Annotated in this window: 52 protein-coding genes and 1 tRNA gene (1 of these 53 running past the window's edge); 23 read left to right on the plus strand and 30 right to left on the minus strand. The window is 72.3% G+C overall.

All coding sequences use genetic code 11. The annotated features are described in order from the left end of the window. The 4 genes from AB0F10_RS09270 to AB0F10_RS09285 all read left to right on the plus strand — a co-directional run. Positions 1–355: CHAD domain-containing protein (locus tag AB0F10_RS09270; RefSeq protein ID WP_360621763.1), on the plus strand; the 355-nt coding region annotated here is incomplete at its 5' end. A 33-nt stretch (positions 356–388) separates the two neighbouring features. Continuing rightward, entirely contained in the window at positions 389–1345 is a 957-nt protein-coding gene (ppk2, locus tag AB0F10_RS09275) for a polyphosphate kinase 2 (protein ID WP_360621765.1), read from the plus strand. A 264-nt stretch (positions 1346–1609) separates the two neighbouring features. Then, positions 1610–2545, plus strand: a complete 936-nt coding sequence (locus AB0F10_RS09280) for a ribonuclease Z (protein WP_360621889.1) — start codon at positions 1610–1612, stop codon at positions 2543–2545. Beyond that, positions 2517–3041: a GNAT family N-acetyltransferase gene (locus AB0F10_RS09285; protein ID WP_360621767.1), complete on the plus strand. Its 525-nt coding sequence runs from the start codon at positions 2517–2519 to the stop codon at positions 3039–3041. The genes AB0F10_RS09280 and AB0F10_RS09285 overlap by 29 nt, the downstream gene beginning before the upstream one ends. A gap of 292 nt (positions 3042–3333) precedes the next feature. Here AB0F10_RS09285 and AB0F10_RS09290 read toward each other — a convergent pair whose 3' ends face one another. Further along, complete coding sequence (locus AB0F10_RS09290) at positions 3334–3657, minus strand: hypothetical protein (protein WP_360621769.1); 324 nt, start codon at positions 3655–3657, stop codon at positions 3334–3336. A gap of 173 nt (positions 3658–3830) precedes the next feature. On the opposite strand from AB0F10_RS09290, the gene AB0F10_RS09295 reads away from it, so the two are divergent. Further along, the gene (locus AB0F10_RS09295) at positions 3831–4775 is read left to right on the plus strand and encodes a trypsin-like peptidase domain-containing protein (protein WP_360621771.1); all 945 of its coding nucleotides are present in this window, start codon (positions 3831–3833) and stop codon (positions 4773–4775) included. A 55-nt stretch (positions 4776–4830) separates the two neighbouring features. Here the strand turns inward: AB0F10_RS09295 and AB0F10_RS09300 are convergent, their stop codons facing one another. Next, positions 4831–6189, minus strand: a complete 1359-nt coding sequence (locus tag AB0F10_RS09300; RefSeq protein WP_360621773.1) for a cystathionine beta-synthase — start codon at positions 6187–6189, stop codon at positions 4831–4833. 48 nt (positions 6190–6237) lie between these two features. Further along, on the minus strand, positions 6238–6594 hold the full coding sequence (locus tag AB0F10_RS09305) for a YkvA family protein (RefSeq protein WP_360621775.1): 357 nt from the start codon (positions 6592–6594) through the stop codon (positions 6238–6240). Between the two features lie 237 nt (positions 6595–6831). On the opposite strand from AB0F10_RS09305, the gene AB0F10_RS09310 reads away from it, so the two are divergent. The 3 genes from AB0F10_RS09310 (at position 6832) to AB0F10_RS09320 (ending at position 10028) form a co-directional block, all read left to right on the plus strand. Beyond that, a complete protein-coding gene (locus AB0F10_RS09310; RefSeq protein WP_360621891.1) occupies positions 6832–7884 on the plus strand; it encodes an SGNH/GDSL hydrolase family protein in 1053 nt (350 codons plus the stop codon). Between the two features lie 25 nt (positions 7885–7909). Next, positions 7910–8716, plus strand: coding sequence for an SGNH/GDSL hydrolase family protein (locus tag AB0F10_RS09315; RefSeq protein WP_360621777.1), 807 nt, complete (start codon positions 7910–7912; stop codon positions 8714–8716). Between the two features lie 67 nt (positions 8717–8783). Further along, on the plus strand, positions 8784–10028 hold the full coding sequence (locus tag AB0F10_RS09320) for an acetyl-CoA C-acetyltransferase (RefSeq protein ID WP_360621779.1): 1245 nt from the start codon (positions 8784–8786) through the stop codon (positions 10026–10028). 82 nt (positions 10029–10110) lie between these two features. On the opposite strand, the gene AB0F10_RS09325 is transcribed toward AB0F10_RS09320, so the two are convergent. The 11 genes from AB0F10_RS09325 to AB0F10_RS09375 all read right to left on the minus strand — a co-directional run bounded on the left by AB0F10_RS09325 (position 10111) and on the right by AB0F10_RS09375 (position 18849). Continuing rightward, positions 10111–10398: a hypothetical protein gene (locus tag AB0F10_RS09325; RefSeq protein ID WP_360621893.1), complete on the minus strand. Its 288-nt coding sequence runs from the start codon at positions 10396–10398 to the stop codon at positions 10111–10113. A 110-nt stretch (positions 10399–10508) separates the two neighbouring features. Next, positions 10509–11339 (minus strand): Bax inhibitor-1/YccA family protein, encoded by an 831-nt coding sequence (locus AB0F10_RS09330; RefSeq protein ID WP_360621781.1) that lies wholly within the window; start codon positions 11337–11339, stop codon positions 10509–10511. A 132-nt stretch (positions 11340–11471) separates the two neighbouring features. Continuing rightward, positions 11472–11554: transfer RNA gene (locus tag AB0F10_RS09335), tRNA-Leu, on the minus strand. A 74-nt stretch (positions 11555–11628) separates the two neighbouring features. Continuing rightward, a complete protein-coding gene (locus tag AB0F10_RS09340) occupies positions 11629–12984 on the minus strand; it encodes an NAD(P)/FAD-dependent oxidoreductase (protein ID WP_360621783.1) in 1356 nt (451 codons plus the stop codon). A 126-nt stretch (positions 12985–13110) separates the two neighbouring features. Continuing rightward, a complete protein-coding gene (locus tag AB0F10_RS09345) occupies positions 13111–13674 on the minus strand; it encodes a hypothetical protein (RefSeq protein ID WP_360621785.1) in 564 nt (187 codons plus the stop codon). 1 nt (position 13675) lies between these two features. Next, entirely contained in the window at positions 13676–15037 is a 1362-nt protein-coding gene (locus tag AB0F10_RS09350) for a DUF58 domain-containing protein (protein WP_360621787.1), read from the minus strand. 5 nt (positions 15038–15042) lie between these two features. Next, a complete protein-coding gene (locus tag AB0F10_RS09355; protein WP_360621789.1) occupies positions 15043–16053 on the minus strand; it encodes a MoxR family ATPase in 1011 nt (336 codons plus the stop codon). A 12-nt stretch (positions 16054–16065) separates the two neighbouring features. Next, the gene (locus tag AB0F10_RS09360) at positions 16066–16662 is read right to left on the minus strand and encodes a hypothetical protein (RefSeq protein ID WP_360621791.1); all 597 of its coding nucleotides are present in this window, start codon (positions 16660–16662) and stop codon (positions 16066–16068) included. 73 nt (positions 16663–16735) lie between these two features. Further along, positions 16736–17431 (minus strand): DUF4129 domain-containing protein, encoded by a 696-nt coding sequence (locus AB0F10_RS09365; RefSeq protein WP_360621793.1) that lies wholly within the window; start codon positions 17429–17431, stop codon positions 16736–16738. A gap of 47 nt (positions 17432–17478) precedes the next feature. After that, positions 17479–18216, minus strand: a complete 738-nt coding sequence (locus AB0F10_RS09370; RefSeq protein WP_360621795.1) for a uracil-DNA glycosylase — start codon at positions 18214–18216, stop codon at positions 17479–17481. A gap of 72 nt (positions 18217–18288) precedes the next feature. Continuing rightward, positions 18289–18849 (minus strand): hypothetical protein, encoded by a 561-nt coding sequence (locus tag AB0F10_RS09375; RefSeq protein WP_360621797.1) that lies wholly within the window; start codon positions 18847–18849, stop codon positions 18289–18291. A 535-nt stretch (positions 18850–19384) separates the two neighbouring features. Here AB0F10_RS09375 and AB0F10_RS09380 point away from each other — a divergent pair. Next, positions 19385–19450: a hypothetical protein gene (locus AB0F10_RS09380; protein ID WP_360621895.1), complete on the plus strand. Its 66-nt coding sequence runs from the start codon at positions 19385–19387 to the stop codon at positions 19448–19450. Between the two features lie 553 nt (positions 19451–20003). Here the strand turns inward: AB0F10_RS09380 and AB0F10_RS09385 are convergent. Beyond that, complete coding sequence (locus tag AB0F10_RS09385) at positions 20004–20333, minus strand: PadR family transcriptional regulator (RefSeq protein WP_360621799.1); 330 nt, start codon at positions 20331–20333, stop codon at positions 20004–20006. A gap of 74 nt (positions 20334–20407) precedes the next feature. Between AB0F10_RS09385 and AB0F10_RS09390 the strand changes: the two genes are divergently transcribed. Beyond that, positions 20408–20899, plus strand: a complete 492-nt coding sequence (locus AB0F10_RS09390) for a hypothetical protein (protein WP_360621801.1) — start codon at positions 20408–20410, stop codon at positions 20897–20899. 19 nt (positions 20900–20918) lie between these two features. Here AB0F10_RS09390 and AB0F10_RS09395 read toward each other — a convergent pair whose 3' ends face one another. From AB0F10_RS09395 to eno, 5 genes are all read right to left on the minus strand, one after another. Further along, positions 20919–21833 (minus strand): Ppx/GppA phosphatase family protein, encoded by a 915-nt coding sequence (locus AB0F10_RS09395; protein ID WP_360621803.1) that lies wholly within the window; start codon positions 21831–21833, stop codon positions 20919–20921. 8 nt (positions 21834–21841) lie between these two features. Further along, positions 21842–22345 (minus strand): amino-acid N-acetyltransferase, encoded by a 504-nt coding sequence (locus tag AB0F10_RS09400; protein ID WP_360621805.1) that lies wholly within the window; start codon positions 22343–22345, stop codon positions 21842–21844. Between the two features lie 11 nt (positions 22346–22356). Next, positions 22357–22857: a DUF501 domain-containing protein gene (locus AB0F10_RS09405; protein ID WP_360621807.1), complete on the minus strand. Its 501-nt coding sequence runs from the start codon at positions 22855–22857 to the stop codon at positions 22357–22359. Further along, complete coding sequence (locus AB0F10_RS09410; RefSeq protein WP_360621809.1) at positions 22858–23472, minus strand: septum formation initiator family protein; 615 nt, start codon at positions 23470–23472, stop codon at positions 22858–22860. Between the two features lie 125 nt (positions 23473–23597). Then, positions 23598–24881 (minus strand): phosphopyruvate hydratase, encoded by a 1284-nt coding sequence (gene eno, locus AB0F10_RS09415; RefSeq protein ID WP_360621811.1) that lies wholly within the window; start codon positions 24879–24881, stop codon positions 23598–23600. 169 nt (positions 24882–25050) lie between these two features. On the opposite strand from eno, the gene AB0F10_RS09420 reads away from it, so the two are divergent. Together AB0F10_RS09420 and AB0F10_RS09425 are read left to right on the plus strand one after the other, a co-directional pair. Then, positions 25051–25668: a hypothetical protein gene (locus AB0F10_RS09420; protein ID WP_360621813.1), complete on the plus strand. Its 618-nt coding sequence runs from the start codon at positions 25051–25053 to the stop codon at positions 25666–25668. 56 nt (positions 25669–25724) lie between these two features. Next, on the plus strand, positions 25725–26441 hold the full coding sequence (locus AB0F10_RS09425) for a hypothetical protein (RefSeq protein ID WP_360621815.1): 717 nt from the start codon (positions 25725–25727) through the stop codon (positions 26439–26441). Between the two features lie 9 nt (positions 26442–26450). On the opposite strand, the gene AB0F10_RS09430 is transcribed toward AB0F10_RS09425, so the two are convergent. Genes AB0F10_RS09430 through mfd form a run of 4 tightly spaced genes read right to left on the minus strand, consistent with a single transcriptional unit; the run spans position 26451 to position 33523 of the window. Continuing rightward, the gene (locus tag AB0F10_RS09430) at positions 26451–28067 is read right to left on the minus strand and encodes a DUF885 domain-containing protein (RefSeq protein WP_360621817.1); all 1617 of its coding nucleotides are present in this window, start codon (positions 28065–28067) and stop codon (positions 26451–26453) included. 10 nt (positions 28068–28077) lie between these two features. Continuing rightward, positions 28078–29073 (minus strand): MazG family protein, encoded by a 996-nt coding sequence (locus AB0F10_RS09435; protein WP_360621819.1) that lies wholly within the window; start codon positions 29071–29073, stop codon positions 28078–28080. Beyond that, a complete protein-coding gene (locus AB0F10_RS09440; protein ID WP_360621821.1) occupies positions 29073–29849 on the minus strand; it encodes a hypothetical protein in 777 nt (258 codons plus the stop codon). The genes AB0F10_RS09435 and AB0F10_RS09440 overlap by 1 nt, the downstream gene beginning before the upstream one ends. 56 nt (positions 29850–29905) lie before the next feature. Then, positions 29906–33523 carry a transcription-repair coupling factor gene (gene mfd / locus AB0F10_RS09445; RefSeq protein ID WP_360621823.1) on the minus strand — a complete coding sequence of 1206 codons (3618 nt, stop codon included), beginning with the start codon at positions 33521–33523 and terminating at the stop codon, positions 29906–29908. Between the two features lie 190 nt (positions 33524–33713). Between mfd and AB0F10_RS09450 the strand changes: the two genes are divergently transcribed. From AB0F10_RS09450 to AB0F10_RS09465, 4 genes are all read left to right on the plus strand, one after another. Then, on the plus strand, positions 33714–35504 hold the full coding sequence (locus AB0F10_RS09450; protein WP_360621825.1) for a hydrogenase maturation protein: 1791 nt from the start codon (positions 33714–33716) through the stop codon (positions 35502–35504). 77 nt (positions 35505–35581) lie between these two features. Further along, positions 35582–37393: a glycosyltransferase family 2 protein gene (locus AB0F10_RS09455; protein ID WP_360621827.1), complete on the plus strand. Its 1812-nt coding sequence runs from the start codon at positions 35582–35584 to the stop codon at positions 37391–37393. Beyond that, on the plus strand, positions 37390–39339 hold the full coding sequence (locus AB0F10_RS09460; RefSeq protein ID WP_360621829.1) for a galactose oxidase-like domain-containing protein: 1950 nt from the start codon (positions 37390–37392) through the stop codon (positions 39337–39339). The genes AB0F10_RS09455 and AB0F10_RS09460 overlap by 4 nt, the downstream gene beginning before the upstream one ends. Before the next feature lie 3 nt (positions 39340–39342). Continuing rightward, on the plus strand, positions 39343–40416 hold the full coding sequence (locus AB0F10_RS09465) for a glycoside hydrolase family 6 protein (protein WP_360621831.1): 1074 nt from the start codon (positions 39343–39345) through the stop codon (positions 40414–40416). A gap of 52 nt (positions 40417–40468) precedes the next feature. Here AB0F10_RS09465 and AB0F10_RS09470 read toward each other — a convergent pair whose 3' ends face one another. After that, positions 40469–42046 carry a lysyl oxidase family protein gene (locus AB0F10_RS09470; protein ID WP_360621833.1) on the minus strand — a complete coding sequence of 526 codons (1578 nt, stop codon included), beginning with the start codon at positions 42044–42046 and terminating at the stop codon, positions 40469–40471. 172 nt (positions 42047–42218) lie between these two features. Between AB0F10_RS09470 and ppc the strand changes: the two genes are divergently transcribed. Then, positions 42219–45014: a phosphoenolpyruvate carboxylase gene (ppc, locus tag AB0F10_RS09475; protein ID WP_360621835.1), complete on the plus strand. Its 2796-nt coding sequence runs from the start codon at positions 42219–42221 to the stop codon at positions 45012–45014. Positions 45015–45088: 74 nt separating this feature from the next. Here the strand turns inward: ppc and AB0F10_RS09480 are convergent, their stop codons facing one another. The 5 genes from AB0F10_RS09480 to AB0F10_RS09500 all read right to left on the minus strand — a co-directional run bounded on the left by AB0F10_RS09480 (position 45089) and on the right by AB0F10_RS09500 (position 49881). Further along, positions 45089–45799, minus strand: a complete 711-nt coding sequence (locus tag AB0F10_RS09480) for an ABC transporter permease (protein WP_360621837.1) — start codon at positions 45797–45799, stop codon at positions 45089–45091. A 1-nt stretch (position 45800) separates the two neighbouring features. Further along, on the minus strand, positions 45801–46712 hold the full coding sequence (locus AB0F10_RS09485) for an ABC transporter ATP-binding protein (protein ID WP_360621839.1): 912 nt from the start codon (positions 46710–46712) through the stop codon (positions 45801–45803). After that, entirely contained in the window at positions 46709–47572 is an 864-nt protein-coding gene (locus AB0F10_RS09490; RefSeq protein ID WP_360621841.1) for an ABC transporter permease, read from the minus strand. The genes AB0F10_RS09485 and AB0F10_RS09490 overlap by 4 nt, the downstream gene beginning before the upstream one ends. Beyond that, positions 47565–48476, minus strand: coding sequence for an ABC transporter ATP-binding protein (locus tag AB0F10_RS09495; protein ID WP_360621843.1), 912 nt, complete (start codon positions 48474–48476; stop codon positions 47565–47567). The genes AB0F10_RS09490 and AB0F10_RS09495 overlap by 8 nt, the downstream gene beginning before the upstream one ends. Before the next feature lie 76 nt (positions 48477–48552). Next, a complete protein-coding gene (locus AB0F10_RS09500) occupies positions 48553–49881 on the minus strand; it encodes a glycosyl hydrolase (protein ID WP_360621845.1) in 1329 nt (442 codons plus the stop codon). Positions 49882–50038: 157 nt separating this feature from the next. Between AB0F10_RS09500 and cysC the strand changes: the two genes are divergently transcribed. From cysC to AB0F10_RS09530, 6 genes are all read left to right on the plus strand, one after another. Continuing rightward, positions 50039–51562, plus strand: a complete 1524-nt coding sequence (gene cysC / locus AB0F10_RS09505) for an adenylyl-sulfate kinase (protein ID WP_360621847.1) — start codon at positions 50039–50041, stop codon at positions 51560–51562. A gap of 110 nt (positions 51563–51672) precedes the next feature. Beyond that, positions 51673–53469, plus strand: coding sequence for a Wzz/FepE/Etk N-terminal domain-containing protein (locus tag AB0F10_RS09510; RefSeq protein ID WP_360621849.1), 1797 nt, complete (start codon positions 51673–51675; stop codon positions 53467–53469). Then, positions 53466–54857: a hypothetical protein gene (locus AB0F10_RS09515; protein ID WP_360621851.1), complete on the plus strand. Its 1392-nt coding sequence runs from the start codon at positions 53466–53468 to the stop codon at positions 54855–54857. Before AB0F10_RS09510 ends, AB0F10_RS09515 begins: the two co-directional genes overlap by 4 nt. Further along, a complete protein-coding gene (locus AB0F10_RS09520; RefSeq protein WP_360621853.1) occupies positions 54854–56083 on the plus strand; it encodes a hypothetical protein in 1230 nt (409 codons plus the stop codon). The genes AB0F10_RS09515 and AB0F10_RS09520 overlap by 4 nt, the downstream gene beginning before the upstream one ends. A gap of 2 nt (positions 56084–56085) precedes the next feature. Further along, positions 56086–56964 carry a sulfotransferase gene (locus AB0F10_RS09525; RefSeq protein ID WP_360621856.1) on the plus strand — a complete coding sequence of 293 codons (879 nt, stop codon included), beginning with the start codon at positions 56086–56088 and terminating at the stop codon, positions 56962–56964. 34 nt (positions 56965–56998) lie between these two features. Beyond that, positions 56999–57671, plus strand: the start of a protein-coding gene (locus tag AB0F10_RS09530; protein ID WP_360621858.1) for an MATE family efflux transporter. The gene runs 893 nt beyond the window's last position; 673 of the gene's 1566 nt are visible here — the first part of the coding sequence; its start codon is at positions 56999–57001; its stop codon lies beyond the right edge, outside the window.

A 57671-nucleotide genomic window follows, 5' to 3' on the forward strand; every position in this document is an offset into this window, starting at 1 on the left:
GGCCGACCGGCTGCTCGACGAGGCCACCGCCGGCGGGGCCGACGCCGAGCTGCACGAGGCCCGCAAGGCCTACAAGCAGGCCCGGTACGCGGTCGAGATCTACTCCCCCGGCGCCGGCAAGCCCGGCAAGCGCCTGGTCAAGGGGCTGACCAAGCTGCAGGACGTGCTGGGCGGGCACCAGGACTCGGTGGTCGCCCGGGAGGTCCTGCGCGACGTGGCCCGCACCGCGCCGGACGCCTTCGGCTACGGCGTCCTCTACGCCCGGCAGGAGCAGGTGGGCGAGGCGACCCTGCGCGACCTGCCGGCCGCGATCAAGGCTTCGCGGCGCAGGAAGCTGCGGGCCTGGCTAGGCTGACCAAAACCCGCCGTGTTGGGTAAGTAGGGGCTCATGACTGACCAGAACGGGCACCAGTGGGATGCCGAGCTGATCACGGTTCCCTACCACGGCCCGATCGCCGAGCTGGCAGGCTACCGGGTCGCGGACGACGATGACGACGACCCGGTGCTGCTCAACGCCGACGGCACCCCCGTCGACACCTGGCGCGAGGACTACCCCTACGACTCCCGGATGCCGCGCTCCGAATACGACCACGACAAGCGGCTGCTGCAGATCGAGCTGCTGAAGCTGCAGAAGTGGTGCAAGCGCACCGGCGAGCGGATGGTGCTCCTCTTCGAGGGCCGCGACGCCGCCGGCAAGGGCGGCACGATCAAGCGGTTCATGGAGCACCTCAACCCGCGCGGCGCCTCCGTCGTGGCGTTGGAGAAGCCGAGCGAGCGCGAGAGCAGCCAGTGGTATTTCCAGCGCTACATCAGCCACCTGCCGGCGGCCGGCGAGCTCGTGCTCTTCGACCGGTCCTGGTACAACCGGGCCGGCGTCGAGCGGGTCATGGGCTTCTGCACCCGCGTCGAATACCTCGAGTTCATGCGCCAGGCACCGGACCTGGAGCGGATGCTGGTGCGCTCGGGGATCAACCTGATCAAGTTCTGGTTCTCGGTGTCGCAGGGCGAGCAGCGCACCCGCTTCGCGATCCGCCAGGTCGACCCGGTCCGGCAGTGGAAGCTCTCGAAGATGGATCTCGAGTCGCTGGACAAGTGGGGCGACTACACGGAGGCCAAGGAGGCGATGTTCTTCTACACGGACACCGCCGACGCGCCGTGGACCGTGGTGAAGAGCAACGACAAGAAGCGGGCCCGGCTGGAGGCGATCCGGTACGTGCTCAACCGCTTCGACTACGACGACAAGGACACCGGGAACGTCGGCGTCCCGGACCCGCAGGTCGTGGGCCCCGCGTCCCTGGCGGTCGAGGGCACCGAGATGTCCCCGCGGGTATTCCCCCGGCTCTAGTGACCTTTAAATCGTTGTCGCGCCGCCGTCGGAGTGGTTAACGTGGCCGTACACGTGAAGGGAGGTGGTCCGAAGTTGTATAGCAACGGGACTCGTGAGGTGGCTGTCCGCTAGCCGCTGTCCTTGACAGCTTCGTAAGCACGTCGAGACCGTGTGGCAGCGGTGCGGCGAATATCAGGTAGCCACCCGACCCCCGGGGATCCGGCCCAGTCCGACCGGACCGCGTTACGCGCGGAAGTCCCCGGGGGTCGCTTCATGTCCGAGGTGAACATGCGCGAGCTCATCGCCCTCGGCACCGCGAGCCAGGTGCCGACCCGGCACCGGAACCACAACGGTTACCTGCTGCGCTGGGACGACGAGGTCATCCTCTTCGACCCGGGCGAGGGCACCCAGCGCCAGATGCTGCTGGCCGGGCAGGCCGTCACGCCGCTGCGCCGGGTCTGCATCACCCACTTCCACGGCGACCACTCGCTCGGCCTGCCCGGGATCATCCAGCGGATCTCGCTCGACAAGGTCCAGCACCCGGTCTTCATGCACTTCCCGGCCGGCGGCCGGGAGTATTTCGACCGGCTCCGGCACGCCACCAGCTTCTACGACGTCGCCGACATCCGGCCGGCCCCGGTCTCCGACGGCTTCGTCGCGGAGACCTCGGCGGGCCCGCTCACGGCCCTGCCGCTGCGCCACTCGATCGAGACCTACGGCTACCGCCTGGCGGAGCCGGACGGCCGCCGCATGGTCCCGTCACTGCTCGCCGCGCACGGCGTCACCGGGCCGATGATCAGCGAGTTGCAGCGCACCGGCGTCGTCGGCCGGGTCACCCTCGACCAGGTCAGCGCGCCCCGGCCGGGCCAGCGGTTCGCCTTCGTCATGGACACCGGCATGTGCGACAACGTGTTCCGGCTGGCCGAGGGCGCCGACCTGCTGGTCATCGAGTCGACGTTCCTGGCCGAGGACGCCGCGATGGCCGCGCAGGTCGGCCACCTGACCGCGGGCCAGGCCGCGTCGGTGGCCCGGCAATCGGGCGTACGCACGCTGGTGCTCACCCACTTCTCCCAGCGGTACGCGGACGGCGCGCGCTTCCTCGACGAGGCCCGGGCGGAGTTCAACGGCGACATCGTGCTCGCCGAGGACCTGCTGCGGGTGCCGGTTCCGCCCAGGTTAGGTTCGTCCCATGACCGTACGTCTGCGTCCCGCCGCTGACGGCGACATGCCCGCCATCGGCGCCCTGCACTACCACTCGCGGGTGACCGCGTACGCCGGGATCCTCTCCCCCGACGCGCTGGCCTACGGCACGCCCGAGGCGCTGGGCGAGTGGTGGGCGGAGCGGTGGCGCTGGGAGCGGGACACGCACCGGCTGACGGTCGCCGTCGACGGCGTGATCCTGGCGGGCTTCACCTACCTGGGCCCGAGCGAGCAGGACGGCGAGGCCGAGCTGTATGCGATCCACGCCGACCCGGCCTACGTCGGCACCGGCGTCGGGCTGCTGCTGATGCGCGACGCGCTGCCCGCGCTCGCCCTGATCGGCGACCGGGCGGTGCTGTGGGTGCTCGACGCCAACGCCCGCGCCCGGCGCTTCTACGAGCGCGGCGGCTGGGTCGCCGACGGGGCCACGCGTACCGGTCCGATCGGCGGGGAGCCGGTGTTGCAGCGCCGGTACGGGCGGCGGACCGCCGGGGTGGTGGGCGGGAGTGCATGACCGAGTGAATGCGGGGGAACCTGTGGTCACGCACTCCCGCCAACCGCGCCCGCCCGAACCGGATTAGCGCCTGGCCGGAGGCGCCGACCGGCGGAGGCGTGCCGGTCGAAACGGTTCTTGGGCGGGTCCGGGCGCGGGACGCCGGTGTGCTGGCGGGGCACAGCGACATCACCGCAGTCAGACGTCGGCCGATCCGAATGGCTCGGTTTCTTGCCGGGGGACGGTCAAGCTACCGGCCGACGTCAGTGGTCTTCAGATAAAGACGTTGCATGGGTTTCCGCCGCGGGCGGGCTCAGTCGAAATAGCCTCGGTTCAGTTCGTCGTTCTTCGGGGTCGCCCGCCGGAGCCGGTTGTCGTCGAGGCCGAGCCGGACGCCCGGCATCCCGCGGAGGCTGTTCAGGTCGTGCCGCAGCGTCCAGGCCTCCCGCCACGGCCGGCGGGCGGCGAGGTCGGCGCGCTCGGCGAGGCGACGGGGCGCGCAGGGCCACCGCCATCCACACCAGACACAGTTACCGTCATGGCCGGCCTCGGCATGCCGGCTGAGCATCCGCTGGGCGTCGTCCCAGAGCAGACGGTCCACAATGTCGGCCGGTACTGCCTGCTCCACGCTGACCATTCACCCCCACCCTCCCGTCCGGCTGGCTGACTCTGTTACTCATACAACCCCCGCCCGCCGACCAGCGGTCGGACTGTCTGTGCGACCTTCGCGACTATCTGTGACCATCACTGTTCGCCATCAGCGGACGCCGCACGGGCATCAATGGGTGGCGGCCCGATGTTCTGCAGGGCATGGATACCGAACACACGGGTATCGAGGCCGAGGCGCTCGATGCCTACAGCCGGGTCGTGACCGGCGTCGCCGCCGCCCTGCTGCCGTCCGTCGCGGCCCTGACCATCCGCACCCCGCGCGGCGACGGCGCGGGCTCGGCGGTCACCTTCACCGACGACGGATTCCTGCTCACCAACGCCCACGTGGTCGCCGGCGCGACCGGCGGCACCGCCGACTTCGCCGACGGCACCGAGACCAGGTTCGACGTGATCGGCGTCGACTCGCTCTCCGACCTGGCCGTCGTCCGGGTGCACAACCCGGGCGCGCGCTCGGCGCCGCTGGGCGACGCCGACGGCCTGCGCATCGGCCAGCTGGTCGTCGCGGTCGGCAACCCGATGGGCCTGGCCGGGTCCGTCACCGCCGGCGTCGTCTCGGGGCTGGGCCGCTCGCTGCCGGCCCGCGACGGCCGCCGGGTCCGCATCATCGACAACGTCATCCAGACGGACGCGGCGCTGAACCCGGGCAACTCGGGCGGCGCGCTGGCCGACTCCACCGGCACCGTCGTCGGCATCAACACCGCGGTCGCGGGCTACGGCCTCGGCCTGGCCGTGCCGATCAACAGGACCACCCGGCACATCATCGGCGAGCTGGTGACCTCGGGCCGGGTCCGGCGGGCCTGGCTGGGCGTCGCCGGGGTGCCCGTGCCGCTGCCGCCGCCGGTCGCCGGGCGGCTGAGCCAGAAGCTGGGCCTGCGGGTGGTCGAGGTGGTGCCGGGCAGCCCGGCCGGCACGGCGGGCATCTACCTGGGCGACATCCTGATCACCGCGGGCGGCGAGCCGGTGCAGTCCGTGCAGGCCCTGCAGCGGCTGATGCTGGGCCCGGCGATCGGCACCGACCTGCCGATCACGGTGCTGCGCAGGAACGCCTTCGTGGACGTCGTCACGGTTCCCGCCGAGCTGTCATAGCGCCCCGGCCCGCTCGCAAATGACGCGAACGGGCCGGCTTGCGTGGCTTCGGAGCTCAGGACAGGTGGGCGAGCAGGTCCTGCCTGGTGAGTACGCCGGCCGGCTTGCCGTCGACGAGCACCATCGCGGCGTCCGCGTTCTCCAGCAGCGCGACCGCCGCGCTCACGGGCTGCCCGCCGCCGATCATCGGCAGCGGGTCGCCCATGTGCCGCTCGATCGTGTCGTGCAGGTGCGCGGCCCCGGTGAACAGCGCGTCCAGCAGCGCCTTCTCCGCGATCGAGCCGGCCACCTCGCCCGTGACGACGGGCGGCTCGGCCTTGAGCACCGGCAACTGGCTGACGCCGTATTCGCGCATGTAGTCGATCGCGTCGCGGACCGTCTCGGTCGGGTGCACGTGGATCAGCGGCGGCATCGCGCCGCTCTTGGCGTCCAGCGCCGCCGCCACCGTGGCCTCGCCGCCGTCGGTGGTGAGGAAGCCGTAGCGGGCCATCCAGGTGTCGTTGAAGATCTTCGACAGGTAGCCGCGGCCGCCGTCCGGCAGCAGCACGACGATCACGTCGTCCGGGCCGGCCCGGCGGGCCACCTCGAGGGCGGCGACCACGGCCATGCCGCAGCTGCCGCCGACCAGCAGGCCCTCCTCGCGGGCCAGCCGGCGGGTCATGTCGAAGGAGTCCGAGTCGGACACCTCGATGACCTCGTCGCAGATGCCCCGGTCGTAGGTCTCGGGCCAGAAGTCCTCGCCGACGCCCTCGACCAGGTACGGCCGCCCGGTGCCGCCGGAGTAGACGGATCCCTCGGGGTCGGCGCCGATGACGCGCACCTCGCCGTGCTCCTTGAGGTATCTGCCGACGCCGGTGATCGTGCCGCCGGTGCCGACGCCCGCGACGAAGTGGGTGATCCGGCCCTCGGTCTGCTTCCAGAGCTCGGGGCCGGTCTCCTCGTAGTGCGAGCGGGGGTTCGCCGGGTTGCTGTACTGGTCGGGCTTCCAGGCGCCGGGAATGTCCCGGGCCAGCCGGTCCGAGACGTTGTAGTACGAGCGCGGGTCCTCGGGCGCCACCGCGGTCGGGCAGACCACCACCTCGGCCCCGTACGCCCGCAGCACGTTCTGCTTGTCCTCGCTGACCTTGTCGGGGCAGACGAAGACGCATTTGTAACCACGCAGCTGCGCGACCAGCGCCAGCCCGACACCGGTGTTGCCGCTGGTCGGCTCGACGATCGTGCCGCCCTCCCGGAGCAGCCCCGCCTTCTCGGCGTCCTCGATCATGCGCAGCGCGATGCGGTCCTTGACCGAGCCGCCCGGGTTCATGTATTCGACCTTGGCAAGCACTGTCGCTGCTATGCCCTCGGTGACGTTGCGCAGCCGGACCAGGGGGGTGTCCCCGATGATGTCGACGACATTGTCGTAGTACCGCACGTCGCTGTGCCCTTCTGGGTGCTGACCTGTACCGCGTCAGCCTACGGCTCAGCCGGCGACGGATCCGGGCAGGACGGCATCACGCTGTTTCTCCCACTCGAGGAAACGCGCGGTCTCGGCGAGCACCGCACCCGCCAGCCACGTGATCATCACGGCGTCGTCGGCCAGTCCGAAGACGAACAGGAACATCTCCGGCACCACGTCGACGGGCGAGACCACGTACGCCGTCGCGGCGGCCATCATCGCCAGCCTCGTGCCACCGTCGTAATGACCCTTTGCGGTGGCTTTGAGCATCCGGGGCAGCGCGGCGAGCCGCTTGCCGATCGACGGGCCGCCGCGGGCCCCTGACGTCAGGGCCTTCGCGAGCGCCGTGAACGCGGCGGTACGGTGCAGTGTCTTGGCCATGTCGTCCCCTTTCCCTGCTATCAGCATGACGGCTATGCGCCAGGGGTACCCGCTCGCCGGGGTGTTCAGACGGTTGTCGCATGTGCGCGTTAGCCTCGAAGACCCCACCATCGCCGGCGGCCGGGCCCCCACCCATGGCTGACGGGCAGTTCCCACCGAGCGAGAGCGAGGGAGAGCGTGGCTCAGGTGCGCAGTTTGACGGAGGCGGACCGCCGGCGACTGCGGCGGGCCGGCCGGATCGTCGGCGCCGTCACCGGCGCCGCCGCGGGCCTCACGGTCCTTTCCGCCGGCGTGCTGCTGCGGCAGGCCGCGGGCGTCCGCAGGATCATTCCCATGGCCGAGGCGCCGCCGCCCCGCGGCGACGGCATCTACGGCCCCAAGTTCCCCGGCCGCCCGCTGAGCATGGTCATCCTCGGCGACTCCTCCGCGGCCGGTTACGGCGTGCACCGCCCACGGGAGACCCCCGGCGCGCTTTTGGCCACCGGCGTCTCCCGGCGGCTGCGCCGCCCGGTCCGGCTGCACCGGCTCGCCGTGGTCGGCTCGATGTCGTCGGGGCTGCCCTACCAGGTGGACGCCGCCCTGGAATACGCCCCGGAGGTCGCCGTCATCCTGGTCGGCGGCAACGACGTGACCCACTTCTCGGCCAACACCACGGCCGTGCGCCATCTGAGCGACACCGTGCGCCGGCTGCGCGCTGTCGGCTGCAAGGTGGTCGTCGGCACCTGCCCCGACATCGGCGCGATCCAGCCGATCAAGCCGCCGCTGCGCTGGCTGGCCCGCCGGTGGAGCCGGCAGCTCGCGGCCGCGCAGACCGTCGCGGTGGTCGAGGCCGGCGGCCGGACGGTGTCCATCGGCGACCTGCTCGGCCCGGCGTTCGCGGCCGACCCGGTCCGGATGTTCGGCTCCGACCGCTTCCACCCCTCGGTCGAGGGTTACGCCCGGGCGGCCGCGGTCATGATGCCGACCCTGATGGCGGCCCTCGGCGAGGACGACCGGGTGTCGGGCGTCGGCCCCGACGGCGTGCGCAGCCTGCCCGAGGCGGCACACGAGGCGGCCCGCGCCGCCGGCACCGAGGTCAGCCCGGTCGAGGTCGACGGGCTCGAACGCGGTCCCGCCGGTCGCTGGGCGCAGCTGCGCCGGCACCCCTGGTTCGGCGAGCCGCGCCTGCGCTTCGGCCACCGCGCGGCCCGGCCCGAGCCGGAGAAGGGGCGTGTTGAGAGCGCGTCCGGCCGGTCGGCCGCGGGCGCCGTAGGGTGGACACCTGAGGATCATCAAGCAGCCGTCGACTGACGGATCTACTGCGGCAGGGGGCGACATGACGGGCCTGGCGGGACGGATCGGCAGGGCGACGGCGGCCACTCTGTTCGCCGGCGCCGTCGGGGGTGTCGCGCTGCTGGCGGGCGAGGCGATCGCGGCCCGCACCCGGCGTTACGCCAAACCGACAATGGGCCTGGCCCTGCGCACGTCGATGGGCCCGTCCGCGGCGCCCCAGCTGCGGCTCGTCCTGCTCGGCGACTCGGCCGCGATCGGCGTCGGCGTGGAGTGGCTGTCGGAGACGGTCGGCGGCCAGCTCGCCCGGCTGCTCGCCGACGGCCCTCCCGGTGCCGGCCGGCGGCACGTGCTGCTCTCCAGCGTCGGCGTGGCCGGCTCCCGGTCGGCCGACCTGGCCACCCAGGTGGCGCGGGCCCTGCTGGGCGACCGGCCCGACGTGGCCGTGGTGCTGATCGGCGCGAACGACGCTACCGGCCTGCACAGCCCCGAGGAGTCCGGCTCGCACCTCGGCGACGCCGTGCGCCGGCTGCGCGAGGCGGGCGTCCACGTCGTCGTCGGCACCTGCCCGGACCTGGGCGCGGTCCGCTCGATCGCGCCGCCGCTGCGCCAGCTCACCGGCTGGATGGGCCGCCGGGTGGCCCGGGCGCAGATCGCCGCGGTGACCGCCGCGGGCGGCGTCGTGGTGGACCTCGCCGGCGAGACGGGCGCGGTGTTCCGGGCGGACGCGGGGACCCTCTGCTACGACGGCTTCCACCCCTCGGCGGACGGCTACCGGGTGTGGGCGCACGCCCTCTTCCCGGCGGTGCTCGACGCGGCCCAGGCCGCCGGCCGCCGCACCTCCCTCGAATAAGTCGGACATTTCGGTGTGACGAAGTATTGCTTCCCCGGTAAGTTACCGGCGCGTTAACGTGGGTCACATGCCGGAAGCTGTCATCGTCGCCACTGCCCGCTCTCCCATCGGCCGCGCCTTCAAGGGCTCGCTGAAGGACCTGCGCCCCGACGACCTCGCCGCCACGATCGTCGATGCCGCGCTGAGCAAGGTTCCCCAGCTGGACCGCACCTTGATCGAGGATCTCTACCTCGGCTGCGGCCTGCCCGGCGGCGAGCAGGGCTTCAACATGGCCCGGGTGGTCGCCACCCTGCTCGGCCTGGACGGCCTGCCGGGCGCGACCGTGACGCGCTACTGCTCCTCGTCGCTGCAGACCACCCGGATGGCCTTCCACGCGATCAAGGCCGGCGAGGGCGACATCTTCGTCTCGGCCGGCGTCGAGACGGTGTCCCGCTTCGGCCGCGGCAACTCCGACAGCCTGCCGCCCGAGGCGCAGGCCCTGGTCGGCGGCGGCTGGGAGAACCCGAAGTTCGCCGAGGCCCGCGACCGCACCACCGCGGCGGCGAAGAACGGCGGGGTGTGGCACGACCCCCGCGAGGACGGCCTGCTCCCGGACATCTACCTGGGCATGGGCTACACCGCGGAAAACCTGGCCCAGGCCTACGACGTGAGCCGCGCGGACATGGACGAGTTCGGCGTGCGCAGCCAGAACCTGGCGGAGAAGGCGATCGCGGACGGCTTCTGGGAGCGCGAGATCACCCCGGTGACCACTCCGGACGGCCGGGTCGTCTCCGCCGACGACGGCCCCCGCCCGGGCGTCACGATGGAGGCGGTCACCGGCCTGAAGCCGGTCTTCCGCCCGGACGGCCGCATCACGGCCGGCAACTGCTGCCCCCTGAACGACGGCGCGGCAGCCGTGGTCATCATGAGCGACACCAAGGCCCGCGAGCTGGGCATCACGCCGCTGGCCCGGGTCGTCTCCACGGGCGTGACGGCCCTGTCGCCGGAGATCATGGGCCTCGGCCCGGTCGAGGCCTCCAGGCAGGCCCTGAAGCGCGCGGGCATGACCATCGACGACGTCGACCTGGTCGAGATCAACGAGGCCTTCGCGGCCCAGGTGATCCCCTCCTACCGGGAGCTGGGCATCCCGCTGGACAAGCTGAATGTGAACGGCGGCGCGATCGCGGTCGGCCACCCGTTCGGCATGACCGGCGCCCGGATCACCGGAACGCTGCTCAACTCGCTCGACTGGCACGACAAGAGCATCGGCCTCGAGACGATGTGCGTCGGCGGCGGCCAGGGCATGGCGATGGTGCTCGAGCGTCTGAGCTGACGCTCCCCGCAATCCTCCGCCGGGTCCGACTGCCTTGAAAGGCGTCGGGTCCGGCGGACTTCATTCCGGCGCCCGCCGGCGCTCAGAGGCCCGCGCGGGTCGCGGAGATCGCCTCGGCGGCGGCGGCCAGCGTCTCCTGCCGCGGGCCGGCCGCCAGCAGGTCGTCGGCCATGACCCGGAGCTGGTCCGCGAGGATCGTGTCCGCCAGGCGTGGCACCGGCCGCCCGGGCCGGTTCTCCGCCGCGGCGCCGAGGTCGGCGAGGCTCTGCACCAGGCCGAATACCAGCTCTCCGCGGGTGCCCGCCGAGGCCGCGGCCCCACCCCAGCGCGCGGTCTCCCAGTGGCCCACCTGGGCCAGCAGCCCCCGCATCGCCGCCTGAAAGTCGTCCACTCGGCGACCCTACCCGGGCACGAAAAGGGGCAGCGCCCGGGCCGCGGAAAGGCGGCCGGGCGCTGCCGGGTCAAAGCTGGGCGCGACGGTCAATCATCGCCTTGTAGGAAGCTCAGCAGGCGCAGCATCTCGAGGTACAGCCAGATCAGGCTGACCAGGATGCCGAACGCCGCCATCCAGGAGTAGCGCTGCGGCAGTCCCAGCCGAACGCCCTCCTCGACCTCGTTGAAGCTGAGGATGAAGCTGAGCGCCGCCACCACGATGCAGACCACGCTGAAGGCGATGCCGAGCGCGCCGTTGCTACGCAGGCCCGTCGAGAAGCCGAAAAGCGACAGGACGAAGTTGATGAGCATGACCGCGAAGAGGCCGGACATCACCGCGTACATGCCGCGCTGGAACTTCGGGGTGGCCCGGATGGCCTTGATGCGGTAAAGCACGGCCATCGTGAAGAAGACGCCGAAGGTCGCGATCACCGCCTGCAGGACGATGCCCTCGTAGCCGAGGACCTGCTCGTACGACTTGCTGACCAGGCCGACGAAGGCGCCCTCGACCACCGCGTACGTGATGACCAGCGCCGGATGCGCCATCCTGGAGAACGAGATGATGAGGCCCAGGACGAGGCCGACCATCGCCGCGCCGATCCAGGCGATGCCGAGCAGCGAGTCCGGAACCAGGTTCCAAGCCGCGACGGCCGAGACGCCGGTGAGGCCGAGCAGCGCCACGGTCTTGACGACCACGTCGTCGACCGTCATCGGTTGCACGGCCGGCGGTACCAGATATCCCTCGGCCGTCGGGTACGGCTGGCCGTAACCCGGCTGACCGGCGGCCGGCCCGTACGGTCCGGCCGGGGCGTGCCCAGCCGACCGCTCCCGCTCGGCGGCTTCGCCGAGGCGCGAAAGCACCGGGTTGGAAGTTCTCACTGTGTCCAGCCTCCCTTTGAGGTTGAGGCACGTAGGGGCGTGCCGTACCAGGGTAAACGCATGGCTGGCCCGGCCGCGCGCCGTGATCGCTGTGAGCAGCCTGTGAACGTGAGCCGACAGCGACAACAAGAGTGCCCGGGGCGGGTCTCGAACCCGCACGCCTTTTGGGGCAGCCGCTTTTAAGGCGGCCGTGTCTGCCGTTCCACCACCCGGGCGGGATGCTCTGCTGCTCACCGTAGCCGGTGCGCGCCGCCCGGCAGAACGCCGGACCGGGCGGACGCGTCAGCGGTCAGCGGGCGCCGGCACCCGCCGGCTCGGCCTTGCGCTCGTCACCCAGCGGCGGCGTCACATGCGTGAACTCCTCGCGGGGCGCGTGCAACTGGCCCAGCGAGATGACCTCGCGCTTGAGCACGAAGGCCAGCGTCCAGTCGGCCAGCACCCGCACCTTGCGGTTGAACGACGGGATGCGGCTCATGTGGTAGGTGCGGTGCATGAGCCAGGCCGGCAGGCCCTTGAGCTTGATGCCGTAGATCTTCGCCACGCCCTTGTAGAGGCCGAGGCTGGCGACGCTGCCCGCGTACTTGTGCTTGTAGTCCTTCGGGGTGGACCCGATGACCACCGCGCGAATGTTGTCGGCCAGCTGCGACGCCTGCCGGACCGCGTGCTGCGCGCTCGGCGAGCACCAGGCGCCCGGGTTGGCCAGGTCGGGGACCTGGGCGCAGTCGCCCGCGCTCCACGCGCCGTCGAGGACCGTGTCGCCGTCGACGATCTGCAGGGTGGGGATGCAGGTCAGGTGCCCGCGCGGGCCGCGCGGCAGGTCGGTGTTGTCGAGCATCGGCGACGGCTTGACGCCGGCCGTCCAGACCAGGGTCTCGGCACGGAAGCTGTCGCCGTCGGAGAGCTTGATGACGCGGTCGGCGCACGACTCCAGCCGGGTCTCCAGGCGCAGGTCGATGCCGCGCTGGTCGAGCTGCCGGGCCGCGTAGGCGCCCATGTCGGGGCCGACCTCGGGCAGGATCCGGTTGGTCGCCTCGACCAGGACGAAGCGGACCTCGTCCTGGCGCAGCTCGGGGTAGTACTTCAGGGCGTCGCGGACGACGTCCTCCATCTCGGCGAGCGCCTCGATGCCCGCGTAGCCGCCGCCGACGAAGACGAAGGTCAGCGACGCCTTGCGCACCTCGATGTCCGGGGTGGTGGCGGCGACGTCGAGCCGGTCGAGGATGTGGTTGCGCAGGTAGATGGCCTCGCCGATGGTCTTGAAGCCGATGCCGTTCTCCCGCAGGCCCGGGATGGGCAGGGTGCGCGACACCGAGCCCGGCGCGACGATGACGTGGTCGTAGGCGATCTCCTTGACCGGGCCCTCGATCGGCTGGACGGTGACCGTCTTGCGGGCGTGCTCGATCTTGGTGACCTCGCCGGACACGATCCGGCAGCGCTTGAGCTCACGGCGCAGCGGCACCACCGAGTGACGCGGGGAAATGTTTCCCGCCGCGGCCTCCGGCAGGAACGGCTGGTAGGTCATGTGCGGCTGAGGATCGATGACGATCACTTCAGCCTGGCGCGAGCTGAGCTTCCTCGACAGGCGCAGTGCGGCGTAAAGCCCCACGTGACCTGCCCCTACGACGACGATCCGCTGCGGTTTCACGGATTCCATTGTCCAGATAAGGGCGCCCCGATGCCTCGCTCTGTGACCAATGACAACCCGTTAGTCAAGCACCGTAACAAACAAGTTTCGGTTTCATTTCGCAGGCAACGTCGGGTTGCCTGATCGTCACGCTCGGCGCAACATCCTGGCCAGCAGCAGGGTCGTGCCGACGGCCGCACCGAGCCCCACCAGGGTGGCGATCACGAACGGGTCTCCGGCCAGCTCGGCGGTGAGGCCGAGCGCGATCACCGTCAGCACGGCGGAGATCAGGACGACCAGCAGGGCGCGGGCCAGCCAGGTGGCGACCACGTCGGCGTTGACGATCGCGTCGTGCGGCAGCACGGCGGCGAGCGCCGCGAGCGTATGCCCCAGGTAGAGCAGGGTCGCGATGCTGAGCACCCGCCAGAGCGCGACCCGGGCGTCGCCACCGGTGGTGTCGAGGATCCAGCCGCCCACCACCACCAGGATCGCGAAGGTGACCCCGCGGCCCCGGGGCGCGAACGCGGGGTAGGCCGCGACGAGGCCGAGCGCCACCACGTAACGGCTCGCCACCACCCCGGAGGGCCAGGCGACGGTCATCGCCGCGAAGAACACCAGGCCGAGGCCGCACCGGACCATCAGGGGCAGCGGCGTGGCCCGGGCCACCGCCCTGCGCGTCCGCTCGATCCGCCGGTTGACGCCGTCCAGCATCTCAGCGCCCCCGGGGTGCGGAGGCGAGCCGGGACACGTCGCGCAGCACCAGGTCGAGGCTTCCGGTCCCGGCCCAGGTCACCACGGGTACGCCGTGCTCGCGCAGGCGGCCGAGGACGTTCTCGCGCTCCATCCGCCACAGCCGGGTGGCCAGCGGCGTCAACGGTCCGCGGATCGGCGGCGCGGCGCCGGCCGGGAGCGTGTCGACGGCGACCGTGTAACGCCCCGACTGGGTCAGCCCGGCCAGCATGTCGGCCGAGCGCGGGTCGACGAGCGGGGTCAGCACCACGACGAGCGCGTCCGGCGACACGTGGTGCGCGCCGAAGACGTGCTCGTGCGGGCCCTGGACGCCGCCGGTGTCGGCGCGCACGTCGAGCAGCCACTCGAGCACCGTCAGATATTGCCGCCGGCCGGTCGCCGGCCGCAGCCTGCGGGCGGACGAGCCGTACTCCAGCAGCGACACCCGGTCGCCGCGCTGCAGGTAGTGCTCCGCGATGGCGGCGGCCGCCCGCACGGTCGTGTCGAGCACCGAAGCCCGGCCCTTGACCCCCTCGGACGTGCCGGCCTCGCCGAGCACGTCGAGCAGGAGCAGCACCTCGGCGTCGCGGTCCGAGAGCGTCGAGGCCACGTGCAGGTCGCGGGTGCGCAGCGACACCCGCCAGTCGATGCGGCGCAACCGGTCGCCGGGCGCGAACGGGCGCACCCCCGCGAGCTCGCCGCCCTCGCCGGGGCGCCGCGAACGATGGTTGCCGACCAGGCCGGCCGCCGCGGGCATCGCCTCGGTGGCCGCGAACGGCTCGGTCTCGGGGAAGACGCGCACGCCGCGGGGCGGCGTGACGACCGGCCGGCAGGCGAGCAGGCCGCCGCAGGCCGCGACCCGGGCGGCGGCGGGCCCGACGTCGTGCCGGCCCCAGCGCAGCGCAGCGCCCGGCAGCTCGACGCCGGTCCAGCCGTCCGGGGCGACGGTGATCGCGAACGGCCGGTCGGCGTTCTCCAGCTCCAGCCACGGCGAGGTGCGGGCGCGCACCACGACCAGGTCGTAGGTGATCACGTCGGGGTTCGCAACGGTCAGCCCGGCCGCGACCCGGCCGCCCTCGACCACGTGCTCCTCGTCCGCGTCGATGGTCAGCTCGGGCGCGGAGCGCGGCATCCGGCGCAGGCCGATGGCCGCGCCGACGGCGAACGGCGCCGCGAGCAGCACCAGGTCGACCCGGCCCAGCGCCACACCCAGCACCAGCAGCAGGCCGGTCAGCAGAACCGTGCGGCCGAGCGCCCGGGTGGGCACCCAGGCCGGCGCCGCCCACGCCTCCTCGGCCGCCGCCACCCCGGCGGGTACGGCGGCACGCAGCGGCGGCGGCTCCATGAGCGTCACTGTTCGGCGTACCCGCCCGCGTACGTGGGCAGGGCACCGCTGGCCGGCGCCGGCACCGCCTGCAGCACCTCCTGGACCACGAACGACGGGTCGACGCGGCGCAGCCACATCTCCGGCCGCAGCGTGATCCGGTGTGCGAGCGCGGGCACCGCCACGTCCTTGACGTCCTCGGGCACCACGTAGTCGCGGCCGGCCATGACCGCCCGGGCCCGGGCCAGCAGCAGCAGCGCCAGCGAGCCGCGCGGCGACGAGCCGACCAGCGCCGAGGCGTGCTCGCGGGTCGCGGAGGTCAGCGCCACGATGTAGCGGCCGATCGAGTCCTCGACGGCGACCTGCTCGAGGGCGGCCTGCATGGCCATCAGCCGCCGGGCGTCGACCACGGGCGCGAGCTGCGCGTCCTCCTGGCGGCGGGACATCCGGCGGCGCAGCACCTCCCACTCCTCGTCCCGGGTCGGGTAGCCGAACGAGACCCGCAGCATGAAGCGGTCCAGCTGGGCCTCCGGCAACGGGTACGTGCCCTCATACTCGATCGGGTTGGCGGTGGCCAGGACGTGGAACGGCGGGTCCAGCCGGTAGGTGACGCCCTCGACCGAGACCTGCTTCTCCTGCATGGCCTCGAGCAGGGCGGCCTGTGTCTTCGGCGGCGTCCGGTTGATCTCGTCGGCGAGCAGCATGTTCGTGAAGACCGGGCCGGCGCGGAAGGCGAAGTCGCCCTTGCGCTGGTCGTAGAGGAAGGACCCGGTGACGTCGGCCGGCAGCAGGTCGGGGGTGAACTGCAGCCGCCGGAAGTCGAGCCCGAGCGCCTGCGCGAAACATCGGGCGGTCAGAGTCTTGCCGAGGCCGGGCAGGTCCTCGAGCAGCACGTGACCGCCGGCCAGGATGCCGGCCAGGACCAGCTCGAGGGCGTCCCGCTTGCCGACGACGACGCTGCCGACCGAGTCAAGGACAGCCCCGGCCAGCCTGCCCACCTCGTACGGCGGCAGGGCCTCCACGCTCGCGTCCGTCACCGAACCACCCTCTCAGATTCTCTCTAGTGCATCGACGTAGGTGGCGAGGTCACGGGCCTTCGGCCGGCGCCGGCCCGGCTCGTCCAGGAATACCCACAGCGGCTCACCCAGCAGCTCCCGGGCGCGCCGCGGATCCGACGACCGGGTGATGCCGTGCTTGAGCCGCAGCCGCTCGTCCGTGAGCTCGGCGAGCACGGGCAGGACGTTACGCGAGGACTTCTCCGCGTCGTTCTGCGCCCAGTCCAGCAGCTGCTCCCAGCCGCGTACCGCGGCGCGCAGGGCGTCGGTGCCGGCCCAGCGGTCGCCGCCGCGCTCCGCCCCGCGCGACGCCGCGCGGCGCGGCTGCGACGGCGGGGCCACCTCGGACACCGCGAACATCAGCAGGCGCAGCGCCACGAACGCCGCCACGATCAGCGGGATCGAGACGCTGATGCCCCGCGACCGCAGCCCGGCGACCGTGACCACGGTGGCGACCACGATCAGCGCCACGTTGCGGAAGATCCAGCCGGCCCGCGAGCGCGGCTTCTCGGCGACCTCCCCGGGCTCCTCGGCGACCACCTCGTCGCCGTGGCTCCCGAAGAGCTCCTCGAGCCCACCGTCGTCGCTCATGCCATCGCCTCCGCCGGCGCTCCGGCGATGACATTCGTCGGGGGCTGAGTTGATGATTCGCTCGCAAGCTCGCTCATGAGTGCACCCCCGCGCCGAGGTCGGAGCGCAGGCGTTCCAGGGCGGTGCGGGCCTGCCGGCGCATCTGGTCGTCGACGGTGTGCGTCGCGTAGCGGGCCTGCCGGTAGACGGCCGCGAACGGGGTGAGCACGCCCGCGTCGACCCGCTGCTCGGCGAGCAGCCGGGCGACCAGGTCGGTGGGGCTGTCCCCCGCGTGCCGCGGGGTGCCGGCCGCGGCCGCGGCGTCCTCGAGCCGGACCCAGCAGGCGATCACCGCCCGGCGCGGGTCACGGTCGGTGTCGGAGAGCTCCTGCAGGCCCGCGTCCAGGGCGGCGACCAGGTCCTCCGCGGTCCGCGGCTCCTGGCGCCGGGGGTCGCGGCGACCCTTGCGGCGGCCGCGGCGGCCGGCCTGCTGGCGCAGCACGGCCCAGACGACCAGCCCGAGGATCAGCAGGGCGAGGACCCCGAGCACGATGAGGGCGACCCGGCCGATCCAGTCGGGCAGCTCGCCGCCGGTCGCCGCCTGCGCGGACGGCCGGACGACGGCCTCGCGCGAGGGCGGCAGCAGCGGCGGGGCCTCGTTGACCGGCTCGGCGTCGGGGTTGAAGCGCGCGAGCTGCGGCGCCGAGCGGGTGGCCGCGATCGAGGCGAGAAAGAGCAGCCCGAGGACGGCAGCCAGCGGCCACCAGCGACGCAGTGCGGCGAGGTCCAATTCGAGGCCCTAGGTGTCGATGCTCGATAGTTTCGGCTGACCCCGCATCATGCCAGGCCCGCCCGGCGTTTCGCATCGGCGAAGATCTCGTCGAGCATGACCGGCGTGAGCCGTCCGGTGAACGTGTTCTGCTGCGAGACGTGGTAGCAGCCCAGCAGGTCGGGGGTGCCGGCGACGCTGACCTGCGCGCCGTGCCCGAAGGCGGGCCGCGGCACCGGCGGCCGGCGGCCGTACACGGCGGTCATCGCCGGCCACCAGGCCGCCCACGCGAAGGCGCCGAGCGCGACCACGACCCGCAGCGTGGGCCGAATGAGATCAACCTCACGGTGCAGCCAGGGCGCGCAGGCGTCCCGCTCGGCGGGCAGCGGCTTGTTGTCCGGCGGCGCGCAGCGAACCGCGGCGAAGATCCGGGTGTGCCGCAGGGTCAGGCCGTCGTCGGCAGCGACGCTGGTCGGCTGGTTGGCCAGGCCGGCCCGGTGCAGCGCCGCGAAGAGCACGTCGCCGGAGCGGTCGCCGGTGAAGATGCGGCCGGTGCGGTTGCCGCCGTGCGCGGCCGGCGCCAGCCCGAGGATCGCGATCGGGGCGTCGGCCGGGCCGAAGCCCGGCACCGGGCGGGCCCAGTAGTCCTGGTCTCGGAAGGAGGCCCGCTTGACGACCGCGACCTGCTCACGCCAGGCGACCAGGCGCGGGCACGCGAAGCAGTCGGCGACGCCCGCGTCGACGGCGGGCAGGTCGGCCGCCGCCGCCGCGTGGGCGGCGACCTCCTGTGGGGTACGGCTGAGCACGGGTCAAGCACAGCACCGCACGAAACGGCGGGAGCACCCGGGGTGGATGCTCCCGCCGTCACGGGCGAAACGTCAGGCCTTGGGCCGCAGGCACAGCAGGTAGCCGCCGCTGGCGGTGCTGCTGTAGACGTAGTACTCCTCGTTCTCCTTGAAGTACTTCTCGCACGACTTGCTCTTGGTGTCGGTCTCGCCGTCGACCCGGCCGACCACGGTGTAGGCGGCGTCCTTCGACGTGCAGTCGGCGATCTCGGCCCGGGCGTCGGTCTCCTCGTCGACCTTGACGTCCTTCATGGCCGCGATGCAGTCGCCGACGACCGCGTCTTTCGCCTCGTCGCCGAAGAAGAAGGTCTTGCCGACCAGGAGGATCACGGCGACCAGGAGGCCGCCGCCGATGCGCAGCACGATGCCGCCGACGCCGCTCTTCTTCTTCGGCTCGGCCGGGAAGGCGGCCGGAGTGCCGAAACCCTGCTGGGGCGCGGAGCCGAAGCCCTGCTGCGCCGGGTCGCCGAAGGGCTGGCCCTCAGCCGGCGGCGCCCCGAACGGCTGGCTCGGGACGGGAGCGCCGGCGCCCTGGTTGACGGGCGGCGGGAAGCCATCGCCGGCGGGGGGCGGGGGCGCAACCGGGTTGCTCACAATGGGTCCTTTCGGGGTTCGGCCGAGGGGGTCAGCCGATCGGAGCACAACTTAGCGACTGACCGGCCGCCCCGCGACCCCGTCGCCCCAGGTTCAGCGGGCCGGGGCCGAAGTCGCCGCGACGCTGGCCGAAGGGCCCGGTGTGGGTATGGCCGAAGGGCTGACCCGGGAGCTGCCGGGCGGAGCCGGCACCCGCCCCGGCCCGGGACGCTGCGACGGATCGGCACTCGCGCCGGGATCGGCACTCGCGCCGGGATCGGCACTCGCGCCGGGATCGGCGCTCGCGCTGGGATCGGCCTGCGACGGCATCCGGTACGGCGCCCGGCTCGGGCAGTACGGATAGGTGAGCGTCTGCACCTCGCGGTACTCGCCCGACTCCTCGTAGCAGTACGGGTTGCCGAGGCGCAGCGGCTCGCCGTTCTGGTCGAAGATCCGCGCGTTGGTGATCAGGCGCCCCTGCTCGTCGTACACGAAAAGGTCCTCGATGTTGCCGTAAGGGTTGTCGTAGTTGACGTCGGTGTAGTTCGAGTCGCGGGTGCTGCTGTCGGCGGAGGTGAATCCGCCGAGCGCGACGAGCACGAGGATCACCGAGGCGGCGTAGAGCGACACCCGCGGCCACTTGGTGAGCCGCAGCGAGCGCCGGCCGAGCCAGATCGAGCCGATGACCCCAAGGCCGAGCAGCAGCAGGGCGACGACCTCGCTGCCGCCGATGCGCGGCAGCAGCCCGATCGGCTGGCCGCTGTCGTCGAGCATCCAGGCCAGCACCATCGCGGCGAGATAGCCGCGCAGGACCCACCAGGCCGGCCGGAGCAGCACCAGGAAATCGCTGACCCTGGAATACCCGAGCAGCGGGCCGAGCCGCGCGTCGAGGGCGCCGAGCCGGACCAGCGCCTGGTCGCGAAGCTCGAGCAGTTGATGGGTGCGGCCCGGCGGATCGGGGAAGCCGCCGACGAAGCCGGCGGTGCCGCGCAGGTCGGCGGCGTAGGCCTCCGGGCTGCCGAGCCGCTCGGTGAGCGTGCCGCCGCCGTCGGCGAGCACCTCGGCCAGGTGCTCGGGCAGGTCCTCGAGGAGCTCGTCGCGCAGGGACTCCGGCAGGTCGCCGAGCGCCGCACGGACCGCGAACACGTAGAGATTGATCTCGTCCTGAGTGGTGGTCACGCCGTCTCCCGCTCGCGAAGCAGATCGTTCATCGTGGATGCGAAGCCTTGCCAGATCTTGCCCGAGCGCTGCAACTCGGCCCGGCCGGCGGCGTTGAGCGCGTAGTACTTGCGGTGCGGGCCCTCGTCGCTGGGCACCACATAGGTGGTGAGCAGGCCGGCGTTGAAGAGCCGGCGCAGGGTCCCGTAGACCGAGGCGTCGCCGACGTCGGTCAGGCCCGCGATCCGCAGGCGGCGCAGGATGTCGTAGCCGTAGCCGTCGTCCTCGCGAAGGGCGGCGAGGCAGGCGAGATCCAGCACTCCCTTGAGGAGCTGTGTGGTGTCCACGCGGCGCACACTACTGCGCGATGCGCAGTAGTGTCAAAGACAGAGTAACGTCGATGCCTGCCACAATGATCACCATGGGTAGCGATCTTTCGGGTTTTGTCCTGCGGCCGACCGCGGCCGGCCGGCTCTGGGCCACGAGCGTCGGCGCGATCGTGGTGGAACTCCCCTTCGACCTGGCGCTGATCCCGTTCAGCAACGAGGTTTCCAAGACCATGGGCGCCGGACCCGACCGGTACGGGCAGTTCAGGACCCTGTCGACGACCCTCGCCGAGCACGGCCGCCGGCTCTCGGCCGAGGCGCCGCTGGCGTACGTCGCCGAGGAGAGCTTCGGCGGCCTGGGCTGGCAGGAAGCCGTCGGCTGGCGCGGCGGTGACGTCGCATTCCAGCCGCGGTTCACGTCCGACGACTTCGAGGACGACCGGTTCGAGATCGTCGACGACGTGCACGACCACGCCGTCAACCAGGCGCTGCGGTGGTTCGGCGTCGACCGGGGCGACTCGTTCGACGAATTTCAGGCCGTCGGCTTCGACCAGTGCCGCAGCACGGAGGACTGGTACAAGCGCTGATCCGCCGAATGCGCCCTGGCTAACCGAGCCCGTAGGCGATGCCGTCGAGGATGTCGTGCTCGCTGGCGACCACCGACGCCGCGCCCGCGCGCTCCATGATGACGCGCAGGATGAGCCCGCCCCCGCCGATCACGTCGGCCCGGCCCGGGTGCATCACCGGCAGGGCGAGCCGGTCCGCGACCGTCGAGCCCAGCAGGCCGGTCGTCACCTTCGCCACGTCGTCGTAGGCGATGCGGGCGTGATGGATGCGCGCCGCGTCGTAATCGGGCAGGTGCAGGGCCAGGGCCGCCACCGTCGTGACCGAACCGGCCAGGCCGACAAGCGTCGCCGGGCCGTGGCCCGGCACCGCCAGCAGCGCGGTGTCGACCGCCCTCGTGATGTCCGCCTCCGCCGCGGCGATCTCCGCCGGCGTCGGCGGGTCGCCGTGCAGATGCCGCTCGGTCATCCGGACGCAGCCGATGTCCACCGAGATCGCGTGCTCGACCTCGGCGTCGCCGACCACGAACTCGGTCGAGCCGCCGCCGATGTCCACCACCAGGTAGGGCCCCGGCGCCGCCAGGCCACGCACCGCGCCGGCGAAGGAGAGCCGGGCCTCCTCGTCGCCGGTGATCACCTCCGGGTCGACGCCCAGGGTCGCCCGGACCATCTCCGCGAAGTCCGCCGCGTTCGCCGCGTCCCGGGAGGCCGACGTCGCGCACATGCGGACCCGGCCGACGCCGAGCTCGGCGATCTCCGCCGCGTAGCCGAGCAGCGCCTTGCGGGTGCGCTCGATCGCCTCCGGCGCCAGCCGGCCGGTGCGGTCCACGCCCTCGCCCAGCCGGACGATCTCCATCCGGCGGGCCACATCGGACAGTGCGCCGCCGGGCCCGCCGGGCACGTCCGCGATGAGCAGGCGGATCGAATTGGTCCCGCAGTCGATGGCCGCGACCCGCACTGGTTCTCCTAGAGGTGGAGGAGCATTCTCGTGTTGCCGAGGGTGTTCGGCTTCACCCGCTCGAGATCGAGGAACTCGGCGACACCCTCATCGTACGAGCGCAGCAGCTGCTCGTAGACGCCGTGTGGCACGGGCGCGCCGTCGATCTCGGTGAAGCCGAACGAGCCGAAGAAGCGGGTCTCGAACGTCAGGCAGAAGACCCGGGCGACGCCCAGCCCGCGTGCCACCTCGAGCAACTCCGACACCAGCCGGTGGCCGATCTTGAGGCCCCGGCAGACCGGGTCGACCGCGACCGTGCGGATCTCCGCCAGGTCCTCCCACATCACGTGCAGCGCGCCGCAGCCCACCACCCGGTCGTCGCCCGAGTCCACCGCGACCCAGAACTCCTGCACGGCCTCGTAGAGCGTCACGGTGGCCTTGCTGAGCAGCCGGCGATCCGAGGTATAGGTGTCCACCAGCGCACGGATCGCCCGGACGTCGGACGTCCGCGCTCGGCGGATCTCGACCTGCATGAGAGAGAAGTCTATTCAGCCTGCGGGCGTACGCACGGACCGCCCGTCCACCACGGCTCGACCGCCTCGCGGACCTCGTCGCCGAACGGGTTCACGCCCGGCCCCGCCGCCAGGGCATGACCGAGGTGCACGTGCAGGCACTTCACCCGATCGGGCATGCCGCCCGCGGAGACCTTCCGGATCTCCTCGACGTGCTCCACGTCCTCGCGGCGCCGCAGGTAGTCCTCGTGCGCCTCGGTGTAGCGCTTCGCGAGGTCCGGGTCCGTGGCGAGCCGGTCCTGCATGTCACGCATGACGCCGGCCGACTCCAGCCGGCTGCAGGCGGCCGTGGCGCGCGGGCAGGTGAGGTAGAACAGCGTGGGAAAGGGCGTGCCGTCGTCGAGCCGCGGCGAGGTCTCCACCACGTCCGGGTTGCCGCAGGGGCAGCGGTGCGCGATGGCGCGGGTGCCACGGGGGCTCCGGCCCAGTTGCTGGGCGACGATCTCGAGATCGGTCTCGGAAGGAGTCGTCATCTACTTTCGGGATTCTGCGTTGGCGGCGGCGACGCTGCCCCAGAGCGTGTCGTACCAGCGATCTGGGGCGTCCGACGCCGAGGTCCGGCCCGCGGCACGGTCGGCGCCCTCCTGGTCGTACAGGACGAGCAGCGGGATCTCACCCGGGCGCACGTAGAAGAGCCGGTCCCGGGCCTGGATGCGGACGTACTCGTTGTCTTTCCACTTGTCGACCTCGGCGCTCAGTCCTTTGATCTTCGCCCGCTGCGCGGCCTGATCGGCCTGCATCTGCGCGATCTGCGACTCCTGCGCGAGGTAGACGCGAACCGGGTAGGTGTATGCCAGGGCCAGCGACACCAGCACGACTATCAGGACGGTGGCCCGGCCGGTGAAGGCCCGGGGCCGGGTCGCGACCGTGCGCTTGGTGGCGCCCGTCGCGGCCGCGCGCCGCGCGGCGGCCGGCCGGCTGCCGGAGCGGATGCCTCCGGTGTTGCGGACGGCCTGGGTCCGGCGGGGCTCGATCCGGGTGGCGGCGGTGTCACGGGTGCGGCTCGGCCGGGCGGCCGCACGGCTGCCTGGACGTCCGGTGGACCGTCGCGACGGCCCCTGCCCGCTCAGCCCATGGGAGTTGGGCATGCGGCGCTGCGTCATCCCCTGCCCCTCCCCGGGAGCTCGCCACGACCATGGAGTTGCGGCACCTGCCTGTGGACACTATGCCCACGAAACGCGGCGCCACAACTCCATGATCTATCGACGCAGGGTCACGCGGTGCGGTAACGAGGGAACGCGCCCGCCCCGGCGTACCGCGCGGCGTCGCCCAGCTCCTCCTCGATGCGCAGGAGCTGGTTGTACTTCGCGACGCGGTCGGAACGGGCCGGCGCACCGGTCTTGATCTGCCCGCTGCCGACGGCGACGGCCAGGTCGGAGATCGTGGTGTCCTCGGTCTCACCCGAGCGGTGGCTCATCATCGTCTTGAAGCCGGCCCGGTGCGCCATGTCCACGGCGTCCAGGGTCTCGGTCAGCGAGCCGATCTGGTTGACCTTGACGAGGACCGCGTTCGCGGCGCCCTCGGCGATCCCCCGGCCGATGCGGGTGGGGTTGGTCACGAACAGGTCGTCGCCGACGATCTGAACCTTGCCGCCGATCTGCGAGGTCAGCGCCGTCCAGCCGGCCCAGTCCTCCTCGTCGAGGGGGTCCTCGATGGAGACGATCGGGTACGTCTCGGCCAGCTTGGCGTAGTAGTTGATCATTTCGTCGGTCGACTTCGGCGAGCCCTCGAAGACGTAAGCGCCGTCCTTGTAGAACTCCGTCGCCGCCACGTCCATGGCCAGCACGATGTCGGTGCCGAGGTTGAAGCCGGCGGCCTGCACGGCCTCGGCGATCAGGTCCAGCGCGGCGGCGTTGGTCGGCAGGCTCGGCGCGAAGCCGCCCTCGTCGCCCAGGCCGGTCGAGAGGCCCTTCTTCTTCAGCACGGACTTGAGCGCGTGGTAGACCTCCGCGCCGGTGCGCAGCGCCTCGCGGAAGCTCGGCGCGCCGATCGGGGCGATCATGAACTCCTGCACGTCGACGTTCGAGTCGGCGTGAGCGCCACCGTTGAGGATGTTCATCATCGGCACCGGGAGCACGTGCGCGTTCGGTCCGCCGACGTAGCGGAACAGCGGCAGCTCGGCGGAGAGCGCGGCGGCCTTGGCGACCGCGAGGGACACGCCGAGGATGGCGTTGGCGCCCAGCTCCGACTTGTCGGCGCTGCCGTCGATGGCGAGCATCTTCTCGTCGATCAGGCGCTGCTCACTGGCCTCGTAGCCGAGCAGCTCGTCGGCGATCCTGTCCTCGACGTTGCTGACCGCCTTCTCGACGCCCTTGCCGAGGTAGCGACCCTTGTCGCCGTCCCGCAGCTCGACGGCCTCGAAGGCGCCGGTGGAGGCGCCGGACGGCACCGCGGCGCGTCCGATCGTGCCGTCGTCCAGGCCCACCTCGACCTCGACGGTCGGGTTGCCCCGTGAGTCGAGAATCTCCCGGGCGACGATCGCTTCAATGGTGGCCATGTGTCGTGTCGCTCCTCATGCTCGTATGGATAGATTCCAGACCGCGACCCTGCGGCCCACCACGGGCTAGAGCGTATCGACTCGGGGTGGCGACCGTGGCGGCGGCCGGTGAACTTCAGCCGCCACATGTCTCAGACCGGCCCCGGAACTGCCGATCTCGGGAGTCGCCATGACCACACTCCCGCTCCTGCCAGATGCCGGCTCGTACGTCGAAATGACCGCCGCGGACGAGCAGGTCACCCGTGTCCGCGTCCTCGACTCCGAGCACGAGCGCCTCATCCTGTCCGTACCCCGGTCGGCCGTACCCCGCGTGGGTTCGAGGGTCGCCCTGCGCTGGTCGGCCGCGCCCCGGGGCCGGTACGCCCTGGGCTGCACGGTGCTCGAGGTCGACGACAACCGGATCGAGGTGGAGGCCCGGGGTGAGCCCGCCGTCGAGCAGCACCGGCACTTCGTCCGCGGTGGCGGCGGCGAGCAGGTGCTCATGCGCCGCCCCGGATTCCCGGAGGCGACCGGCTGGATCCGCGACATCAGCGAGCACAGCATGCGGGGCCACTTCGCCGGCGCCGAGGTGCAGGACGGCGACGATCTGCGGCTCTGGATCCAGCTCGGCAGCGAGGTGGTCGAGGTGGCCGCCGTCGCGACCAAGGTCGCGGCCCTGCCGCAGCGGGTGCCGCCGGGCCCGCTGTCGGTGGAGATGATCGCCGTCTTCGAAACGGACGAGACCCAGGCCCGGGTGATCCGTCGCTACGTGATGCGCCAGCAGCTGCTGTGCCGCACCCGCGCGTAGGTCCGGCCCTGAATACCGGTTTGCGCGCGGTTGCGGCCATCGGCAAAGGTGGGGACGTGTTTCTCTTCCGCCGAGGCCTGGTCGCGGCCGCGCTCGTGCTGTGCGCCGCCGTCGCGGGCTGTTCGGATCTGGACGAGCCGGGCCAGGGCCTGGCCCGCAACGACCTGGTGTCGGATCTGGCTACGCAGATGTCCGACGCGGCCGGGCTGACCTACGAGGCGAGCTATCAGCTGTCCGGCGGCGAGACGGCGACGGTCGCCCAGGCGCAGCAACCCACCCGCTCGGCGTACGTGTATCCGGGCGGCAAGGTGACCGTGACGTCGGACGCGACGACCCGGTGCAGCACCCGGACCAAGGCGACGACGTGCACGATGACGGCGCCGGCGACGCCGACGAGCCCGCCACCGGCCAAGGTGTTCGAGGGCGCGGACGGCGCCGGCATGGTGCTGCCGTCGACCGTGCTGGCCCTGCTCAACGCGGCCGTACTGGACAACGACGTCGAAGTGGCGCAGCACGACACGACCATCGCGGGACGGCACGCCACGTGCGTACAGCTCACCGGGGTGGACGGCGCGGCGACCCGGGACTTCACCACCTGCATCACCAACGAGGGCGCGCTCGGCAGCTTCAACGGAATCCTGAACTCCCTCCGGGTGGACGTGGCGATGACCCACTACGCGGAGAGCGTCCCGGAGGAGATATTCGAGGTGCCGAAGGCGGCGAAGCTGGTGGACCGCCGCCGGCATCCGGACGGCGAACAGCCCGCGGCCTAGAGCGTCCCGCTAGACGCCGAGCAGCGTGCGCAGGTGGCGCGGCGGCGGGGAGCCGTGCGCCAGCATGGCGTCGTGCCACGCCTTCGGCGTGGCGCCGAACGGGCGGGCCGCCGCGATCGCCGACACCTCGGTGTAGCCCACGAAGTAGGTGGAGAGCTCGGTCGAGGTGAGCAGCGCCCGCTTCCACTTGCCGGCGGCCTCGCCGACCTCCTGGAAGCCCCGGCCGGTCATCATCGCCATGGCCTCCTGCTCGGTGAGGCCCTCGCAGTGCGTCAACTGGTCGATGACCGCGTTGAGCGACATCCGGAGCTGCATCTTGAGCTGCTGCAGGCGCACCGGCGGGCCGCCGAAGCCCAGGCCGGCCATCAGCTCCTCGGCGTAGACCGCCCATCCCTCCACGAACGGGCCGGAGAAGCCCAGCGCCCGCGCCCGGGTGCCGGCGCGGAACCGGCGGGAGTGCGCCAGCTGCAGGAAGTGGCCCGGCATCGCCTCGTGGACCGTCAGGTTGCGCATCATGTGATCGTTGTATTCGCGGTAGAACGACTCCACGCGCTCCTCCGGCCAGTCGGCCGGCGTCGGCGCGATGCAGTAGAACGTCGGCACGTCCGCCGTCTCCAGCGGGCCCGGCGGGTCGCAGTAGGCCACCGCGACGCCGCGGGCGAACTCCGGCATCTCCTCGATGATGCAGGGGTCGTCGATCAGCGTCATCAGGTCGTGCTCGCGGACGAACTCCGTCGCCTCGGCCATCGTCACCTTGGCCAGGTCGACGATCGTCTCGTCGGTCGGATGCCGCTCGGCGAGGGTGTCCAGTGCCCGGCGCACCGTCTCGTCGGTCGGCGGGCCGCCGACCAGCTCGGCGGCGGCCTCGCGGAGCCGCTCGCCGACCTCGTCGAGATTGCGCTCGGCCCGGGCCAGGACCTCGGCGGCCGGCAGCTCGGTGTCGAGCGTGTGCCAGAGCCGGGCCTCCCACAGCGGCCGGCCCAGCCGCGGATCGCGGCCGGGATCGCCGCTCTCCAGGCCGGCCCTGAGCCAGCGGTCGAACTCGGACAGCGCGTCCAGCGCGGCGGCCGCCGCGGGCTCGACCGCGCCGCGCAGGTCCGGCGCGCCGGCCAGCAGGCCGGGCAGCTCGTCGCGGATCAGGGCGGCCGTGCCGGCGAACTGGCCGACGGCGACCTCGGCGTGCAGCCGCGGCACGTCGCGCAGGACCGCGCGGGCGGTGGCGAGCGCGTCGGGGATGGCGGCCAGCCGGCCGCCGAGGCTCCTGAGCCGCTCCTCGGCCGGGGCGAACGGCCGGGCCAGCAGCATGTGCAGCAGCGGGCCGGGATTGTGCTCGAGCGGGTTCCACTCGTGCTCGCGGACGTCGCCGAGCTCGAACATGCCGCGCTCGACCACCGCGGACAGGATGGCGTGGTCGACCCTGTCCTGCTCGCCGAAGTCGTCGGGGTCGATGCCCGACAGCGCGTCGGCGGCATCGCGCAGCATGGCGACCCGGCCGGCGACCGCGCCGGGCGACAGGTCGGGCAGGACGGCGTCGAAGCGGTGATCACCGGCGTAGGACGCCAGCACCGGATCGGATTCCAGGATGGCGTCGACGATGTGCTCCGCGAGCGGCACGAACTCCGGCATGGAGCGAAATCTACTCGGCGGGTGCGACACTCTCGTGCGCCGCGCCATCGCGAGCCTCAGCCTCCCCGCGGCGGATCTCCTCGGCGAGCTCGATCGCCGCCTGCCGCAGCGCGGCCTCCGGGTCCTGGCCGTCGGCCCCGGCGCCGGCGACCAGCCGCAGCAGCGTCGCGCCGAGGTCCGGCCCCGACGGCAGCGGCACGTCCAGCCCGGCCCGGGAGGCGCGCTGGATCATCTTCGCCGCCAGCGCCAGCGCGGGCTGGCTCAGCGCGATCCCGTCGAGGACCGAATCCCGCGACTTCTCGGCCTTCTTGATGCGTTCCCAGTTGTCGATGATCTCCTCGACGCTGCCGACGCTCTCGCCGGCGAAGACGTGCGGGTTGCGCCGCACCATCTTGTCGACCAGTCCCCCGGCGACGTCGTCGATGCTCCAGCGCTCGTCGGAGTCCAGGTTCTCGGCGAGCCGGGCGTGCAGCACCACCTGCAGGAGCACGTCGCCGAGCTCCTCACGCAGCGCGGAAAGGTCACCGGAGACGATCGCGTCGTACGCCTCGTAGCTCTCCTCCAGCAGGTACTGCGCCAAACTCGCGTGCGTCTGCTGCCGCTTCCACGGGTCGCCGCCGGGCGACGCCAGCCGGTCCATCACGGCCACCGCGTCGAGCAGCCGGGCGCCGGGCGGGTCCCACGAGCCGTAGCAGAGCTCGAGCTCGGCCAGGGAGGGTTCCCGGGCGAGCCGCAGCCCGAGCCGCCGGGCGAAGTCCTCGTCGCCGGTCGCCCCGCCCAGCCAGATCACCGTCTGGTGCGAGGCCAGGGCCGCGACCAGCGCCTCCGGGTCGGGCTCGACCACGTCGACGGTCACCCCGCAGGACCGCAGCGCCCGCGCCTGATCGCCGTCGGCGGCCGTGAAGACCGGATGCGCGCGGACCAGGTCCCAGGCCGTGGCCGTGAGCAGGCCGGCCGGCAGCCGCGGGGACGTGACCAGCAGGACGATGCGTCCGGCCGTGGACATCAGGGTCCGCTGGCGACGAACGGCGCCTGGGTGCCTTCCGCGGCGAGCGGCGCCGTGACCAGCGGGACCAGGGTGTTGTTGGGCCGCGCCGACAGCAGGTCCAGCTCCTGGGTGCCGTAGCGCGGGTTCGGCTTCACATCCTCGGCCTCGACGACCTTGGCGACCTCGTCGCGCAGGCCGAGGCTCTGCTCCAACGTCTTCTGGTCGGCCTCGGAGAGCTGGCTCTTGAACTGCTCGAACGGCGGGAGGTCGCTCGGCGCCGCGGCGTGCAGCTTGTCGTAGACCGAGCGCAGCTCGGCGTCGGTGAGCTCGCCCGGGGGCACCGCCTCCGACAGCGCCGCGCGAAGCTGGTAGGTCCGCGTGTAGAGGCCGGTGTACTCCCACTCCGGCGAGAAGCCGGTGGCCTCGGTGATGTCGGCGACCGTCGGCTTCGCGGCGGGCTGCACGTGGTGTGTCGCCGCGACCTGCTCGAGAATGTCCAGGGTGAGCAGGGTGTTGAGGACGTCCTGCTGCTTGAACGGCATCTGCACCGGCGGCAACGGCTCGGCCGAAGCGCCGGCCGGCTGCTGCTGTTGCTGCTTCAGCAGCAGCGCGTCGCGCGACTCGGTCAGCTTGTCCTCGGCCTGGTCGTAGATCCGGGCGACCTCGGCCGTGGCGATCGTGCCCAGGCTGCCGACATAGGCGGCGACCTCGGGCTCGGCCTGACAGGCGGACAGTCCGCCGACGACGAGGGCGGCGACGACGGCGGTGGATGCGAGTCGGCGGGCACGCTGCATGGGCATGACTCTCTCACGTCCCGAATGCCCTGTACCGCCCGGCCCCGGAAATTGGATCACTTCCGCGCCGGGGCCGGCACCTCACCGAGCACGTCGGAGAGCAGCTGCGCGCACCACCGCAGCAGCGCCTGATCGCGCAGCGGCTCGCCGCCCACCCGGCGGGTGCTCGGGCGCGGCACGCTGACCTGATCGTTGACCTGCTTGTAGACCGAGTCCGGGTGGTAGCGCTTGAGCCGCAGCTGCTTCGAGTCCGGCAGCGGCAGCGGCGAGAACCGCAGGTGCTTGCCCTGCACGGAGACGTCGGTGAGGCCGTACGCGCGGGCGACCAGGCGGAACCGGGCCACCTCGATCAGGTTGACGACCTGCTCCGGCGGCTCGCCGTAGCGGTCCGTCATCTCGGCCACCACCTCGTCGAGGCGGGCGTTGTCCCGGGCCTCGGCCAGCTTGCGGTACATCTCCAGGCGCAGCCGCTCCACCGAGATGTAGTCGGTCGGCAGGTGGGCGTCGATCGGCAGGTCCACCTTGACCTCCGGCTCCTCCTCGGGCCGCTCGCCCTTGAAGGCGCTTACCGCCTCGCCGACCATCCGCACGTACAGGTCGAAGCCGACGCCCTCGATGTGGCCGGACTGCTCGCCGCCGAGCAGGTTGCCGGCGCCGCGGATCTCGAGGTCCTTCATGGCCACGTACATGCCCGCGCCGAGCTCGGTGTGCTGGGCGATGGTGGCGAGCCGCTCGTGCGCCGTCTCGGTCAGCGGCTTCTCGCGCGGATAGAGGAAGTACGCGTACGCGCGCTCGCGCCCGCGGCCGACCCGGCCGCGGATCTGGTGCAGCTGGGAGAGGCCGAGCAGGTCGGCGCGCTCGACGATGAGGGTGTTGGCGTTCGGGATGTCGATGCCGGACTCGACGATGGTCGTGCAGACCAGGACGTCGAACTCCTTCTCCCAGAAGCCGACCATCACCTTCTCCAGCGCGTCCTCGCCCATCTGCCCGTGCGCGATCGCGACCCGGGCCTCGGGCACCAGCTCGCGCAGCCGCCGGGCCGCCTTGTCGATCGACTCGACCCGGTTGTGCAGGAAGAAGACCTGGCCGTCGCGGAGCAGCTCGCGGTGGATGGCCGCGGCCACCTGCTTGTCGTCGTACGCCCCGACGAACGTCAGGACCGGGTGCCGCTCCTCGGGCGGGGTGGCGATCGTCGACATCTCCCGGATGCCGGTGATCGCCATCTCCAGCGTTCGCGGGATCGGCGTGGCCGACATGGTCAGCACGTCGACGGACGCCCGCAGGGTCTTGAGCTGCTCCTTGTGCTCGACGCCGAAGCGCTGCTCCTCGTCGACGATGACCATGCCGAGGTTCTTGAAGCGGGTCGCCGCGGCCAGCAGCCGGTGGGTGCCGATGACGATGTCGACGGCACCGCTGGCCGCCTCCTCGAGCGTCTGCGTGGCCTCCTTCGGCGTCTGGAAGCGGGAGAGCTGCTTGATCGTCACCGGGAACTGGCTCATCCGCTCGGCGAACGTGTTGAAGTGCTGCTGGGCGAGGAGCGTCGTCGGCACCAGGATGGCGACCTGCTTGCCGTCCTGCACCGCCTTGAACGCCGCCCGGACCGCGATCTCGGTCTTGCCGTAGCCGACGTCGCCGCAGATCAGCCGGTCCATCGGCACGGCCAGCTCCATGTCCTGCTTGACCTCGACGATCGCGGCCATCTGGTCGGGCGTCTCGGTGTAGGGGAACGCGTCCTCCAGCTCGCGCTGCCACGGGGTGTCCGGGCCGAACGCGTGGCCCTTGGAGGCCTGCCGGGCCGCGTACAGCTGGATGAGCTGGGCCGCGATCTCGCGGACGGCCTTGCGCGCGCGGGCCTTGCTCTTCTGCCAGTCGGAGCCGCCCATCTTGTGCAGGGCCGGCGACTCGCCGCCGACGTAGCGGGAGAGCTGGTCGAGCTGGTCGGTGGGCACGAAGAGCCGGTCGCCGGGCTGGCCGCGCTTGGAGGCCGCGTACTCGATCACCATGTATTCGCGCTCGGCGCCGTTGACCGTGCGCTGCACCAGCTCGACGTACCTGCCGATGCCGTGCTGCTCGTGCACGACGAAGTCGCCCGGCTTCAGCTCCAGCGGGTCGATCGTGTTGCGCCGCCGGCTCGGCATCCGGCGCATGTCCTTGGTGGACGCGCCCCGCCCGCCGGTGATGTCGTTGCCGGTGATGACGGCGAGCTTCGAGCCCTCGTCGATGAAGCCGTGGTTGAGCCCGCCGCAGGTGACGAGGAGCTGGCCCGGCTCGATGCGGGTCGCGATGGTGTCGACCGGGGTGACGCCGAGGCCGGCGTCGCGCAGCAGCTCGGTGGCGCGCTGCGCGGTGCCGTGTCCCTCGAATACCAGCGCGATCGCCCACTGATCGGCGGCCCAGCGCCGCAGGTCGGCGGTGAGCTTGGCGGTGTCGCCGTGGTAGAGCGGCACCGGCTGGGCGGGCAGGGCGATGGCGTCGCCCAGGTCGGGCGACACCTCGACGGCCGGCGTCTCCAGCCACGGTGTCTCGGACTCGGCGGCCTCGGACTCGGCCAGCCCGAACGGCGAGACCGTCCACCACGGCTGGCGCAGGACCGCCGCGTGCGCGCGTACGTCCGCGAGGGTCTTGAAGGCGGCGGCGCCGACGTCGATCGGCGCGTCGCCGCCGACGGCGGCCGCGGCCCAGCTGGCCTCGAGGAACTCGTCGGAGGTGCGGGTCAGGTCGTGTGCCCGGGTGCGGATCCGCTCGGGGTCGCAGAGCAGCACGTGGGTGCCGCGCGGCATGCAGTCGACCAGCAGCTCCATGGAGTCCGTGCCCTGCAGGAGCGCGGGCGCCAGCGACTCCATGCCCTCGACCGGGATGCCCTCGGCCAGCTTGTCGAGGATCTCGGCGATCTCGGGGTGCTGCTCGGCCAGCTCGGCGGCCCGGGCCCGGACGGCCGGGGTGAGCAGCAGCTCGCGGCACGGCGGCGCCCAGAGCCGCTCGACCGCGTCGATGGTGCGCTGGTCGGCGACGGCGAAGGTGCGGATCTCCTCCACCTCGTCGCCCCAGAACTCGACCCGGGACGGGTGCTCGTCGGTGGGCGGGAAGACGTCGAGGATGCCGCCGCGCACGGCGAACTCGCCGCGCTTGGTGACCAGGTCGACCCGCGCGTACGCCATGTCGGTGAGCCGCCGGGCGACGCCCTCCAGCTCGGCGCCGCCGCCGGGGGTCAGCTCCACCGGCTCGAGGTCGCCGAGGCCCTTGAGCTGCGGCTGCAGCAGGCTGCGGACCGGCGCGACGACGACCTGGACCGGCTCGCCGCCGGAGCCGCCCGGGTGGGCGAGGCGGCGCAGCACGGCCAGCCGGCGCCCGACGGTGTCGGAGCGCGGCGAGAGCCGCTCGTGCGGCAGCGTCTCCCAGGACGGGAAGACGGCGACCCGGCCGGGCGGGATCAGGTCGCCGAGCGCGGCGGCGAGGTCGTCGGCCTCGCGGCTGGTCGCGGTCACGGCGAGCACGGGGCGCCCGGCGCCGCCCGTCTCGGCCGGTCCGGCGACTGCGGCGACCACGAACGGGCGCAGCGAGGCGGGTGCGGTCAGATCGAGCGCGTCGGAGTCGGCCCCGCCTACCGCCAGGTCGCGGGCCCGGGCCAGCCCGCGATCACGCAGGGCGGCCGGGATCAGGCCACTGAGTTGCATGGAAAAAGACCCCCGGGAGGCACATCGAAAAACCCCGGCGCCAGTTGGACGGGGGGTATGCCCCAAGCTTAGTCCGCCTACCGGCACCAACGGCGCGACGGACCGCTATCGGACCGCATGTCCGACACGGCATCGAACGGGAAGCCAGTGCTGCCCGGCCGCCGTGGGGGGAGTTGTCTGGGGAGGCAATGTGCGGGTTCGGCTGCTCGTGTCGACGTTCAACGGTCTGAGTCAGCGGGTCTGGTGCGCGCTGCGGGAGGCGGGCCACGACGTCGGGGTCCTGGTCGCCACCGGACCGCAGGACGTCGTCGACGGCGTGCGGGCCGCGCAGCCCGAATTGATCATCTGCCCGTTCCTCAGGGAACGGGTTCCCGCCGCCGTCTGGCAGCACCATCGCACGGTGGTCATCCATCCCGGCCCGGTCGGCGACCGCGGGCCGTCGTCGCTGGACTGGGCGATCACCGAGGGCGCACCCACCTGGGGCGTCACCGCCCTGCAGGCGGGCGAGGAGATGGACGCCGGGCCGGTGTGGGCCACCCGCACGTTCCCGATGCCGGCCGCCGCGCCGCGCAAGTCGTCGCTCTACAACGGACCGGTCGCCGACGCTGCCGTCGAGTGCGTCCTCGAGGTGGTCGCCAAGGCCGCCGACACCGCGTACCGGCCGACGCCCGCGACCGAGATCACCTGCGAGGTGCCGGGCACCGGAAGCCGGCCCGCCATGAAGCAGGCGGACCGCGCCTTCGACTGGACGCAGCCCACCGAGCACATCATCCGGCGGATCCGCGCGGCGGACGCCGCCCCCGGCGTGCGCACGACGCTGGCCGGGCTCGAGGTCTTCGCCTACGACGCGCACCCGGGCCTGGCCCGGGGCGCCCGCCCGGGCGCCCTGCTCGGCCGGCGGCAGGGTGCCGTCCTGGTCGGCACCGGCGACGGCAGCGTCTGGCTCGGCCATCTGCGTGACGCCTCGCAGTCTCGGCCGATCAAGCTGCCCGCGACCACGCTGCTCGGCAAGCTGCTGCGCGGCGTGGCCGACTCGAGCCTGCCGCCCGGCACGGAACCCGAGGGCCCGTCGTACCGGCAGGTGCGGTACCGGCGATCCGGGGCGGTCGGCTGGCTGGCGTTCGACTTCTACAACGGCGCGATGTCGACCGGGCACTGCCGCCGGCTGCTGGCCGCGTTCCGGCACGCCGCGGCGCAGGACACCCGGGTGCTGGTGCTGCGCGGCGGCACCGACACGTTCAGCAACGGGATACACCTGAACGTCATCGACGCCGCCGGCGATCCCGCGGCGGCCGCCTGGGCGAACATAAAGGCGATGAACGCGGTGTGCCGGGAGATCATCACCTGCACCCGGCAGGTCGTGGTCTCCGCGTACGCGGGCAGCGCCGGCGCCGGCGGCGTGATGCTCGGGCTGGGCGCCGACATCGTCGCGGCCCGCCGCGGCGTGGTCCTGAACCCCTACTACGACATGGGCCTGTACGGCTCCGAACTGCACACCTTCACGCTGCCCCGGCGGGTCGGCCCGGACACCGCGCAGGGGCTCATCGACGCGAAGCTGCCGGTCAGCGCCGAGCAGGCCGAGTCGCTGGGCCTGATCGACGAGGTCGGCCCGCGGCACCCGGAGGCGTACGGGGAGTGGCTGACCGCGCTTGCCCTGCGGCACGCCGACGCCCGGGACGCCCGCCGGCGCCAGGCGGCCAAGGCGAAGCGGCTCGCGGGCGAACGGGTGCCGCTGGACGTCTACGAGGCCCGCGAACTGGCGGAGATGAGCAGCGACATATTCGCCGACCGGTCCGGTTTCACCGCCGCCCGGCGGGCGTTCGTCGGCAAGGTCCCGCCGACCGGCACCCCCGCCCGGCTGCTGCTGAGGCAGCACGCCGAGCAGTCCACCCGCCCGCGCCAGGCGAGCCGCCCGCGGGCCGGCGCCCCGGCGGCCGACCCCGAGGTGCGGGTCCGCTCGGCCGTGCCGATGTCGGCCTGAGCACGCGCAGACGACGGCGAGCGCCCGCGGGTGTTCGCCGACACCACCATGTCCGGGTCCGAGGTGAGAGGACGCCGATGAGCGGCGAAGGAATCCCCGCGGCCAGAGCTGCGGTCGACCCCGCGCTCGCGCGAGCCCTGAACACGCCGACCGTGCTGCTGCCCGGCCGGTACCAGTACATCAGCTACAGCGTCCTGGCCGGACCGGCCGAGGTTCCCGGCGAGGGGCCGCGGCGGGTCAGGATGCGCCCGCTGGCCCAGCGCCGGCCGATAGCCACCGTCCTGATCACGCTCTTCGCCTTCATGTTCGAGAGCACGTTCTTCGCCTGGCTGCTCTCCTCGATCGAGGTGCCGGACCGGCGCCTGTACACCTGGCTGTACACCGCCACCGTCGTCATGATCGTGGCGACCGCGCTGATCGAGTTGTTCCGGCTGGTCAACGTCGTGACGCTGTGCCTGGCGACGCTCTGGGCCCGCGACCCGGTGCCGATGGTCCCGGACCCGGCCCTGCGGGTCGCGTTCCTCACCACGATCGTGCCGGGCAAGGAACCCGTCGACATGGTCGAGCGGACCCTGCGCGCCGCCCGGGCGATCCGGCACGCCGGCCGCTACGACGTGTGGCTGCTCGACGAGGGCGACGACGCCGAGGTACGCCAGATGTGCGAGCGGATCGGCGTGCGGCACTTCAGCCGCAAGGGACGGGCCGAATACAACACCACCGCGGGCGCGTTCAAGACCAGGACCAAGCACGGCAACTACAACTCCTGGGTCGACGCCAACGGCGACGACTACGACGTCTTCGTCTCGGTCGACCCCGACCACGTTCCGCTGCCCAACTTCTGCGAACGCCTGCTCGGCTACTTCCGCGACCCCGACGTCGCCTTCGTCGTGGGCCCGCAGATCTACGGCAACTACGACAACGTCGTGACCCGCTGGGCCGAGTCGCAGCAGTACCTGTTCCATTCGCTGCTGCAGCGCGCGGGCAACCGGCTGGGTGTGTCCATGTTGGTCGGCACGAACAACGCCGTGCGGATCTCGGCGCTGCGCGGCATCGGCGGCCTGCAGGACTCCATCACCGAGGACATGGCCACCAGCCTGGTGATGCACAGTGGACGCAACCCGGACTCGGGCGCGCGCTGGCGCTCGGTCTACACCCCCGACGTGCTCGCCGTCGGGGAGGGGCCGTCGTCGTGGACCGACTACTTCAGCCAGCAGCACCGCTGGTCGCGCGGCACCGACGAGGTCGTCGTCACGTCGTTCGCGAAGTTCATGTGGCGGCTCGGCTTCCGGCGCGGGCTGCACTACGCGCTGCTGACGTCGTACTACCCGCTGACCGCGCTGGCCTGGCTGCTCGGCGCCGTGAACGCCGTCTGCTACCTGGTGCTCGGCGCCAAGGGCGTGCAGGTGCCGCAGCAGGTCTGGCTGATGCTCTATGTGGACGCCGCGCTGTTCCAGGTGGGTCTCTACGTCTGGAACCGCCGGCACAACACCAGCCCGCACGAGGAGGCCGGCTCGTCCGGGCTCACCGGCATGGTCATGTCGACGCTGTCGACGCCGATCTACGTGTCGTCCTTCCTCGGCGCGCTGCTGCGCCGCCGCACCGGCTTCGTGGTGACCCCGAAGGGCGACTCGGCCAGCCCGGACCGGCTGGCGACGTTCGCGCCCGGCCTGCGCTGGGCCGCGTTCTACGTCACGCTGCTTCTCTCGGCGCCGATCGGTGCGCACGTGCACGGCGCGATGTGGCTGTGGCCGGCCATCAACCTCGTGATCTGCCTCATGCCGCCGGCGATCTGGGCCGGCCAGGAACACCAGCGCCGCCGGGCCGCACCGCCGCCCGGGGGCGCACTGCCCGAGAAAAGTGCCGAGGAACCCGTGGAGTCGTACGCATGAAACCCCGCCCCCGCCCGTCGACGGCCCGCCGCCTGCTGAGCGGAGCGATCGGTCTTGTCGTCCTGAGCCTGCTCGTCTTCGTCAACCAGCCGATGGTGGCGTTCGGCTCGAACGCCCTGCACGACTTCACCATCAACCGGCTGTCCTACAAGCAGAAGTACGGACACTGGGCGCGGCTGCCGGTGCCGCTGAAGTTCCGGGTGAACGCGATCCACGCGGCGCTGCTGCACACCGGCAAGGTGCTGATCATCGCGGGCAGCGGCAACAACCGGGAGAACTTCGAGGCCGGCACGTTCCGGTCGATCCTGTACGACCCCGCCAAGGACTCGTTCACCGAGGTGCCGACGCCGACCGACGTGTTCTGCGCCGGGCACACCTTCCTGCCCGACGGCAACCTGCTGATCGCGGGCGGCACGAAGTCGTACGAGGTCCTGGAGAAGGACATCACGCACGCCGCCGGGGTCATGAAGATCAAGAATGAGTCGCCGGCGGGCGGCCCCCGGGTCTTCCCGAAGGGCACCCGGCTGACCGCGAAGGACGGCAGGGTCTACCTGACCCGCGCCGACGTGACCGTGCCGGCGGCGATCGCTATGCAGCACGGTGACGAGGTGATGACGCACGCCGGCGAGGCCGAGGTCTGGGTCGACGCCGAGGCCGCCGGCGACGCGTCGATCGTCGACCACCCGGCGCAGTACGCGGTCGCGGGCCTGACCGGCCTGGATCAGCGCAACATCTACGGCCTCTCCGACAAGATCACCCGGGAGAAGCAGGAGTACGGCGGCGACCGGACGTCGTACGAGTTCGACCCGGACACCGAGCGCTACGTGCGCAGCGGCGACATGGTCCACAGCCGCTGGTACCCGACGCTGGCCGAGCTGCCGGACGGCGGCGTGCTTGCGGTTTCCGGGCTGGACGAGTTCGGCCGGATGCTGCCCGGCGACAACGAGAGCTACGACCGCACGACGAAGCGCTGGACGGCCGCGCCGAAGCTCAAGCGGGTCTTCCCCACCTATCCGGGGCTGCACCTGACGGCCGACAACCGGCTGTTCTTCTCCGGATCGAACTCGGGCTACGGCTCGGACACCGTCGGCCGCACCCCCGGGTTGTGGGACCTGACGAACAACGAGTTCCAGGTCGTTCCCGGGCTGCCGGATCCGCGGATGACCGAGACGAGTTCGTCGGTGCTGCTGCCGCCGGCGCAGGACCAGCGGGTGATGATCTTCGGCGGCGGCGAGGTGGGCGAGTCGCCCGTCTCCACCCGGCGCACCGCGATCGCCGACCTGGACGAGCCGAAGCCCGTCTACCGGCCCGGCCCGGACCTGCCGCAGCCGACGCGCTATCTGAGCACCGTGCTGCTGCCCGACGACTCCGTGCTGACCACCGGCGGTTCGTCCGGCTACCGCGGCGGCGAATACCGCGGCCAGAGCCGGAGCGACCTGTTCAACGTGCAGATCTACCGGCCCGCCCGGGAACGGTTCGAGACCGCGGCCGAGTCGAGCGTCGGGCGCAACTACCACTCCGAGGCGCTGCTGCTGCCCGACGGCCGGGTCATCACGCTGGGCAGCGACCCGCTCTACGACGCGGCCGGCGAGAACCCGGGCACGTTCGAGCAGCGGATCGAGGTGTACTCCCCGCCGTACCTGTTCGCGGGCGAGCGGCCGGTCGTCGGCGCCGGGCCGGCCATCGTGCAGCGCGGCGGGAAGGCCGACTTCGCCACGCCGGACGCCGGGCGCATCCGCACCGCCCGGCTGATGCGGCCCGGCGCGGTCACCCACGTCACCGACGTGGACCAGCGGTCGGTCGCCCTCGACCTGGCGCGCTCCGCCGGCGGGGTCACCCTGAAGGTCCCGAAGGCCAAGGGCCTCGTCCCCTCCGGCTGGTACATGCTGTTCCTGATCGACGACAAGGGCGTGCCGTCGACCGGCCGCTGGGTCCAGGTGCGCTGAGCGATGTCCCGACTCGCCCGCTCGATACGGCAGCGCTGGCCGATGGTGGCCGCCGGGCTCTGTTTCGCGCTCGTCGTCGCCGCCATCGTGACCCGCTCGATGCGCGGCGACGACTCCCCGGTGGTGTCCGGGCCGGCGGCGGTGGCGAGCCCGCTACCGAATGTCCCGGCGGGCGGCGGGCGGCTCTCGGACTTCCGGCTCTACGTCGATCCGCACGGTGCCGCCGCGGAACAGGCCGCGGAGCTGGAGCGCGCCGGGAACACCGCCGACGCCCGGCTCATCCGGCGCATCGCCGACCGGCCGACCGCGACGTGGTTCGCCGACGCGGCGCCCGGCTACTCCCAGCGGGCCTGGCGGCTGGTCACGGCCGCCGCCGCGGCGGGCCAGTTGCCGGTGCTCACGCTCTACAACATCCCCGGCCGGGACTGCTCCGGCCACTCGGCGGGCGGCGCGGTCGACGCCGCGGACTACCGGACCTGGGTGCAGGCGCTGGCGGGCTCGCTGAAGGGGCACCGGGCGCTGATCGTGCTCGAGCCCGACGCGATCGCGCAGGCGGTGCAGGGCTGCCTGAGCGAGGAGGACGCCGACCAGCGCTACGCGTTGCTGGCCGAGGCCGTCGAGACGCTGCGGGCGGTGCCGGGCGTGCTGGTCTATCTGGACGCGGGCAACCCGACCTGGATCACCCAGCCGGCCCGGCTGGCCGCCGCGCTGAACAAGTCCGGCATCGGCCGGGCGTACGGCTTCGCGCTCAACGTGGCCAACTTCGAGACGACCGCGGACAACATCGCGTACGGGAGCCGGCTGTCCACGTTGCTCGGCGGCGCGCACTTCGTCGTCGACACCAGCCGCAACGGCAACGGGCCCGCGCAGCAGGGCGCGGGCGACCGGCACTGGTGCAATCCGCCGGGGCGCTCGCTCGGCGAGGAGCCGACGACCCGGACCGGTGTGCCGCTCGCCGACGCGTTCCTGTGGGTCAAGCGGCCGGGCGAGTCCGACGGCGCCTGCGGCAGCGACGCGCCGCCGGCCGGGCAGTGGTGGCCCCGGTACGCCCTCGACCTCGCCCGGCCGCCGTCCTGACCGGCGGGCACCGACCCCACGCTGGGTCGGTGCCCGCCGGCCGTCCGGAGGGTCAGCCCTCGATGCCGTTGACCGGCGGCACCTCGAGGGTGCGCGCGGCCGCCGTGCCGCCCAGGATGATCTTTCGGAGCGCCGAGTTGTTGGTCGTGCTCAGCTCGGTCAGCTTGTTGCTCGGGTTCGCCTTGACCTGGATGTAGTACGTGCCGTTCGGCAGGTCGGTGACCTCGAAGGACTGGCCGGGCCGGTCCTGCGTGTAGGTGTCGCCGCTGCCGATGTCGAGCACCTCACGCACCGCGACGGCCGTGTTCTGTCCGCACGAGCTGGAGAGGTCGGTGTTGTCCGGGCGCCACTTGGCGTTCGGGATGGTGTAGTCGACCGCGTCGGTGTTGGCCAGGCAGAACGCCTCCTTGCCGCTGCGCACGGCCACCTTGGCGTCGGCACCGAGCAGGTTGTACTGGGCGAAGTCGGTGAAGTGCCAGTGCCGGTGCCCCTCGCGCGCGTCCCACTCCATGGTGCCGGCGGCGACCGAGCCGACCTCCTTGCCCTTGGCGTCGAAGAAGTACTGGTACGCGTCCATCAGCTCGGTGCCGGTCCGCCGGAAGCCGTCGACCAGCAGCGGCGACGTGCCGCCGTTCCAGACGGTGGCGCCGAAGTTGACGAACGACTTCCCGTTCTCCTGCGACAGCGAGATGCCCCACGCGGGCAGCGAACGCAGGTCGGGCCGCGGGCCCCTGGCGAGGGTCGAGGCCTTGACCGCGTTCGGCCGCTTCGCCGGCGGCCGGAAGCCCGGCTTGTACGCGGAGATCTGCAGGTCCGCGTCGCCCTGGCCGGCGTGCTCGCCGTGCTCGGCGACCGCGGCCGCCGTGGCGGTGCTCTCGCCCGCCTGCGCCGCCTTGACCTTGGCCCGGCCGGCCTCGGCGGCGTCCTTGCCCTCGTCGATCGTCTCGACCTTGACGTTGACCGTCAGCGTCGAGCTGCTCGCGGCGATCTTGAAGTAGTCCTGGTACTTCTTGTTCAGCGTGACGGTCGCCGTGTAGTCGCCGTCCGCCAGGTCGAATCCCTCGGTGCGCGGCAGGCTGTCGGTCGTGCCGTTCCAGCCGGCCTGGATGCCCCAGACCGCGCCCAGGTTGAACGGGTTGTATTCGTTGCAGCCCTGCGGGTACGGGTTCTCCGCCGGGGCGTCGCGCCGGGTCCGCGCCGAATCGTAGGAGTTCGGGCAGAAGTCGGTCGAGTAGTCCGCGACCTGCGCGCCGGCCGCGTTCTTGATGGTGATCTTGGTGAAGTCCTTCAGGCCGCCCCAGCCGGTGACCATCCCGGCGGGCAGCGTCACGTTCGACTTCTTGCCGTTCTTGATGACGACCTGATTCGCGACGATCGGGTCGGCGTAGGACTTGCGGGTCGCCCGGATCTCGAACGGGTTCTTGCCCGCGATCACGTTGACGCCCAGATCGAAGTACAGGTAAGCCTGGTCGTCCCAGACGTAGCGCTCGGCGACCACGCTCGAGGTGGCCTGCGTGAACGAAAGCGCCGGCGGCTCGGTGGCGGCGTCCGCCACCCCCATGCCGGCGGCGGCCATGCCGACGGCGGTGGCCACGGCCCCGGCCACCAGTACTCGGGTCCTTCTTGTCATGCTTTTTCCTCCCCGGAACCTTTGTGTGGCTCAGGTAAGCCGGAAAGGCGTGAAGCGGACGTAAGGACGTATGAGACTTACCTCAAATCACGCAGCCCGGGCGGCCCACCGATACGATCTGCAGAGTCGGGACAGCGCCGTCCTTCCGCACGCGATGCAAGGGAGCGCTCCGGTGACGGACCAGCACGGCCAGCTCGACCCCGACGGCCCCGACGCGGCCCTACGCGCCGACATCCGGCGCATCGGCACGTTGCTCGGCCAGACCCTCGCCCGGCAAGAGGGCAAGCCGCTGCTCGACCTGGTCGAGGAGGTGCGCGCGCTGGTCCGGGCCGACGCCCCGGCCGCGGCCGAGCGCCTCGCCGCCCTGGACGTCACGACCGGCACCAAGCTGGCCCGGGCGTTCTCCACCTACTTCCACCTGGCGAACATCACCGAGCAGGTGCACCGCGCCCGCGACCTGCAGCGCCGCCGCGCCCGCGATGGGGGCTGGCTGGACCAGGCCGCCAAGCGGATCGCCGAGCACGGCGTGCCGGCCGAGGAGATCGCCGCCGCCGCCCGCCGGCTGGCCGTGCGCCCGGTCTTCACCGCGCACCCGACCGAGGCTGCCCGGCGCTCGATCCTGTCCAAGCTGCGCCAGCTCGCCGACTCGCTGGACGCCGAGGCGAGCGCCGCGATCCTGTACGGCGCGTCGGACACCACCGCCTCGACGCGGCGCTTCGCCGAGCTGATCGACCTGCTCTGGCAGACCGACGAGCTGCGGCTGGACCGGCCGGACCCGACCGACGAGGCCCGCAACGCGGTCTACTACCTCAAGGACCTGTACGCGGACGCCGCACCGCAGGTGCTCGACGACCTCGCCGAGACGCTGCGCCGGCTCGGCGTGGAGACGGCGCCGACGTCGCGCCCGCTGACCTTCGGCACCTGGATCGGCGGCGACCGCGACGGCAACCCGTTCGTCACCCCGGCCGTCACCCGCGACGTGCTGATGATCCAGCATGAACACGGCATCCAGGCCACCGAGGCGGCGATGGACGCGCTCATCGACGAGCTGTCGGTGTCCCGCCGGCTGCGCGGGGTGTCGCTCGACCTCTCCGCCAGTCTCGCCAACGACCTCGACGCGCTGCGCGAGGTCGCGCCCCGCTTCCGGCGCACCAACGCCGAGGAGCCCTACCGGCTGAAGGTCCGGTGCATCAAGGCCAAGCTCGCCAACACCCGCGAGCGCCTGCACCGCGGCACCGCACACGTGCCGGGCCGCGACTACCTCGGCAGCGAGGAGCTGATCGCCGACCTCGAGCTGATCCGCGCCTCGCTGGCCCGCAACTCCGGGCAGCTCACCGCGGTCGGCACGGTCGCGTCGGCCATCCGTACGGTGTCCAGCTTCGGCCTGCAGCTGGCGACGCTCGACGTGCGCGAGCACGCGGAGAAGCACCACGAGGTCCTGGCGCAGATGTATGCGCGGGTCGGCGAGGTGGACGACTACCTGCTGCTGGACCGCGCCGAGCGCACCAAGCTGCTCGCCACCGAGCTGACCGGGCGCCGGCCGCTGGCCAGCGCCGACACCCCGCTCACCGACTCGGCGCGCAAGACGTTCGACGTGTTCAACACGATCCGCGACTCGCAGGACCGGTTCGGCGCCGAGGTCGTCGAGTCCTACATCATCTCGATGACCCTCGGCGTCGACGACGTGCTCGCCGCGGCCGTGCTCGCCCGCGAGTCCGGCCTGATCGACATCCACACCGGCCGCGCCCGGATCGGCATCGTGCCGCTGCTGGAGACCCCGGCCGAGCTGGACGCCGGCGGCGAGCTGCTGGACGAGATGCTCTCCCTGCCGGCCTACCGGGAGATCGTCAAGGCCCGCGGTGACCTGCAGGAGGTGATGCTCGGCTACTCCGACAGCAACAAGGAGGCCGGGATCACCACCAGCCAGTGGTCGATCCACAAGGCGCAGCGGGCGCTGCGCGACGTGGCGGCCCGGCACGGCGTCCGGCTGCGGCTGTTCCACGGCCGCGGCGGAACGGTCGGCCGCGGTGGCGGCCCGACGCACGAGGCGATCCTGGCCCAGCCGTACGGCACGCTCGACGGCGCGATCAAGGTGACCGAGCAGGGCGAGGTCATCTCCGACAAGTACACGCTGCCGACGCTGGCGCGGGAAAACCTGGAGCTGACCGTCGCGGCGGTGCTGCAGGCGACGCTGCTGCACACCACGCCGTCGGTCGACCTCTCCTCGCTGGCCCGCTGGGACTCGGCGATGGACACCGCCTCGGCGGCCGCCTTCGGGGCGTACCGGGCGCTGGTGGAGAACCCGGACCTGCCGGCGTACTTCTGGGCGGCGACGCCGACCGAGCTGCTGGGCGCGCTGAACATCGGGTCCCGCCCGTCGAAGCGCCCGAACGCGGACGCGGGCCTCGGCGGCCTGCGGGCGATCCCGTGGGTCTTCGGTTGGACGCAGACCCGGCAGATCGTGCCGGGCTGGTTCGGCGTCGGCACCGGCCTCGCCGCGGTCCGCGCGGCCGGCGGCGCGGACGTCCTGCGGGAGATGTTCGCCAACTGGCAGTTCTTCCGCACGTTCATCTCCAATGTGGAGATGATGCTGGCGAAGACGGATCTGAACATCGCCCGGCGCTACGTCGAGACCCTGGTTCCGGCCGAGCTCAAGGGCATCTTCACGACCATCGAGCAGGAGTACGCGAAGACGGTCGAGCAGATCCTGGCCATCACCGGCCGCGACGAGCTGCTCTCCAGAGCGCCGGAGCTGTCGCGCACGCTGGGCGTCCGCGACACGTACCTGGAGCCGCTGCACCACCTGCAGGTGGCGCTGCTGCGGCAGTACCGCGAGCTGAACGACGCCGACGGCGGGGCGCCGACGGGTCCGGGCGCCCGCCGTTCGCCGTCGGACGCGACGGCCCTGGAGCGCGCCCTGCTGACGACGGTCAACGGCATCGCCGCCGGCATGCGCAACACCGGCTGATCCGCACCTCTACGGCGATGGCCGGGCCCTTCGCGGGGCCCGGCCGTCGCCGCAGCTGCGGACTCGAGCGACCGTCAGCTGGTCTCGCCCGCCATGCTGAAGCTGCGCAGCCGGTCCACCGCGGCCGCGGTGCAGCCCAGCACGAAGATCACGGCCATCACGACCGACAGCGTGCCGGACACCTTCGAATCGAGCAGCGTCGTCGGCGCGATCCGGTCCGCGATCGTGATCACGTACTGCTCGATCGACAGCACCCGGGTGCCGCTGACGAAGGTACCCAGCAGGCCTTCCCAGACCAGGATGTAGAGCAGGCCGAGCAGCACCGGCCGGCGGGTCAGCAGGCTGAGCAGCAGGAAGAACGCCGAGTACGCGCAGGCACCGACCGCCGCGGCGGCCGCGAGCCCGAGGCCGAGGCGCACCGAGTCGGCCAGGACGCCCGCCACGAACAGCGGCACCGCCGCCGTCACCGCGCTCACCCCGATCGCCACGCCCAGCTTCGCCAGGATGATGTCGCGGCGGGGCAGCGGCTTCGTCAGGATGTGCACGATCGTGCCGTCGTCCACTTCGGAGCCGAGCACGCCGGTGCCGACGATCAGCGTCACCACCGGCAGCACCACGGCCAGGCCCAGGCCGACCAGCACCGGCGCGCCCCAGTCCGACGGCCGCACGTTGTTGGCCCAGCAGAGCAGGGCCAGGCCGACCAGCAGCGCCGGCAGGGGCAGCAGCAGGAGCACCCGGCGCCGGCCGAACAATCCGCGGGCGGTGATCCACGCAACGGTCGACACGTCAGGCCTCCAGCAGGTAGGAGAAGACACTCTCCAGGGACTCGTCGGACGGCAGCAGCTTGCGCAGCCGGATGCCCTCGTCGATGGCGATGCGCGGCAGGGCGCGGGTGAAGCTGCCGTAGTCGGCGGCGCGGACGGTCAGGCCGGCCTGGTCGATCTCCACGCCGCTCACCGACTTCTCGCCGATCAGCGCCACCGCCAGCCGCCGGTCGTCGGACGACTGGAGCGCGAAGACGTGCGGGCGGTGCGTCATCAGGCGGCGGATCCGGCGGAAGTCGCCGGAGGCCGCCAGCCGGCCGGCCACGATCACCTGCACGGTGCCCGACACCTGCTCGACCTCTTCGAGGATGTGCGAGCTGAACAGGATCGTGTGACCTCGGTCGCCGAGCTCGTGCAGCAGGCTCATCATGTGCATCCGCTGGCGCGGGTCCATGCCGTTGAACGGCTCGTCCAGCAGCAGCACCTGCGGGTTGTGCACCAGCGCCGCGGCGACCCGGGTGCGCTGCCGCATGCCCTTCGAGTACGTCTCGATGCGGCGGTCCGCGGCGTCGGTCATCTCGACCATCTGCAGCGCCCACTCGGTCGCGGCCGCGGGGTCCGGCAGCTTCTGCATCCGGGCGCTGGCCTGCACGAACTCGCGGGCGGTGAGGAAGCCGTGCACCGCCTCGCGCTCCGCGACCAGGCCCAGCCGGCGGTAGATGTCCGGGTTGCGCCAGGTCGACGCGCCGTCGATGGTCACCGAGCCGCGCGACGGCGACAGGAAGCCGGCCATCATGTGCAGCACGGTGGTCTTGCCGGCGCCGTTCGGCCCGAGCAGGCCGGTCACCCCCGGCTCCAGCGTCAAGCTGATGTCGTTGACCGCCACCACGTTGCCGTACCAGCGGGACACGTTCTGAAGCTCCACTGTGGTCACAGCGAGGCCACCCTCCGGTAGCGGGCCAGTAGCAGCAGCAGGCAGGTGGCGATCAGGGTGACGGCCTCGATGGCGTACACCGGGCCGAAGCGGCCGATGTTGAGGCCGGTGTTGGCGCCGGTGATCAGCCACTCGGCGACGCCGCTCACCAGCGTCATCGGACTCGCCAGGAAGGCCAGGTGCTGCGCGGTCGCGGACGGCAGGATCGCCAGCACGCCGACGACCGGCGTGGTCATCAGGAAGACGGCGACGATGCCGCCGGCGGCGAACGCCCGCTTGCCGGTCAGCGACGCCACCAGCAGGCCGATCCCGGTGAACACCAGGGCCCAGAGCAGGCTGTAACCCCACCCCGAGAGCAGCCAGCCGAGCTCCTTCCAGACCCCGGACATGCCCTTGTCGGTGGTGAAGGCGCCGCCGAGGAACAGCACCAGCTGCGGTCCGGCCAGCAGCGCCCAGACCGCGGTCGCCATCGCGGCGACCTTCGCGCCGACGTAGTCGGCGGCGCGCACCGGCCGGCTGAAGTAGAGCGGCAGCACCCCGGAGCGCAGGTCGCGGGAGACCAGTTCCGGCGCCACGATCGCCACGAAGAAGATGATCAGCCAGCTCATCGCGTCCGCGAACTGGATGTAGTTGAGCGGCAGCAGGCCCGTCTGCGCGCGTACCGCGGCGAGGATCACGGCGACCAGGCTGACGATGCCGAAGACCAGCCAGGGGAAGATCTTGGACTTGGCCGTCCGGCCGAAACCGTACGCCGCGCGTACGCCGTGCACGTAGAGCTCGCCGAACACGGCGCCGCGGCCGAGCCTCGGCCCGGTGTAGCGCTGATATCCGATGTCATGAATGACGCTCGACTCAGACATCGGCCTTCTCCCTCATGGCGAAGAGCTCGGCCACCCGGTGGCGTCGCTGGTCCAGGCGGTGCAGGGGCAGGTCCAGGTCGGCGACGGCCCGCAGGATGCTGTCGTAGGTCGCCTCCTGGTCGAGCTGCACGAGCAGCAGCCGGCCGTCCCGGGTCACCGGCAGCCCGAGCGCCAGCAGGGCGGCGGCCAGCTCCTCGGTGCCCTCACTGACCTCGACCGCGAGCACGTCGCGGGCCTCCGTCATCGCCGAGATGCGGTCCGCGCGCAGCAGCCGGCCGCCCTCGATGGCGACCAGCGAGTCGCAGATCCGCTCGACCTCGCCGAGCAGGTGCGAGCAGACCACGACGGAGATGCCGAACTCGGCGCCGATGCGGTGCACGAGCGCCAGCATGGCGTCCCGCCCGGCCGGGTCGAGGCCGTTGGTCGGCTCGTCCAGCAGCAGCAGGTCGGGGTCGTGCACCAGCGCCTGTGCGAGCTTCACCCGCTGCTTCATGCCGGTCGAGTAGCCACCGATCTGCCGGTAGCGCTCCTCGTAGAGCCCGACGTGCCGCAGCGCCTCGGAGGCGCGTTCGCGGGCGGCGGTGCGTGGCAGGCCGCTGATCCGGCCGAGGTGGGTGACGAACTCCGCGGCGGAGACGTCGGGCGGGAGCGCGTCGTGCTCCGGCATGTAGCCGACCTTGGCACGGACCCGGTCGGGCTCGACGGTCGGATCGATATCGAAGACCCGCACGTGCCCGGCCGTCGGCGCGATCAGACCCAGCATGATTTTGATGAAGGTCGACTTGCCGGCGCCGTTGGCGCCGACAAGTCCGATGATCCCGGGTTCGACGGAGACGGTCAGGTCCTGCAGGGCGGTCACCCGCCCGTACGTCTTGGTCAACCCTTGGGTGTCGATGAGGCTCACACAGACAGACTATGAAGAGCTGTCACTGTTTCGGATCAGGTGAACCCCGGACTCACCCCTGAGACGCGACTACCTCTCAGGACACGGAGGGCCTGATGTCGACCTGGAAGATCGGGAGCCGGCCGAGCCTGCGGTATGCCGACAGCGACTCGGGGGTCGCGTCGACCCGGGAGTCGCGGCCCTTCTGGCTGTGCGGGGTGTCGAAGTGCACCATCGCCCGGATGTTCGGGAACCGGCCGATCTGCCGGCCCACCTCGCGGTAGAACTGCGCCTTGTGGCCGGGGTTGGTCTTCGAGGTCCAGACGCCCCACTCGGCGACCATCAGCGGCTTGTTCGGGTGCTTGGTGGTGGCCCAGTTGTAGAAGCCCGGCCAGTTCGGGCGGGCCGAACTCTGCCTGTTCAGCAGCTCCGCGAAGTCGCCGTGGCCGTATCCGGGGTCGCCGTAGGCATAGGTGTCGAAGCCGACCCAGTCGACCACGTCGTCGCCGGGGTACATGGCCTGGAACCAGCTCTCGCTCGTGTGCGGCACGTACGCCATGTGCACGAGCACCGTGACCAGGTTGTCGACGCCGCGGGCGCGCAGCCGCTGCACCACGTGGCGGTACATCGCCGCGTAGTCCCGGGCGGTGTAGCCGGAGCCCGCCTTCTCCCGGACGTTGTCCTCGGCCTCGTGGTGCACGGTGAAGAAGAACTGCTCGGGGAACTCGGCGTTGATGTGCCGGGCCAGCCGGTCGAGGAACGCGTCGGTCGCCGGGTCGCCCTGCGCGATCTTCGCCCACGACGCGCCCGACGGCTTCCAGTTGAGGAACAGGATGCGCTCGCGGCCCGGCTGGCGGGCGATCGCCACCTCGGTCTCCGTCGGGAAGAGCTGCCGGTTTCCCCGGTGGTAGGCGTGGAAGATGTCCTGGTGGCGCCCGGTCTTCTCCTCGAACGCCGCGAGCGCTTGCTTGCCGCGCCCGTCGGTGAAGGCCCCCGGCGCCACTCCCCACAGCACGCCGCAGGTCGGTACGAGCTTGCGGCCGGTGTGGCAGCGCCGGGCGCCGGATTCCGAGGACGGCGTCGCGTCGGTGGCGCTCCCGGCCGGGCCGGGGTGCGACGGCTGCACGCCGCGGGCGGCGGAACCGGGCTCCCCGGGCACGCCGGAGGCTCCCGGCGCCGCGCCCGGCGCCGCGCCCGGTGCGGTGGGCACCACGCCCGGCTGGGCCGGCTGGCGCGCGCCGCCGAGCGGCGGCAGCGGGCGCCCGGGCAGCGTCACGGCCGGATCGTCGCCCGGCCCGTACGGCAGGCCGAGTTGATCCACGCCGCCGGTCCACGCCCAGGACAGGGTGGCGACCAACGAGAGGGCAAAGATCACCGTCATGGCGAAGATGTGCAGGGGCCTGGTACGGCGGGGTCGACGTCTCACGATCGCCCAGTATTCGACCTAATGTCCGTTTTGTCGACTACCCAGCCTGGTTGTCCGCGTGGCGAACGTCTAGAACGGACAGACTGCCGAGCCCCGCTCGACCCCGGGGAGTCCTGCTGCGAAACTGTCCCTCAAGTCACTGCAGGGGGAGTATTAGGTGAACGACGGTTCTGTGCTGCCAGAGGACGTGTTGCGTGACGCGCCGACGTACACGCCGCGCGGGCACGAACTCGCCGACCTCGAGTTGCTGCTCTCCGGCGCCTACGCGCCGCTGACCGGCTTCCTCGGCCGGGCCGACCTCACGGCGCTGCGCCGCCGGGGCCGGCTCGCCGACGGGACACCGTGGCCGGTCGGCGTGACCTGCGAGATCCCGGCCGAGCTCGCCACCGGTCTCGACCTCGACGACCCGCTGCGCCGCACGGTGGTGCTCACCGACCCCGAGGGCGCGCCGGTCGCCGCGATCGAGGTGACCGACGCCTGGCCGACCAAGGCCGGCATGTGGGCGATCGGCGGCACGGTGCGCCGGATGGGCGACGGCGGGCACGGCCCGTTCCAGCGCCTGCGGCGCACCCCGGAGGAGGTCAAGGCCCTGCTCCCGCCCGGCCGGGTGCTCGGGGTCATCGCCGACCGGCCGCTGCACCGCCCGCAGCTCGCGCAGATCGCGCACGCCGCGCGCACCCTCGCCGCGCACCTGCTGATCTTCATCCCGGTGACCGGCCCGGGGCCCGACGGCCTGCCGCCGGAGGCGCTGGTCCGCGCCGTCTTCGCGGCCCGCGACCGGATGCCGCCGGCCACGATCGTCGCCGTGCCGCTGATGCCGCGCAACGACGAGATGCGCGACGCGCTGCTGCGGGCCCGGGTCGCTACCGCCTATGGCGTCACCCACGTGCTCTCCACCGGCGACATGCTCTCCGGCGCCGGGCTGCGCGTGCTGGTCCCCCGCGAGCTGGCGTACGACAACCGCGACGGCCAGTGGCGCTGGCGCGACGACATCCCGCCGCGCAACCGGCGGCTGGCGCTGTCCTCCGCCGAGGTCGAGGACCTGCTCGATCGCGGGTTCCCGCTGCCGGAGTGGCACACGCCGCCGGCCGTGGCCAAGGAGCTGACCCGGATGCGCCCGCCGCGCCGGCACCGCGGCCTGGTCGTCTTCTTCACCGGCTTCTCCGGTTCCGGCAAGTCGACAATCGCCCGCGGCGTCGCCGACTCGCTGCGCGAGGACGGCGAGCGGACCGTCACCTTCCTCGACGGCGACGTCGTGCGCCGGGAGCTGTCCGCCGGGCTCGGCTTCAGCCGGGCCGACCGGGACCGCAACGTGCGGCGGATCGGCTGGGTGGCCGCGGAGGTCGCCCGGCACCGCGGCATGTCCATCGCCTGCCCGATCGCCCCGTACGCCGACGCCCGCGCCGCCGTGCGCAAGATGGCCACCGAGGCGGGCGCCGGCTTCGTGCTGGTGCACGTGGCGACCCCGCTCGAGGTCTGCGAGCGCCGCGACCGCAAGGGCCTGTACGCCCGCGCCCGGGCCGGTCAGCTGCGCGGCATGACGGGCGTCGACGACCCCTACGAGGAGCCGACCGACGCCGAGCTGACGCTGGACACGACGGACATGACGGTGCCCGAGGCCATCGACGTGGTGCTGGCCTATCTGGTGGAGACCGGCTGGGTGGAACCGAATATGAAGTAACCGATCGCGGTGGAGTAGTTACGCAACGGCTTACGGGCCGTTTACCCCCTCGGGGGCGAAAAGCCCGAATGCTGTGCCCACAACTCCACCCCGAAAGGGCTGCCTTACCGATGGAAGATCCACGCCCGGTATCCGCCGACCTCTCGCACTACCTGGGCGTGTTCCGCCGGCACTGGTGGGTTGTTCTCGCTGCCGGCGGGGTGGGCCTGGGGCTCGGCGCCGCGGTCACCCAGGCCATGCCGAAGGTCTACGAGTCGTCGACGTCAGTGCTGGTACAGGCCGTCTCCGGTGACACCAACGCCTCCGGCGGCCGGACCAAGGGCACGATCAACCTCGACACCGAGGCCCAGCTCGTCGCCTCCGGCGCCGTCGCCGTGAAGGCCGCGACGCTGCTGCGCGCCCAGGTCTCACCCGTCGAGCTCGCCCACTTCGTCTCCGTCGAGGTGCCCGCCAACACCACCGTCCTGGTGATCCGCTTCGAGGCGGACACCCCGGAGGGTGCGCAGAAGGGCTCGCACGCGTTCGCCGAGGCGTACCTGCGCAACCGGGAGGAGACGGCCCGCGCCGGGCTGGATCAGCAGATCAAGACGCTGGTCGTCAAGGCCAGGCAGCTGACCGCGACCCTCACCGGCATCAACAACCGGCTGGCCAAGGCGCAGAACGGCAGCTTCGAGCGCAGCAACCTGGAGAGCCTGCGCAGCAACTCGCAGAACCAGCTGAACAACCTGACCAGCCGGCTCAACGAGCTGACCACGGCCACCGTCGGCGCCGGCAGCATCATCAGCGACGCCCGCGCGCCCGAGGAGCCGACCAGCCCGAACGCGATGCTCAACATCGCCACCGGCGGGATGACCGGGCTGCTCGTCGGGCTGGCGCTGGCGTTCACCCGGGAACGCTTCGACGGCGGCCTGCGCACCCCGGCCGACGTGCGGGACCGGGGGCGCATGCCGGTGCTCGCCGCGCTGGACGAGCGGACCACCCCGCGCTTCGACGACGTGCTGCAGCCGTACGGGCCGGGCGGGCGGGTCTTCAACCGGCTGCGCAACGAGGTCCTGGCGAGCCTGAAGAGCGGCGACCAGATTCTCGTGGTCACCGGCGCCAGCCGCGGCTCCGGCACGACGCTGGTGGCCGCCAACCTCGCCGCCGCGCTGGCGCGTACCGGAAGCGACGTCGTGCTGGTCGGCGCCCATCTGCCGGACAGCGTGGTCGACGCCGCGCCGCTGGCGCGGATGCTCGGCGTCTCGGCGATGCCCGGGCTGTCCGACCTGCTGGCCGGGCGGATCGGGCTGAACAAGGCCATGCAGCGCACGCCGCGCATCCCGTCGCTGCGGGTCATCACCACCGGCGGCGCCGCGACGGCGGCGGGCCTGATGCAGTCGCAACGGCTGCGCGACACGCTGGAGGCGCTGCGCCGGCAGGCCGGCTACGTGGTCATCGAGGCGCCCTCGACCAGCAGCAGCGCCGACGCGCAGAGCCTGGCCAGCCTCGCCGACGCCGCCATCATCGCGGTGGAGTTGCGCCGCGCCAAGCGCCCGGCGCTGCTCGACGCCGCCGAGCAGTTGAGCCGGGTCGGCACGCCGCTGCTCGGCGCCGTCGTCCTGCCCCGGCTGACCGGCATGCGCGGCGGCGAGGAGAACCTGCCGGCCGTCGCCCTCCCGGCCGAGCGCAAGGAACCGCGGTCGGACGAGGCCGCGACCGCCGACGCCGACCGGACCCAGCCGCTGCGCTCGTCGGCTTCGCCGACCACCGGCGGGCAGGTCCGGCCGCGCGAGGGCGGCCAGGACGAGGTCACCGCGGTCATCGACATGAGCTCGGGTGGGCAGCAGACCAGGACCGCGCCCCAGCCGAAGGCCGGCGCGCAGACCAAGACGGCGGAGAAGCCCACCGAAGCGCCGGAAGAGAAGTGACGCTGGCCGTACCGGGCGGCCCAGGCACCGTCAGCACCCGGGCGTCCGGGCCCGGCCGGCAGGCCACGGCCGCGCGGCCGACCGCGCTGCCCGCCTGGCCGCTCGCGAGCATGCTCGCGTTCTACCCGGTGTGGTGGGCGCTCGGGCTCGGCGTGCTGATCTTCCCGATCATGTCGGCGCCGATGCTGGTGCTGCTGCTGCGCCGCCACGCGGCCGGGCGCCGGCTGCGCCTGCCGCCCGGCTTCGCCTGGTGGCTGTTGTTCCTCGCGGCCGTCGTCATCAGCATCGCGGCGCTCGGCGCCGACCCGCCCGGCACGGTGGCCGAGCTCGCGAGCGACCGCCTGGTCGCGGTCGTCTACCGCCTCAGCCTGTACGCGTCCCTGACCGTCCTGCTCGTCTACGCGGGCAACCTGACCGAGGCCGAGCTCTCCCGGCGCCGCCTGGCCAAGCTGCTCGGCTGGCTCTTCGTGGTCACGGTGCTCGGCGGCCTGCTCGGCATGGTGGCCGGGCGCTTCGAGTTCACCTCGCCGGTCGAGTGGCTGCTGCCGCACGCGGTGCGCAGCAAGGGCTTCGTGCAGTCGCTGGTGCACCCGTACGCGGCGCAGATCATGGATCTGGTCGGCGGCGAGAAGCCCCGCCCCGCCGCGCCCTGGGGCTACACCAACACTTGGGGCAACAACTTCTGCCTGCTGATGGGCTGGCTCGTCGTCGCCGCCTGGGCCTCCCGCCGGGGCGGCGTGAAGCTGCTGGCGCTGCTCTGCCTGGCCGTGTCGATCGTGCCGGCGGTGGTCTCGCTGAACCGCGGCCTGTGGATCGGCATCGGCGTCGTGGTCGTCTACGTCGCGATCCGCTACGTGCTGATGGGCCGGATCTGGATCATCGGCGCGGTCCTGGTCGCCGCGGCCGCGCTGGCCGTCTCCCTCGTCGCCACCCCGCTCGGCGACACGGTGACCGCGCGGCTGGACAACGGCAAGTCCAACGGGGTGCGCTCCTTCCTGATCGAGCGCGCGGTCGAGGGCTTCACCGACTCCCCCGTGATCGGGTACGGCTCGACCCGCAGCACCATGGGCGGCCGCAACTCCATCGCCGTCGGCGAGAGCTCCGAGTGCGAGCGCTGCGGCAACTTCACGGTCGGCGGCAACGGCCAGTTCTGGCAGCTGATGTTCGCGCACGGCATCGTCGGCACGGTCGCCTACCTGGGCTTCTTCGCCTACGGCCTGTGGCGCTTCCGGCGCGATCGCACCCCGATCGGCATCGCCGGCAGCGCCGCCATCGTGAGCTCCTTCTCGGCCATGCTCTGGTACAACTCGCTGGCCACACCCCTCGTCTTCATGTTCCTGGCCTACGCGCTGCTCTGGCGCAACGAGATCGAGGGGGAAGGTTCTTGAGTCCGGTGAAGACCGCTCCGGCGGAACTGACCGTGGGGGACGCGGCGCTGCGTACGCAGTACCTGGCGGAGGTACTCGCGCTGCTCTACCCGGCACCGTGCGACACCGCCGGCGGGCCTGGCGAGCAGATAGCCGAGTACCTGGTGGTGCCCGACGCGCGCCGGCCCCGGCTGCTGGTGCCGAACACGTCGCGGCGGGTGGCGGCCGCGGCGGTCCGGCGCTACGCCGAGCCGCAGTCGCGGGGCGCCCGGCTCAAGCGCGACGCGGTCGTGGCCGCCCTGCGTACCGGGGCCTCGGGCCTGCTGCTGCGCGACCGGGTGCGGATCACCGGCCCGGTCTCGGAGAGCATCGACGGGCATCTGCGGGAGGCGCTGCACCGGGAGCTCGCGATCAGCATCCACATCGGACCCGCCCGGGCCAACCGCAAGCCGGTGCTGCAGCTGATCACCCCGGCGGGCGAGACGTTCGGCTTCGGCAAGCTCGGCACCGGCCCGCTCACCCGGCAACTGGTCCACGCGGAGACCGCCGCCCTGCGGGCGCTGGGCACCGCCGGGCTCACCAAGCTGACCGTGCCGACGGTGCTGCACGCCGGGCAGTGGCGCGGCCTGCAGGTGCTGGTCCAGTCGGCGCTGCCGGTGTGGCTGCCGCGGGCGCCGCTGACCCCGCGCCGGCTGACCGCCGCGATGCTCGACATCGCCGGCTGCTACGGGTACACCAGCGGGACCCTGGTCGGCAGCGCGTACTGGGCCGAGCTGCGGGGCCGGCTCGCGGCCGTGTGCGACCGGCCCGAGGGCGCGGCGCTGGCCTCCGCGGCCGAGCTGCTGGCCACCCACGCCGGGCAGCACACGCTGCGGTACGGCGCGTGGCACGGCGACTGGGCACCGTGGAACATGGCGAACCTCGCCGACACGCTGCTGGTCTGGGACTGGGAGCGGTTCGCCCGGGGCGTGCCCGCGGGCTTCGACGCCGTGCACCACGAGCTGCAGCGGCGGATCCAGTCCACCGGCAACGCCACGGAGGCGGTCGAGGCGACCGTACGCCGGGCCGGCGAGCTGCTCGCGGCGTTCGGCGTCGCCGACGAGGTACGCGAGCTCACCGCCCTGCTGTACCTGATCGACCTCGCCGCCCGCTATCTGACCGACCGCCAGGCCGAGGCGGGTGCCCGGCTGGGCGTCCTCGGCACCTGGCTGCTCCCGGTGCTCATCCGCCGGGTCGAGGAGCTGTGACAATGGACGTCTCGAAGGTTCCGAGCCCGGTGAAACGGGTCGTGCACCTGGGTACCCGGTCGTACGGCCGGCTCACCGCGCCCGCGCGGATGACACCGTCGTTCCTGATCTGCGGTGGCCAGCGCTGCGGCACGACCTCGCTCTACCGCGCGCTGGCCGCACACCCGACGGTGCTCAAGGCCGTGCTGCACAAGGGCGTGCACTACTTCGACGTGTCGTACGAGCGCGGCAAGGGCTGGTACAAGGCGCACTTCCCGCTGCAGCGCAGCGCCGAGCGGATCCGCACGAGGTACGGCGTCGAGGCGCAGACCTTCGAGTCGAGCCCGTACTACATGTACCACCCGCAGGCGGCCGCCCGGATCGCCGCGGACCTGCCGGCCGCGAAGCTCGTGGTGCTGGTCCGCGATCCGGTGGAGCGGGCGTACTCGCAGCACCATCACGAGCTGGCCCGCGGGTTCGAGCACGAGCGCGACTTCGGCAACGCGCTCGCGCTGGAGCCGGCCCGGCTGCACCGCCAGGAGCACAAGCTGGCGACCGACCCGGGCTACTACTCGTTCGCGCACCAGCACCACGCCTACCGGTCCCGCGGCGAGTACGCCCGCTACCTGAGCGTGATGGCGCAGCACGTCGGCCGGGAACGCATCCACGTGGTGGAGAGCGAGCGGTTCTTCGCCGAGCCCGAGGAGGTCTACGACGAGGTCTGCGCGTTCCTCGGGCTCCCCCTGAACCTGGGGCATCCGGCCTTCGAGCGGCACAACGCCCGGCCCCGGCAGGCCGACATGGAGCCGACCCTGCGCCGGGACCTGACGAACTACTTCGCCACGCACGACGAGGCGCTGAGCACCTGGCTCGGCCGGGTGCCCAGCTGGCGGGCGGCATGACCGACCGCGGCGCGGGCCGCAAGGAGGTCACCGCGTGACCACCACGGCGGTCGCGGACCCGCCCCGCCGGAAAGCCACCCAGGGCGTCGCCCGCGGCGGCCTGGCCAACATGGCCGGCGCCGCGCTGGCCGGCGGCACCGGCATCGCCGTCACCTGGGTGGTCGCGCGGCGCCTCGGCGCCGAACAGGCCGGCGCGTTCTTCGCCGCGACGGCGGCGTTCGTGCTGGCCGGCGGGCTGGCCAAGCTCGGCACGCAGACCGGGCTGGTCTACTGGCCGGCCCGGCTGCGCGCCACCGGCCGCGATCACCTGCTCGGCGCCTGCCTGCGCACCGGCCTCACGCCGGTTCTCGCGCTGGCGGTGGCGCTCGGCTTCGCGATGTGGTTCGGCGCCCCCGCGATCGCGCACCTCACCGCGCAGGACTCGCCGCACGTCGTCGACGCGCACACCACCGGGCTGCGGGTGCTGGCGGTCTTCCTGCCGCTGCAGGCGCTCACCGACGCCCTGCTGACCGCCACCCGCGGGTACAAGGCCATGCGGCCGACCGTCACGCTCGACCGGATCATGCGCAGCGCGCTGCAGTTGCTGTGCGTGGGTGCCGTCGGGGTGGCCGGCTTCTGGACGACGGCGACGCTGCCGGCGTTCGCGCTGGCCTGGGCCGTGCCGTACCTGCCGGTGACGGTGCTGGCGGCGATCGCGCTGCGCCGGA

The sequence above is a fragment of the Actinoplanes sp. NPDC026623 genome (assembly GCF_040638275.1).
Classification (GTDB): domain Bacteria; phylum Actinomycetota; class Actinomycetes; order Mycobacteriales; family Micromonosporaceae; genus Actinoplanes.

Coding starts and splice junctions, on each gene's coding strand:
- AB0F10_RS09430 (WP_360621817.1), bottom strand. CDS start 28,067: ATGCCGGAGTTCGTGCCGCTCGCGGAGCACATCGTCGACGCCATCCTG.
- AB0F10_RS09440 (WP_360621821.1), bottom strand. CDS start 29,849: ATGCAGCGTGCCCGCCGACTCGCATCCACCGCCGTCGTCGCCGCCCTC.
- AB0F10_RS09455 (WP_360621827.1), top strand. CDS start 35,582: ATGAGCGGCGAAGGAATCCCCGCGGCCAGAGCTGCGGTCGACCCCGCG.
- AB0F10_RS09315 (WP_360621777.1), top strand. CDS start 7,910: ATGACGGGCCTGGCGGGACGGATCGGCAGGGCGACGGCGGCCACTCTG.
- AB0F10_RS09325 (WP_360621893.1), bottom strand. CDS start 10,398: ATGCGGGGGCTGCTGGCCCAGGTGGGCCACTGGGAGACCGCGCGCTGG.
- AB0F10_RS09345 (WP_360621785.1), bottom strand. CDS start 13,674: ATGCTGGACGGCGTCAACCGGCGGATCGAGCGGACGCGCAGGGCGGTG.
- AB0F10_RS09410 (WP_360621809.1), bottom strand. CDS start 23,472: ATGCCCAACTCCCATGGGCTGAGCGGGCAGGGGCCGTCGCGACGGTCC.
- AB0F10_RS09290 (WP_360621769.1), bottom strand. CDS start 3,657: ATGGTCAGCGTGGAGCAGGCAGTACCGGCCGACATTGTGGACCGTCTG.
- AB0F10_RS09470 (WP_360621833.1), bottom strand. CDS start 42,046: ATGACAAGAAGGACCCGAGTACTGGTGGCCGGGGCCGTGGCCACCGCC.
- AB0F10_RS09510 (WP_360621849.1), top strand. CDS start 51,673: ATGGAAGATCCACGCCCGGTATCCGCCGACCTCTCGCACTACCTGGGC.
- AB0F10_RS09295 (WP_360621771.1), top strand. CDS start 3,831: ATGGATACCGAACACACGGGTATCGAGGCCGAGGCGCTCGATGCCTAC.
- AB0F10_RS09400 (WP_360621805.1), bottom strand. CDS start 22,345: ATGCAGGTCGAGATCCGCCGAGCGCGGACGTCCGACGTCCGGGCGATC.
- AB0F10_RS09435 (WP_360621819.1), bottom strand. CDS start 29,073: ATGTCCACGGCCGGACGCATCGTCCTGCTGGTCACGTCCCCGCGGCTG.
- AB0F10_RS09285 (WP_360621767.1), top strand. CDS start 2,517: ATGACCGTACGTCTGCGTCCCGCCGCTGACGGCGACATGCCCGCCATC.
- AB0F10_RS09305 (WP_360621775.1), bottom strand. CDS start 6,594: ATGGCCAAGACACTGCACCGTACCGCCGCGTTCACGGCGCTCGCGAAG.
- AB0F10_RS09420 (WP_360621813.1), top strand. CDS start 25,051: ATGACCACACTCCCGCTCCTGCCAGATGCCGGCTCGTACGTCGAAATG.
- AB0F10_RS09360 (WP_360621791.1), bottom strand. CDS start 16,662: ATGAGCGACGACGGTGGGCTCGAGGAGCTCTTCGGGAGCCACGGCGAC.
- AB0F10_RS09490 (WP_360621841.1), bottom strand. CDS start 47,572: ATGTCTGAGTCGAGCGTCATTCATGACATCGGATATCAGCGCTACACC.
- AB0F10_RS09320 (WP_360621779.1), top strand. CDS start 8,784: ATGCCGGAAGCTGTCATCGTCGCCACTGCCCGCTCTCCCATCGGCCGC.
- AB0F10_RS09390 (WP_360621801.1), top strand. CDS start 20,408: ATGGGTAGCGATCTTTCGGGTTTTGTCCTGCGGCCGACCGCGGCCGGC.
- eno (WP_360621811.1), bottom strand. CDS start 24,881: ATGGCCACCATTGAAGCGATCGTCGCCCGGGAGATTCTCGACTCACGG.
- AB0F10_RS09525 (WP_360621856.1), top strand. CDS start 56,086: ATGGACGTCTCGAAGGTTCCGAGCCCGGTGAAACGGGTCGTGCACCTG.
- AB0F10_RS09405 (WP_360621807.1), bottom strand. CDS start 22,857: ATGACGACTCCTTCCGAGACCGATCTCGAGATCGTCGCCCAGCAACTG.
- ppk2 (WP_360621765.1), top strand. CDS start 389: ATGACTGACCAGAACGGGCACCAGTGGGATGCCGAGCTGATCACGGTT.
- AB0F10_RS09350 (WP_360621787.1), bottom strand. CDS start 15,037: ATGGAGCCGCCGCCGCTGCGTGCCGCCGTACCCGCCGGGGTGGCGGCG.
- mfd (WP_360621823.1), bottom strand. CDS start 33,523: ATGCAACTCAGTGGCCTGATCCCGGCCGCCCTGCGTGATCGCGGGCTG.
- AB0F10_RS09465 (WP_360621831.1), top strand. CDS start 39,343: ATGTCCCGACTCGCCCGCTCGATACGGCAGCGCTGGCCGATGGTGGCC.
- AB0F10_RS09460 (WP_360621829.1), top strand. CDS start 37,390: ATGAAACCCCGCCCCCGCCCGTCGACGGCCCGCCGCCTGCTGAGCGGA.